General features: G+C 38.4%; 58 protein-coding genes (2 of these 58 cut by a window edge). 35 read left to right on the top strand and 23 right to left on the bottom strand.

Annotated features, from left to right (window positions below; all coding sequences use genetic code 11):
• The 4 genes in view from EHQ70_RS09670 to EHQ70_RS09655 are tightly spaced (at most 58 nt apart) and all read left to right on the top strand, a layout consistent with a single transcriptional unit that may run on beyond the window.
• Positions 1-327: the 3' portion of a lysoplasmalogenase gene (locus EHQ70_RS09670; RefSeq protein WP_135585854.1), read on the top strand. It extends 342 nt beyond the left edge of the window; the window shows 327 of its 669 coding nt (coding positions 343-669); the start codon falls outside the window, past its left edge; the stop codon is at positions 325-327.
• Between the two features lie 58 nt (positions 328-385).
• Positions 386-1147 (top strand): ferritin-like domain-containing protein, encoded by a 762-nt coding sequence (locus EHQ70_RS09665; protein ID WP_135585852.1) that lies wholly within the window; start codon positions 386-388, stop codon positions 1145-1147.
• Positions 1147-1629 carry a DUF2505 family protein gene (locus EHQ70_RS09660; RefSeq protein WP_135585850.1) on the top strand — a complete coding sequence of 161 codons (483 nt, stop codon included), beginning with the start codon at positions 1147-1149 and terminating at the stop codon, positions 1627-1629. Before EHQ70_RS09665 ends, EHQ70_RS09660 begins: the two co-directional genes overlap by 1 nt.
• 55 nt (positions 1630-1684) lie before the next feature.
• Positions 1685-2533 (top strand): DMT family transporter, encoded by an 849-nt coding sequence (locus EHQ70_RS09655; protein WP_244288286.1) that lies wholly within the window; start codon positions 1685-1687, stop codon positions 2531-2533.
• 79 nt (positions 2534-2612) lie between these two features.
• On the opposite strand, the gene EHQ70_RS09650 is transcribed toward EHQ70_RS09655, so the two are convergent.
• From EHQ70_RS09650 to EHQ70_RS09635, 4 genes are all read right to left on the bottom strand, one after another.
• Positions 2613-3029 (bottom strand): type II toxin-antitoxin system VapC family toxin, encoded by a 417-nt coding sequence (locus tag EHQ70_RS09650; protein WP_135585848.1) that lies wholly within the window; start codon positions 3027-3029, stop codon positions 2613-2615.
• A complete protein-coding gene (locus tag EHQ70_RS09645) occupies positions 3007-3267 on the bottom strand; it encodes a ribbon-helix-helix protein, CopG family (protein ID WP_135585846.1) in 261 nt (86 codons plus the stop codon). The genes EHQ70_RS09650 and EHQ70_RS09645 overlap by 23 nt, the downstream gene beginning before the upstream one ends.
• Positions 3268-3317: 50 nt before the next feature.
• Positions 3318-3872, bottom strand: a complete 555-nt coding sequence (locus tag EHQ70_RS09640; RefSeq protein ID WP_135585844.1) for a dihydrofolate reductase family protein — start codon at positions 3870-3872, stop codon at positions 3318-3320.
• Between the two features lie 89 nt (positions 3873-3961).
• Entirely contained in the window at positions 3962-4696 is a 735-nt protein-coding gene (locus tag EHQ70_RS09635) for a hypothetical protein (protein ID WP_135585841.1), read from the bottom strand.
• A 309-nt stretch (positions 4697-5005) separates the two neighbouring features.
• On the opposite strand from EHQ70_RS09635, the gene EHQ70_RS09630 reads away from it, so the two are divergent.
• Both EHQ70_RS09630 and EHQ70_RS09625 read left to right on the top strand, forming a co-directional pair.
• Positions 5006-5413 (top strand): hypothetical protein, encoded by a 408-nt coding sequence (locus EHQ70_RS09630; protein ID WP_135585839.1) that lies wholly within the window; start codon positions 5006-5008, stop codon positions 5411-5413.
• Between the two features lie 165 nt (positions 5414-5578).
• Positions 5579-6781, top strand: coding sequence for a hypothetical protein (locus EHQ70_RS09625; RefSeq protein ID WP_135585837.1), 1203 nt, complete (start codon positions 5579-5581; stop codon positions 6779-6781).
• Between the two features lie 209 nt (positions 6782-6990).
• Here the strand turns inward: EHQ70_RS09625 and EHQ70_RS09620 are convergent, their stop codons facing one another.
• Both EHQ70_RS09620 and EHQ70_RS09615 read right to left on the bottom strand, forming a co-directional pair.
• The gene (locus tag EHQ70_RS09620; RefSeq protein ID WP_135586150.1) at positions 6991-7380 is read right to left on the bottom strand and encodes a DUF302 domain-containing protein; all 390 of its coding nucleotides are present in this window, start codon (positions 7378-7380) and stop codon (positions 6991-6993) included.
• Positions 7381-7464: 84 nt separating this feature from the next.
• On the bottom strand, positions 7465-7905 hold the full coding sequence (locus EHQ70_RS09615; RefSeq protein WP_135585835.1) for a hypothetical protein: 441 nt from the start codon (positions 7903-7905) through the stop codon (positions 7465-7467).
• Between the two features lie 141 nt (positions 7906-8046).
• On the opposite strand from EHQ70_RS09615, the gene speE reads away from it, so the two are divergent.
• The 11 genes from speE to EHQ70_RS09560 all read left to right on the top strand — a co-directional run bounded on the left by speE (position 8047) and on the right by EHQ70_RS09560 (position 18066).
• A complete protein-coding gene (gene speE, locus EHQ70_RS09610; RefSeq protein ID WP_002975754.1) occupies positions 8047-8892 on the top strand; it encodes a polyamine aminopropyltransferase in 846 nt (281 codons plus the stop codon).
• A 6-nt stretch (positions 8893-8898) separates the two neighbouring features.
• Positions 8899-10152, top strand: a complete 1254-nt coding sequence (locus EHQ70_RS09605; protein ID WP_135585833.1) for a hypothetical protein — start codon at positions 8899-8901, stop codon at positions 10150-10152.
• On the top strand, positions 10142-10879 hold the full coding sequence (locus EHQ70_RS09600) for a hypothetical protein (protein WP_135585831.1): 738 nt from the start codon (positions 10142-10144) through the stop codon (positions 10877-10879). The genes EHQ70_RS09605 and EHQ70_RS09600 overlap by 11 nt, the downstream gene beginning before the upstream one ends.
• Positions 10876-11745 carry a hypothetical protein gene (locus EHQ70_RS09595; protein WP_135585829.1) on the top strand — a complete coding sequence of 290 codons (870 nt, stop codon included), beginning with the start codon at positions 10876-10878 and terminating at the stop codon, positions 11743-11745. Before EHQ70_RS09600 ends, EHQ70_RS09595 begins: the two co-directional genes overlap by 4 nt.
• Complete coding sequence (pyrF, locus tag EHQ70_RS09590) at positions 11742-12569, top strand: orotidine-5'-phosphate decarboxylase (RefSeq protein ID WP_135585827.1); 828 nt, start codon at positions 11742-11744, stop codon at positions 12567-12569. Before EHQ70_RS09595 ends, pyrF begins: the two co-directional genes overlap by 4 nt.
• Positions 12570-12595: 26 nt before the next feature.
• Positions 12596-13867, top strand: a complete 1272-nt coding sequence (locus tag EHQ70_RS09585; RefSeq protein ID WP_135585825.1) for an NAD(P)/FAD-dependent oxidoreductase — start codon at positions 12596-12598, stop codon at positions 13865-13867.
• Between the two features lie 8 nt (positions 13868-13875).
• A complete protein-coding gene (locus tag EHQ70_RS09580; RefSeq protein ID WP_135586148.1) occupies positions 13876-14676 on the top strand; it encodes a DUF1365 domain-containing protein in 801 nt (266 codons plus the stop codon).
• The gene (locus EHQ70_RS09575) at positions 14633-15946 is read left to right on the top strand and encodes an SAM-dependent methyltransferase (RefSeq protein ID WP_135585823.1); all 1314 of its coding nucleotides are present in this window, start codon (positions 14633-14635) and stop codon (positions 15944-15946) included. The genes EHQ70_RS09580 and EHQ70_RS09575 overlap by 44 nt, the downstream gene beginning before the upstream one ends.
• Positions 15947-16044: 98 nt before the next feature.
• Positions 16045-16500 carry an SRPBCC family protein gene (locus EHQ70_RS09570; RefSeq protein WP_135585821.1) on the top strand — a complete coding sequence of 152 codons (456 nt, stop codon included), beginning with the start codon at positions 16045-16047 and terminating at the stop codon, positions 16498-16500.
• A 57-nt stretch (positions 16501-16557) separates the two neighbouring features.
• Positions 16558-16920: a PLU-1-like domain protein gene (locus tag EHQ70_RS09565; RefSeq protein ID WP_135585819.1), complete on the top strand. Its 363-nt coding sequence runs from the start codon at positions 16558-16560 to the stop codon at positions 16918-16920.
• Positions 16921-17052: 132 nt separating this feature from the next.
• Positions 17053-18066, top strand: coding sequence for a DUF1574 domain-containing protein (locus tag EHQ70_RS09560; RefSeq protein WP_244288285.1), 1014 nt, complete (start codon positions 17053-17055; stop codon positions 18064-18066).
• On the opposite strand, the gene EHQ70_RS09555 is transcribed toward EHQ70_RS09560, so the two are convergent.
• Positions 18020-19537 (bottom strand): peptidase MA family protein, encoded by a 1518-nt coding sequence (locus EHQ70_RS09555; protein WP_244288284.1) that lies wholly within the window; start codon positions 19535-19537, stop codon positions 18020-18022. The genes EHQ70_RS09560 and EHQ70_RS09555 overlap by 47 nt on opposite strands.
• Here EHQ70_RS09555 and EHQ70_RS09550 point away from each other — a divergent pair.
• From EHQ70_RS09550 to EHQ70_RS09525, 6 genes are read left to right on the top strand one after another with little or no spacing between them, the layout of a single operon-like run.
• Positions 19532-20179, top strand: coding sequence for a hypothetical protein (locus EHQ70_RS09550; protein ID WP_135585815.1), 648 nt, complete (start codon positions 19532-19534; stop codon positions 20177-20179). The genes EHQ70_RS09555 and EHQ70_RS09550 overlap by 6 nt on opposite strands.
• 34 nt (positions 20180-20213) lie before the next feature.
• Complete coding sequence (locus EHQ70_RS09545; RefSeq protein WP_135585813.1) at positions 20214-21689, top strand: nucleotidyltransferase family protein; 1476 nt, start codon at positions 20214-20216, stop codon at positions 21687-21689.
• Positions 21679-22719: an NAD-dependent epimerase/dehydratase family protein gene (locus tag EHQ70_RS09540; RefSeq protein ID WP_135585811.1), complete on the top strand. Its 1041-nt coding sequence runs from the start codon at positions 21679-21681 to the stop codon at positions 22717-22719. The genes EHQ70_RS09545 and EHQ70_RS09540 overlap by 11 nt, the downstream gene beginning before the upstream one ends.
• 1 nt (position 22720) lies before the next feature.
• Positions 22721-23443 carry a glycosyltransferase gene (locus EHQ70_RS09535; RefSeq protein ID WP_135585809.1) on the top strand — a complete coding sequence of 241 codons (723 nt, stop codon included), beginning with the start codon at positions 22721-22723 and terminating at the stop codon, positions 23441-23443.
• Positions 23416-24984 carry a hypothetical protein gene (locus EHQ70_RS09530; protein WP_244288283.1) on the top strand — a complete coding sequence of 523 codons (1569 nt, stop codon included), beginning with the start codon at positions 23416-23418 and terminating at the stop codon, positions 24982-24984. The genes EHQ70_RS09535 and EHQ70_RS09530 overlap by 28 nt, the downstream gene beginning before the upstream one ends.
• A 14-nt stretch (positions 24985-24998) precedes the next feature.
• Positions 24999-26222 (top strand): AZOBR_p60025 family cell surface glycopolymer formation protein, encoded by a 1224-nt coding sequence (locus tag EHQ70_RS09525; RefSeq protein WP_135585807.1) that lies wholly within the window; start codon positions 24999-25001, stop codon positions 26220-26222.
• On the opposite strand, the gene EHQ70_RS09520 is transcribed toward EHQ70_RS09525, so the two are convergent.
• Positions 26219-27694 (bottom strand): PDZ domain-containing protein, encoded by a 1476-nt coding sequence (locus tag EHQ70_RS09520; protein ID WP_135585805.1) that lies wholly within the window; start codon positions 27692-27694, stop codon positions 26219-26221. The two genes, EHQ70_RS09525 and EHQ70_RS09520, sit on opposite strands and share 4 nt — an antisense overlap.
• Positions 27695-27698: 4 nt before the next feature.
• A complete protein-coding gene (locus EHQ70_RS09515; protein ID WP_135585803.1) occupies positions 27699-29246 on the bottom strand; it encodes a S1C family serine protease in 1548 nt (515 codons plus the stop codon).
• Between the two features lie 31 nt (positions 29247-29277).
• Here EHQ70_RS09515 and EHQ70_RS09510 point away from each other — a divergent pair, with 31 nt between their 5' ends.
• Positions 29278-30315 (top strand): ATP-binding protein, encoded by a 1038-nt coding sequence (locus tag EHQ70_RS09510; protein WP_135585801.1) that lies wholly within the window; start codon positions 29278-29280, stop codon positions 30313-30315.
• A 37-nt stretch (positions 30316-30352) separates the two neighbouring features.
• Here EHQ70_RS09510 and EHQ70_RS09505 read toward each other — a convergent pair whose 3' ends face one another.
• The 5 genes from EHQ70_RS09505 to EHQ70_RS09485 form a co-directional block, all read right to left on the bottom strand.
• Complete coding sequence (locus tag EHQ70_RS09505) at positions 30353-30886, bottom strand: adenine phosphoribosyltransferase (protein ID WP_135585799.1); 534 nt, start codon at positions 30884-30886, stop codon at positions 30353-30355.
• Positions 30887-30981: 95 nt separating this feature from the next.
• Complete coding sequence (gene htpX / locus EHQ70_RS09500; RefSeq protein ID WP_135585797.1) at positions 30982-31872, bottom strand: protease HtpX; 891 nt, start codon at positions 31870-31872, stop codon at positions 30982-30984.
• An 84-nt stretch (positions 31873-31956) separates the two neighbouring features.
• Positions 31957-33576: an NCS2 family permease gene (locus EHQ70_RS09495; protein ID WP_135585795.1), complete on the bottom strand. Its 1620-nt coding sequence runs from the start codon at positions 33574-33576 to the stop codon at positions 31957-31959.
• Positions 33573-34031, bottom strand: a complete 459-nt coding sequence (locus EHQ70_RS09490; protein ID WP_135585793.1) for a ClpXP protease specificity-enhancing factor SspB — start codon at positions 34029-34031, stop codon at positions 33573-33575. The genes EHQ70_RS09495 and EHQ70_RS09490 overlap by 4 nt, the downstream gene beginning before the upstream one ends.
• On the bottom strand, positions 34028-35911 hold the full coding sequence (locus EHQ70_RS09485; RefSeq protein ID WP_208729531.1) for a polysaccharide biosynthesis protein: 1884 nt from the start codon (positions 35909-35911) through the stop codon (positions 34028-34030). The genes EHQ70_RS09490 and EHQ70_RS09485 overlap by 4 nt, the downstream gene beginning before the upstream one ends.
• An 83-nt stretch (positions 35912-35994) precedes the next feature.
• Between EHQ70_RS09485 and EHQ70_RS09480 the strand changes: the two genes are divergently transcribed.
• Positions 35995-36474: a hypothetical protein gene (locus tag EHQ70_RS09480; protein WP_135585791.1), complete on the top strand. Its 480-nt coding sequence runs from the start codon at positions 35995-35997 to the stop codon at positions 36472-36474.
• Here the strand turns inward: EHQ70_RS09480 and hrpB are convergent.
• On the bottom strand, positions 36456-38909 hold the full coding sequence (gene hrpB, locus EHQ70_RS09475) for an ATP-dependent helicase HrpB (protein WP_208729530.1): 2454 nt from the start codon (positions 38907-38909) through the stop codon (positions 36456-36458). The two genes, EHQ70_RS09480 and hrpB, sit on opposite strands and share 19 nt — an antisense overlap.
• Positions 38910-39041: 132 nt before the next feature.
• On the opposite strand from hrpB, the gene EHQ70_RS09470 reads away from it, so the two are divergent.
• On the top strand, positions 39042-39905 hold the full coding sequence (locus EHQ70_RS09470; RefSeq protein WP_208729529.1) for a methylated-DNA--[protein]-cysteine S-methyltransferase: 864 nt from the start codon (positions 39042-39044) through the stop codon (positions 39903-39905).
• A 12-nt stretch (positions 39906-39917) separates the two neighbouring features.
• On the opposite strand, the gene EHQ70_RS09465 is transcribed toward EHQ70_RS09470, so the two are convergent.
• Positions 39918-40670 (bottom strand): lysoplasmalogenase family protein, encoded by a 753-nt coding sequence (locus tag EHQ70_RS09465; RefSeq protein WP_135585785.1) that lies wholly within the window; start codon positions 40668-40670, stop codon positions 39918-39920.
• A 118-nt stretch (positions 40671-40788) separates the two neighbouring features.
• On the opposite strand from EHQ70_RS09465, the gene EHQ70_RS09460 reads away from it, so the two are divergent.
• From EHQ70_RS09460 to EHQ70_RS09435, 5 genes are all read left to right on the top strand, one after another.
• A complete protein-coding gene (locus EHQ70_RS09460) occupies positions 40789-41319 on the top strand; it encodes a hypothetical protein (protein WP_244288282.1) in 531 nt (176 codons plus the stop codon).
• Between the two features lie 188 nt (positions 41320-41507).
• Positions 41508-43034, top strand: coding sequence for a choice-of-anchor D domain-containing protein (locus tag EHQ70_RS09455; protein WP_244288281.1), 1527 nt, complete (start codon positions 41508-41510; stop codon positions 43032-43034).
• 8 nt (positions 43035-43042) lie between these two features.
• Positions 43043-45055, top strand: a complete 2013-nt coding sequence (locus EHQ70_RS09450; RefSeq protein ID WP_244288280.1) for a S8 family serine peptidase — start codon at positions 43043-43045, stop codon at positions 45053-45055.
• Positions 45056-45134: 79 nt separating this feature from the next.
• Positions 45135-45407 (top strand): hypothetical protein, encoded by a 273-nt coding sequence (locus EHQ70_RS09445; protein ID WP_244288279.1) that lies wholly within the window; start codon positions 45135-45137, stop codon positions 45405-45407.
• 981 nt (positions 45408-46388) lie between these two features.
• Entirely contained in the window at positions 46389-46577 is a 189-nt protein-coding gene (locus EHQ70_RS09435) for a hypothetical protein (RefSeq protein ID WP_135585777.1), read from the top strand.
• A 187-nt stretch (positions 46578-46764) separates the two neighbouring features.
• Here EHQ70_RS09435 and EHQ70_RS09430 read toward each other — a convergent pair whose 3' ends face one another.
• The 4 genes from EHQ70_RS09430 to sthA all read right to left on the bottom strand — a co-directional run bounded on the left by EHQ70_RS09430 (position 46765) and on the right by sthA (position 50463).
• Positions 46765-47310 (bottom strand): hypothetical protein, encoded by a 546-nt coding sequence (locus EHQ70_RS09430; protein ID WP_135585775.1) that lies wholly within the window; start codon positions 47308-47310, stop codon positions 46765-46767.
• A 79-nt stretch (positions 47311-47389) separates the two neighbouring features.
• Entirely contained in the window at positions 47390-48433 is a 1044-nt protein-coding gene (locus EHQ70_RS09425; RefSeq protein ID WP_135585772.1) for a FecR domain-containing protein, read from the bottom strand.
• 5 nt (positions 48434-48438) lie between these two features.
• Entirely contained in the window at positions 48439-48936 is a 498-nt protein-coding gene (locus EHQ70_RS09420) for an RNA polymerase sigma factor (protein WP_135585770.1), read from the bottom strand.
• A 123-nt stretch (positions 48937-49059) separates the two neighbouring features.
• Positions 49060-50463: a Si-specific NAD(P)(+) transhydrogenase gene (sthA, locus tag EHQ70_RS09415; RefSeq protein WP_135585768.1), complete on the bottom strand. Its 1404-nt coding sequence runs from the start codon at positions 50461-50463 to the stop codon at positions 49060-49062.
• A gap of 173 nt (positions 50464-50636) precedes the next feature.
• Between sthA and EHQ70_RS09410 the strand changes: the two genes are divergently transcribed.
• The 3 genes from EHQ70_RS09410 (at position 50637) to EHQ70_RS09400 (ending at position 54618) form a co-directional block, all read left to right on the top strand.
• On the top strand, positions 50637-53408 hold the full coding sequence (locus EHQ70_RS09410; RefSeq protein ID WP_135585767.1) for an adenylate/guanylate cyclase domain-containing protein: 2772 nt from the start codon (positions 50637-50639) through the stop codon (positions 53406-53408).
• A 117-nt stretch (positions 53409-53525) separates the two neighbouring features.
• Positions 53526-54161 (top strand): peroxiredoxin, encoded by a 636-nt coding sequence (locus EHQ70_RS09405; RefSeq protein WP_135585765.1) that lies wholly within the window; start codon positions 53526-53528, stop codon positions 54159-54161.
• A gap of 43 nt (positions 54162-54204) precedes the next feature.
• The gene (locus EHQ70_RS09400) at positions 54205-54618 is read left to right on the top strand and encodes an OsmC family protein (RefSeq protein WP_135585763.1); all 414 of its coding nucleotides are present in this window, start codon (positions 54205-54207) and stop codon (positions 54616-54618) included.
• 92 nt (positions 54619-54710) lie between these two features.
• On the opposite strand, the gene EHQ70_RS09395 is transcribed toward EHQ70_RS09400, so the two are convergent.
• From EHQ70_RS09395 to dinB, 3 genes are read right to left on the bottom strand one after another with little or no spacing between them, the layout of a single operon-like run.
• Positions 54711-55469 carry a DUF547 domain-containing protein gene (locus EHQ70_RS09395; protein ID WP_135585761.1) on the bottom strand — a complete coding sequence of 253 codons (759 nt, stop codon included), beginning with the start codon at positions 55467-55469 and terminating at the stop codon, positions 54711-54713.
• Positions 55470-55524: 55 nt separating this feature from the next.
• The gene (locus EHQ70_RS09390) at positions 55525-56226 is read right to left on the bottom strand and encodes an alpha/beta hydrolase (RefSeq protein ID WP_135585759.1); all 702 of its coding nucleotides are present in this window, start codon (positions 56224-56226) and stop codon (positions 55525-55527) included.
• A gap of 3 nt (positions 56227-56229) precedes the next feature.
• Positions 56230-57312: a DNA polymerase IV gene (gene dinB / locus EHQ70_RS09385; protein WP_135585757.1), complete on the bottom strand. Its 1083-nt coding sequence runs from the start codon at positions 57310-57312 to the stop codon at positions 56230-56232.
• Positions 57313-57388: 76 nt separating this feature from the next.
• Between dinB and EHQ70_RS09380 the strand changes: the two genes are divergently transcribed.
• Positions 57389-57671 carry the 5' portion of a PP2C family protein-serine/threonine phosphatase gene (locus EHQ70_RS09380; RefSeq protein WP_208729528.1) on the top strand. The gene runs 851 nt beyond the window's last position, so only the first 283 of its 1134 coding nucleotides appear in the window; the start codon lies at positions 57389-57391; its stop codon lies off the right edge, out of view.

Here is a 57671-nt window from a genome sequence, read left to right as displayed (position 1 = left end):
TTTGGTAGCTCTTTCTTCATTGTAATTGTGCCAAAATTAGGTGCCCTTCTCATTCCGGTAGGAATTTATATTTCTGCGATATGCCTTATGGGTTGGCGCGCCGCTGCAAGAAACTCTGTGACCAAACCATTTTATCTGGGTCTTCTTGGGGCATTGATATTTATCGTTTCAGATTCCATTATCGCATATTCTATGTTTCTAAAACCGGAAATGGACAGATTCACCGCGTCCATGGGAATTATGATAACCTATTATATTGCCCAAGTGCTCATTTACTCTGCCACAAAGTTGGAAGAGTTGGATGTTCGCTCAGTGAAAAATACTTGATTCACATAAAACTCGCGAGTATCGTATTTATGGTTTTGAATAACCAGGGAATGGGATTATGAAATCACTAAAAAAAACATCCTTTATCGAAGCAGTTGCTGCTGCCATTGAACATGAGGTTCAATGTTTTAACTTTTATCTTAAACTCTCAGAAAGTCTGCCAGAAGGTCAAATCAGAGAATTGTTCAGCCAACTAGCGTTAGATGGTGATGAGCATATTAAATTCATTAAAGAAATTTATAAAAGTGCTGAGGGGAAAGAACTTCCTAACCTAAAACAACTTTCCGAAATTGAAAAGTTTCATTCTTCCACAATCCAAAAGGTTATGGATAGGCTCGATCGAAACAAAAACGAAGAAGTCAAAGCAGATGAAAGAAAAGCGATCGAACTTGCCATCAGAGAAGGAGAGGACGCTCGTAATTTTTATGCAACCATTCGTAACAAGTTCCAAGATCCAAAAATCAATTTGTTATTCCAAAAGTTAGCAAACTTCAACGAGTCCAACAATTCACTTTTAGAAGCACAAGCAATGGCCATGGAACAGTCCACTCCTGCCGACCAAGTATTTTATTGGGAAGATGAGGATTTGATGGAACAAGTGAATCGTTCCCCTAAATCATCTGCAAAACCAAAAGTTACCAAACCAGCAGCGAAGCCAAAAACAGCGCAGGTAAAACCTTCGGCTAAAAAAACTTCTAAACCTGCCAAACCAGCAAACAAAAAGTCGGCGAAGAAAGCTGCTAAGAAGGCAGTGAAAAAAGCTGTAAAAAAAGCGGCAAAGAAATCCAAACCTGCTAAAAAGAAAGGTAAGAAAAAATAGTGAAATACCAAGTAACACATACATTTCCCGTTTCGGTAGATAAACTCCTTCATGCTAGAGAGGAAAGATACAAACATTTGGATCAGTTCCCTGATTTAAAAAATGTCACTCTATTGGAAGAAACAAAAGAGGGAAATATCATTCGTCAGAAACGTAAAGTGAGTTTGGAAGGATCTATGCCTGCCGTACTTTCGGCAGCCCTTAACGATCTTTCCCTTCTTGAAGAATCCACTTTTGACATTACTACCAACACTCACGAATTCAAAATCTCACCTCCAGGGAAAGACAATGTATTTGTGATCAAAGGGAAAAGTAAATACGAAGCAGATGGATCGGAATCCAAACGTACATATGATGTGGATGTGATTTCTAGTCTTCTTTTTGTTTCTCCTATTGTGGAGAAAGCAATCGAAGAAATTCACAAACATAGTTTGGAAAAAGACAGAAAATCCATCGCCAAATTTCTGGGGGTTGAATCCTAAGTAAGAAGTGAAGTCTTCTTCTCCTTCGTTTCTACGATCTGTATTGGAACTCAATTTGACGATCCTCATTATGGGGAACGTCACTTTGTTTGCCAAACTCCTTCCCTTTCCGGCAGTCACGATCATTTCTGGTCGGGCACTATTTTCCGTCATTTTACTTGGACTTTTCTTTTGGCTTCGTGGCAAGTCTGTTTCTTATCGCAGTTTTAAGGACTCTGCTTTTGTTTTTGGGATTGGAATTTTATTTGCTCTGCATTGGGTTACCTATTTTCACTCCATCCAGGTTTCGACTGTGGCTGTGGGAATGTTGTCCCTTTTCACCTATCCTGTGTTTTCTGCTATCTTAGAACCATTGTTTGGTGGGAAAAGGCCGGAACCTTTTGCTTTCTTTTTGGCCCTTTTTTCTTTTTTTGGACTTTTTCTCATAGTGCCGGATCTTTCTTGGGATAATCAAATGTTCCAAGGAGTGGTTTGGGGGGTTGTCTCTGCTGTTCTTTATGCCATTCGTAATTTACTCACCAAAGAAATGCATGTTCATTATCCGAGCGCCCAAATTCTTTTCACACAACTGATTGCAACTAGCATTGTTCTCCTTCCTTTTGCGGATGGTCTTTTTGTGATGCTCGCAGAACCCAAATACCTGGTATTCCAAGTGGTTCTTGCGGGAGTGTTTACTTCACTTGCTCATACCATTTGGATTCGGAGTTTATCGAACTTGTCTGTGACCACTGCCGGAACTTTGTCAACACTTAGTCCGATTTACGGAAGTTTGGCGGCCTGGTATTTTCTAGGAGAAGTGCCACCCGATAGACTTTGGTTAGGTGGTGGAGTGATTTTGTTTTGTGCGATTTTGGAAGTGTTTCGAAAACAGGCGGAGAGTGGAAAGAGGGAAGAGGTGGGCTAGGTGAGAGGAATCGTTTTTCGTTTGGGAAAGTGATGATGGGCTTCGGAAGGTGCTAAGTTTTAATTTTGTAATCTTATATTTAAACTTTAAACAGGTTTTGTAGAAACTTTCCTTTTAAAGTTTTGTAAATGGAAAAGTCTGAATCAATACTGACAATTCGTTCGATTCCTTGTTTTTCTGAAATACACATTAGGGAAGCATCTGCTAAATCCATTGGTAAATCAGAGTATTTTCTCATCCGATTTTTAATGTATTTGAGATCTTCAATACTTAAATCGATAACCTGAATACTTCCTCTTTCAATCCATTCAAGGAAGTCAGATTGAGCTTCAACAGAAAAAGAGAGTAGGTAAATTACTTCGGTGATTACAGGCCAAGACGATATTAATTCACCTCTGTAAGATTTAAGAAATTTTAAAGTGGCTTTATGAAATTTATCTTTTGAATTAAATAGAGCAATGATTGGGCCAGAATCAATGAGAGCTACGTTTTTCATTTTTTTTCCCAATCGCTTGGCGGATGTATTCTTTTCGTTTCTCTGCTAAATCAGTAATACCAGAATTATGTTTTCCGAATAAATCTAAACCTAGTTCAAATGGAGTTTTGTTATCGCTTCGATTTTTAAAATATTCCAGAATAGAATCTCTTACGACTTCTGTACGGCTTTTCCCCTCGGATTTTGCAAAGGCATCTAATTTTCTTTCTAAATCAGGCGGAAGACGCAAACTAATCATATATAAAATGTATCACAATTGTGTATTACAGTCAAGTTTTGTTTTCCCCATTACTGGAATCCATACCGAAGGATGACTCCGCCTGTGGTAAGGGCTCGAGTTTCGATGAGATTTAAATTCTTCTCTGGGATTCCTTCTTGGAATAGAAGTTTTCCTTTCCCTAAAAATACGGGAGCTACACACAATCGGATTTCATCAAATAGGTTTGCTTTGAGTAAAGATTCAGAAAGGTTTCCACTGCCGAATACAAACATATCTCCATTCCCTTCCTGTTTCCATTTTGGGATTTCAAGAACTGCATCTTTTACAATGATTGAATTGTTCCAGTTTGCCGTTTGGAGAGTTCGGGAACAGACAAGTTTTTGGATTCTGTTCATATACTTGGCAACGTCTCCTTCGTCTTCGTTCGCATTTGTCCAATAATCGGCCATACCTTTATATGTAGTGGCACCAAACACGAGGCAGTCGGCTGAGTTCAATTGGATGAGGCTGAATTCTTCAAGTTCTTTTCCGTAAACTTGTCCGTGAAAACTAAGATCCCAACTTTTTTCACCTTCGAAATATCCATCTAGGGTGACTACGTTCCACATGATTAATTTTCTCATCTGATTTTCCTGGTTCTATGTTTTTGTGAATTTGAATTTTACTAGTATCATGATGATTCTATATGATTAACAATCATTTAATGCTACAATTAGAATGTGAGTCCAGCGGAAATTAAAACTTGAGAAAAAGTTGCATTTTTAGGGTACGATTGGTTCAGACTTTGGCTTAGGAGTAAATCCTGGTATTGTTTGGGTAACGATCCTTCGTAATAATTTGGATTAAATGTTACGTTATGATTTGTTCTGCCTGCTTCGATGTACCCACATTGTAGTTCCAATGCAAACAAAAAGTAATCCCAAATTTCCGTTTTATAACCGAGTCCGATCGAACTAAAAACGCGGTCAGAGAAAGATGTGTTATGTAAGTAAGGTTCCAGGTTGGTATTGTTTTGAGAATAATTTGTATAATTTTCTCTTTTTACAGTGAATCCTTTTTCTAAACCTAAATTCAGGCTGGCAAAGATGGAAGTTGCTATATAGTATTGAATGTTGAAAGCAAAAGTCTCGCCCTGTTTGGTCCGTGAAAATTCATAGATGGCATTGGTTCTATTAGGATTCGAATAGTACTGCCCATAGGACTCATCTTTGCCTTTCCCAATCCCATAGATAAATCCTAAATAAATGTTTTTAAACGGTGAATAAAGGATCTGTAGATTGAAGGAACTTGGTATTTCTCTGTTTTGATTCCCTTTATCTGATTGTATGATCCAAGGAGTAAAGAGAATTTGTGTTTTTTTCCGTTCGATTTCTTCTGCGAATGTATCTTTTGCAATGAAACAGAAAAATATTAAAATGATCCATTGTTTCTGTTTACTGAAATTCATTTTTTAGATGGTTCCAACGTAATGCCAACTTTCATAATACCGTTACAAAAACAATATAGAAGGTATTTTTTATATATTTCAATGAAAAACATTCTCCACTGAAAAATATTATTAGGCATTTCAATTTCGTTAGGTGGCGGCTGGTTCCTGTTTTGTGTGGAGATCCTTTGTATCAGGAACATCATTCTAAAGATTCCTGAGAAATATAAAAATAAATCCAAACAACATAGAAAGATTTGACAATCTTTTCCAATTTTGGTATCTAATCTCTCCTTGTAGAAATAATATATTTCTGCAAAGGAGCATGTTTTGAAGAAAATTACGTTTCTGTTTGCGTTTGCACTTTCTGCCTTTGTATTCCATTGCCAGTCGGGAGATAAAACTTCTGCGGAAGAGGCGAAAACGATCTTAGAAGGAAATTGGGTTCTAACAAACAATTGTGTCACTGACCCAAGTCCAAATCCCAATGCTTGGCTCATCATTAGCAACGGTCGGGATATCAAATCTTGCTATAAAAAAACAAACTCTGTGGTCAAAGGGCAGATCACAGGTTCCGAAGGAAACTATCGTATCAATTGGCAAGAAGGTCCTGCTTCGACGGCTCAGTATCCAGTGGGAGGTCCTTTGAATCTTTTTGGAATGACCACCGAAGGAGCGACTGTTTGTTATACTCGGATTAAAAATCCTAAAAATAACCCACCTGCTTTTTGTAAGTGATGGAATGTCTGAATTAGAGTTATTTTAGTAAAATAAAACTGAAAACCTTCCATTCCGCCGACGGTAATGGCAGCGGAAATTCTTTCTGGTTGGAAAGTATAAAATGGTATAAAATTCCTCCAGAAAGATGGACGTAGTCATGATTCGCATAATAGAAGCTAAAGTATGAATTTTGTGATTTTAAACAATGGGATCCAAATCGAAGACGGGGGAGTTTCGATTGCATTTATTGCAATCAAAGTCTTTCTCCTCTTGGTTGGATCTATATTTATTTTATTTGCTCTTCCGAGCCTGATAAAGAAAAAACCGGTGGAAGATCCCAATTTCAACCACCCCTTTATCATGTTTGTGAGTGGGATTTTTTGGTTTACCGTTGGCCTTCTCATACCGCTCGGAACCGAAAAAACTTCTATTTTTTTAGATAGAGTCTCTCGGAAAATAACGATTACCAAAGAATCTACAAACCTCCAAATTCCTTTTTCCGAATTTCAATTTTTCATTGTTCTCCCCGATTCTGCTTTTGTGGAAGAGGAAGAAGATACGAAACCGAAACCTGATTCCGAAACAAAACATATCAGTTTACTCACTTCTTATGGTTTTGAATTAGAACTTGGATCGTTTGAATCAAACAAACAAAATCAAAATGTAAAAGCACTGGTGACTTTACTTGGACTTCCTGTATTGAATTCAATTTCCGAAATTCCCAAGGGGATTGCAGAAAGATCGAAACAAAGGAAATTAGATTTTAATACTCGGGAAAGGAAAATCCAAACAGAATGGGACTGGGTGCCTGTTCCTAGTATTCTTTATCTTTTAGGTTCTGCGATTGTATTTCTGTATGGGGTTTGTTTGGTGTATTATTTTTTAAGGTTAGCACCGGCAAAAAAATTCCCTTCGTTCACACAAATTCTTTGGGGTGTGGTGTTTATATTTTTCTCAGGTTTTATCCTTTATATCACTATTATCTATGGATGGGGGAGGAACAGAGTTTCTATTGGCAAGGAAAGATTGGATCGGGAGTTTTCTGTTTTTGGTTATCCGCTCAGTGTTCAATCAGTTCCAAAAAAATCTTTTGGAAGTTTGTATCTAAGCTATCCTTTGGGAAAAGATGACCAATGTATTTTGTATCTTGTCCTTCAATCCGAAAAATTTGAAAACCAGTGGGTTAGAATTTATGAAACCAAATGGGAAAATATGTATCGGTTTGACGAACCCAATTTGTTTTTTAAGATGAAAGTTTGTGACCTAACACTAACAAAACGATTGCAACTGATGAAAGACATCCATGAGTTTTCGTTAACAGAAGGTAATGACAGAAATTTTTTCCCTTCAGAAAGCAAGAAGGAGAAAACACCAAACTCATACTAGGGTTTTGTGGATAGAATCCAATTTTTCTAAAAGCGCCACCGATTACACCGGAAATCCTTTCTGGTGGAAGTGTCCTTTTTGATATAACAAATCTTTCCAGAAAGATTGGAGTGGAAAGCGGGATCGCCTAATGGATACATGCGAGTAGGGAGTTCCATTGGCGAGGCGCCCGAATTGACTTTCCAAAAATCTAAATTATTAAATCAAATTCATTCGTGTAGGTGGTGGATGACCTGAATTAATTTTTCTTGTACTTCTTTTGCTATTTTTTCCAACTCTGGATTTTGGACTAATTTTGTCATAGTCATAGGATCAAAAATAGAAACTTTGGTTTCGCCATTTTTTTCTTCGGTTACCACAACATTGCAGGGGAGTAACAATCCTATATCATCGGTTGTTTGGAGGGCTTTGTGCGCAAAACCTGGGTTACATGCTCCGAGGATGGTGTAACGTTTGAAATCGACTCCGATTTTTTCTTTGAGGGTGTTTTTGACGTCGATAGTGGTCAGAACCCCGAACCCTTCCTTTTTTAAGGCTTCGGTAGTGTCGGTAATGGTGGCTTCAAAACTTTTTTTTCTGTGAACAGTGAGTCCTAACATAAATCCTCCGCAAGGTGCATACCCCATAGGGTATGGCTCGCAAAAGGAACTGGCAAGAGAATTTTGGTTAGTTCAGAAAAAAGATCATTCTTTTTTGGGGAGTTTTTGCATCTCTTCCACGCTGGGAAGCTGCGTTGACATATGACGGATTTCCCCAGAAGAATTGAGTAGAAAGTATTGGGGAATGGGATCTGTTTTTAAGGAACCAAATCGGTCATCCAAAATCAGTGTTTGGAATTCTTGGTCCCGAGGAGTGTAGTTGAGTAAAACATAAGCGCCAAGGTCTGGTTTTCCTTCTCCGCATTCCAATCCTTGTAACATCTCACAACGTGATTTGGTGACGGCAAGGAGGATGAGTTTTCCCTCACGAGAAGCTTGTCCAAAAGCAAACGATTTGTTATGACCCCAATGGATTTCTTCACTTGCCATCTCGTTGATTTTGATATAACCAAAAACGAGTAATAAAATGAAAAGTGGCATGGATAAAAAACCAAGCAGGTAAAAAACGCGGGAATATTTCTGCATACAAGGCAATGGAACCGAAACACCCAGTTCCCGCCAAGTTGAATTTTTAATTGCTTACAAACAAAGAAACATTAAAAAAAACTACACCTTCTTATTCCTATATCAAATCTGGTTTAAAGAGAGAAACCTTAGGAGAAATCAATGGAGATTTGGTATACCGAAAAATTGGAATTAGAAAAAGGCCGCGCTGTGAGTTACCGGGTAACAAAAACAATCGAAAGCCTACAATCTCCGTTCCAAAAAATCGATATTTTTGAAACACAATCCTTTGGACGAATGTTTACACTTGACGGTGTAACAATGGTTACCAATAAAGATGAACATTCTTATCATGAAATGATTGCACATATTCCAATGATGAGCCATCCTAACCCAGAATCAGTTTTGGTGATCGGTGGGGGAGACGGGGGAACTGTTCGTGAAGTTTTAAAACACCCCTCTGTCAAAGAAGTTGTGTTATGCGAGATTGACAAAGCAGTTGTAGATATTAGTTATAAATATTTTCCTGAATGTGCGGATGCTATGAAAGATCCAAAAGTGATCCATTATTATGATGACGGTGCTAAATTTGCGCGAGACAACAAAGGTCGTTTTGATGTGATCCTCGTGGATTCAAGTGATCCTGTTGGTCCTGCGGAAGTTTTATTTAAGGAACCATTTTTCAGAGATATGGCAAGTGCATTAAAACCTACAGGAATCATTGCGACACAAGCAGAATCTTTTTGGTATCATGGCGATGTGATTTCCTCACTTTTTGATTTTATCCCGAAAATTTTTCCTGAGTATGGTTACTATTACACGACGATTCCTACTTATCCTTCTGGAATCATTGGATTTACTTTTTTATCGAATGCGATTGATCCATATTCGGTAACACCAGATCCGAAACGTGTTCCTAAAGGACTCAAATACTATAGTCCAGAAATTCACAAGGCTGCTTTTGTACTTCCCGAATTTGCAAAAGCTTATATCAAAAGAAAAGGTTAAAACTTTGTGAAACGGATTTCTGTTCTCTACTTCTTTGTTTTAGTTTCTTTGGCCTTAAGACCTGATCTTCTTTTGGCTAGGGAAACGAAAGCCACAAAATTGGAATTAGAGGCGGAATCCTATGAGGAACGTGGGTTCCCTAAAAAAGCAGCTGAACTTCGCACTAAAATCAAAGGACTTCGCGAAAACCAGTTTCGCAAAAAAAACCACGAACCCGATTATCCCATCACTTCGAATCTCCCTGCTACCAATAATGGATCCTTAGAATTCAATCAAGGAACTTGGGAAATTGGATTCAGGCTTATGGGGCAGGGTGGTTTTTTCACTTCTGGAAACGATTGGGCAAACGATGATGGACGAGTAACATTTCAAGCAGGAACTCCGTATTTTCCTCGTTCGGCGATGGGTTATCAGAATATCCGATCCCTTCCTTTTACTTATGATATAGAAAAACAAAAGGGATCCAGTTCCTTTTCCCCGAAAGTGGCATACAAACACAAATCTGCAAAATGGGGATTGGAATATGTTTATTTCCAATTTCAGACTTCAAATGATTATCTTTCTTATGGATTTATTGGTGGAGCACAGTCTGCCTACCATTCCGATCGGCTAAATAGCGCTGAACATAAATTAGTTGTTAAGATTTACGAAGAGTATTCAAAGGATTTTGGATATAGTTGGGATTTTGGAATTCGAACAGGAGCTTTTCAAACCAATTCTGTTTTTTCCTCACAATCATTGGGACAAACTGGTATTATGCGAGATACCATGCAATACATAGCACCGAGTGCTGGATTTCGGTTTTATCATAGGGTTCAGGATGATTTTTCTTATGATATAGGAGGGGATATGTTTGTGACTCCTCTAGGTAGACTGAATTATCGAAGGGATATCATGACTGGAAACGGAGGTCTTTCTCGATTTGCAGAATCCCAAGTGTCGAGAGGAGAAGCGTATTCTTTATTTTCAGAAAAACCACTCCAGACATCAGTTGTAGGAATCGATATTTTGGCCCAGGCCAATTGGCAACCTCTCACACATCATAAATTTCAAATAGGAATTCAAGCAATCCAATACATTTGGAGAGCGAATGAATCTTCTGCACCAGGGATTCGGTCGTTGAATGAGGAGTCCTTTCTTTCAGGGGTTCGGGATTATTATTTAAGTTCTGCATTCTATGAAGCAGATGGAACAGACAAACGTTCTTCTCGGATTTACGCCATTTCGAATATTTTCATTGGGTATACTTATGTTTTTTAAACTAAGGTTTCATTTTATCATTATTGTTTTCGTTTCGTTTTTTGTATCTAGTTGTGGGATTTCCCTTCGAGTGTATAGGCCCTTTCCCAAAGAATCTCCCTTTGAATTTGTCAAAAAAATGGATCATATTGAAATCAAAGTCAAAGAGGAAAACCGAATGAAAATGGGGGTTTATGATGGGTATTTTGCCAATCCAGAAGGACTCCCCAATGAATACGGTCCTTTGTCCTATTTGATTCGTAAGGAACTTTCCATTCGAGGGAATCGGTTTCCTTTGTTACTTGGTCGTGGTGGTAAAATTTTTGTCGATGAATACCAGTTAGTTTCTCTCGACAGATGTTCTAAAAATTTAACTTTTGTGCGGATGAAAGCGCGAATCCAAATCCAAGGCCAATCCGAAGAAGAGTTTTCTTATTATGATGAAATTGATTCTCGAGTGACCAATTGTTATTTAACAGGGAGTATTCTTTTCGTTGTTCCTTTGATTTGGTACGTTCCTTATAATGGATTTCGTGGGAATCGGGAAGATCAATTGAACCAATTGGGAAGAAATTCTTTAACAGAATTTTTTACTCGTTTGGAAACTCTTTCCGGGTATAACGAAAGTTCTCCTGCAGATCCAACTCTGGAACCTGAACCACCGGCACCAACCATCAAACAAAAACAAACGCCCACAAAACAAGAACCAGTTGACCCTAAACTCAAGGAAATCATGGAAAGTTTATGAAGTTTTTTTCCTTTGTTTTATTTCTTGGACTTGGGTTTGGTATCACCAACTGTTATTCATTGGAAAAACCATATAACTATGGAAATCCATATCTCCCTAGTCCTGAATTTACAGAAGATGATCCACAATTTGAAGAAGGGGAACCAGTTTGGATTTTAGACCAAACTGGAAATTGGATTTTTTCGCTTCCTTCCAAACTCGTACTTTGGAATCTAAAAGCAGACAACCATCATATTTCTAAAGAAACAAAAGAGTATTTGATTCGTTATATCAAAGAAAACAATTTACGAGATGTTAAAGTCCGTTTCAATCAATATGCCCCGCTTTCGGAATGGAAACGCCTGCCCAAAAATAAAAATATCAATCCTGTGGTTCGTTATTTTTTTGGATCCATATCTTTAATCGCATATACTTTCCTTCCAGGGCGGTTACTCGCAGGAACTGTTGGTGGAGACCATTACAATTCATTTACCAACACCATTAATGTTTATTCTGATTTACCTCCTGTAGTCATCCATGAAGGAGGCCATGCAAAAGATTTTGCACAAAGAGAAAAAAGAACTCTTTATGCAGCAGTTTATGCACTACCTGTGATTGGAGCTTTGTATCATGAAGCAAGAGCTTCGGATGACGCTCTCAATTATTTTGCAGAAAAATATGACAGAGAACAATTGGAATCCTCTTATGAGTTACTCACACCAGCTTACTCTACTTATGTGGGAGGAGCGATTGGAGATGTAGTGGCCAATCCTATCACTGCCGTCACAGTGATTCCCGGTCATATTTATGGTCGTTATAAAAAACGAGATATTGACTTGGAATTAGAAAAACGAAAACAAAAGATCCAATTTAAGGAACCCAAGTGAATTCCAAATCCAACTTCATTCAAAAATTCGATTCGCGTAGAGATACCTTAAAATCTTTACTTTGTATTGGTCTAGATCCCGAATTAGAAAAATTACCAAAGGTAAGTTTGGATTCAAAAGCTCCGCTAGTTCATTTTACTGAAACCATCATTCGATACACACACACCTACGCAGCGGCTTGGAAACCCAATGTTGCTTTTTTTGAAAGGTTGGGGGCAGAGGGTTATTTTGCTTTAGAACATATGGTTCGGTTGATGAGGGAAGTTTCTCCGGAAGTTCCGGTTGTGATGGATGCCAAACGCGGTGACCTTGCCAATACTTCCAAAGAATATGCTAAGTATTTTTTTCAAACCTTGGGAGTGGATGCCCTCACAGTCAATCCCTATATGGGTCGAGATAGTCTAGTTCCGTATTTGGATCTTGGTGGTTATATTTTTGTACTGGGGCTTACATCAAATCCTAGTTCAAAGGATTTTCAAAAACAAAAACTTACGGGAAAAGATCTTTATTTGTATGAAGAGGTGAGTGACCAAATGGCAAGGCTTGGGGAAGAGTATCCAAACCAAGTGGGACTTGTCGTTGGGGGAACCCATCCATCAGAGATCCAGTCCTTACGTGCCCGTCATCCCGAATTGTGTTTTCTCATCCCAGGATTCGGAGCCCAAGGGGGAGACCTAGAATCCATCATCCAAGCCTCTGGAAATCGTTCTCTCATCAATTCTTCGCGGGGAATCACTCTTAGTTCTTTGGAAGAAAATTTCGGACAAACTGCACAAAAGAAAGCAGAAGAAGTCCACCAACAAATGAACCAACTCTTTCTCTAACGGTCTAATGACCGAAAGGGAAACAAGTGAAAGAAAAATTAGCCATCGTTGGTACAGGAATTGCCGGCCTCGGTTCCGCATACTTTTTAAAAAATGATTTTGATTTAACCATCTTTGACAGTGCTGATTATATCGGTGGTCATACCAATACAGTGATGGTAGAGGAAGATGGGATACATATTCCTATCGATACTGGTTTTATTGTATTCAATCATGTAACCTATCCAAACTTACTTAGACTTTTCCAAACATTAAATGTTCCGACTAAAAAATCGGATATGTCCTTTAGTGTACAACATGATCCCACCAAATTAGAGTTTTGCGGATCTGGACTCTCAGGGTTGTTTGCTCAGAAAAAAAATCTTTTCCGACCTCGGTATTTGAAGATGTTACTCGAGATTGACCGGTTTAACAAAACAGCTCCTAAAATTTTGGACGATCCCAAATATGATACTTGGAATTTGGGTCAGTACATGGAGGTGTTTCGGTATGGAAAAGACATCTTAAATTATTATTTAATCCCCATGAGTTCGGCGGTTTGGTCCACACCTCCTGATTTGATGTTGGAATTTCCAGCTAAGTCACTCATTCGTTTCTTTTACAATCATGGATTTTTGGGGCTGAATACCCAACACCAATGGTATACGGTTGATGGCGGGTCTCATGAATATGCCAAAAGAATTATCCCACCGATCAAAGATAAATTTCGACTCAACACTCCAGTCAAACAAGTAAACCGTACGAATAATGGTAAGGTAGAACTTGTGTTTGGTGAAGGGAAAAAGGAAATCTTTGATAAGGTAGTACTTGCCACACATGGCCATATTTCTGCGAAATTACTAGGAAATCCTACAAAATTAGAGAATGAACTCCTCCCTCTTTACAAATACCAACACAACACAGCCACCTTACATACGGATGCGAGTGATATGCCAAAAGTATCCTCTTGTTGGTCGAGTTGGAATTATAAGATTGTAGAAGGAGAAAACGGAAAACAAAATCCTTATACGATTTATTGGATGAATCGTTTGCAAAATGTTTCTAAAAAACAAAATTATTTTGTGACCATCAACGATCCTGACCGAGTGGCCAAGGACAAAATCATTCAGAAAATTGATTATGAACACCCACTTTTTTCTGTGGAGGCCGCTCTTGGGCAAAACCGTTTGTTTGAACTCAATCAAAATGGGCCTATCTATTATGCAGGTGCTTACTTTCGGTATGGATTTCATGAAGATGGATTTTTATCAGCGGTGAATGTTTCCCGTGACATTCTGAAAAGGGATCCATGGACTTAAAATCTTGTATGTACGAGGCGGACGTGTTTCATACACGGACGGCTCCGAAACCAAACAAATTCCAATACCGGATTTTTAATTTTTATTTGGATCTTTTGGAAATAGACCAGTTGTCCCACAAGAGTTTTTGGTTTTCACGCAATCGTTTCAATCTGTTTTCTTTTTATGATAAGGATCATATCCAATTTGAAAAAGGAACAGTTTATGAAAACGTTAAGTCTTTTCTCGAAGCCTCTGGGGTGAAGGATATTGGAAAGATATTTCTACTCACGAACCTTCGTGTTCTTGGTTATGTGTTCAACCCTGTGAGTTTTTATTTTTGTTATGACAAATTAGGACAACCACTTGTATCGATTGCAGAAGTGGGGAATACTTTCGGTGAAATCAAACCCTATGTGGGTTATTTCAAAAAAGCCAAGGGAACCATTGCGGATCCAGAAGTTTATATCAGAGAACCAAAGAACTTTTATGTCTCACCTTTTATCAGTTTGGATTCTGAATTTGAATTCCGATTGAACATTCCCGGTGATCAATTGCAGATTGGTGTCGACTCTTTCGAAAATGGAAAACGAATTTTAACCACTTCCTTTCTTGGAAAAAAAATTCCATTCCAATCAAAATACTTATTAAAACTTTTTACCCAATTTCCATTCATCACCGTCAAAATAATAACATTGATTCATTGGCAAGCCTTCAAACTTTGGATCAAAAAAATTCCATACATTTCGAAACACCAAAACTTAGAGAAACAAACAGGAGTTCCCCTTGGAAAAATCACAGAACCAGTCCCTCTTACAAGACACGATTGATTCAAAACTTTTTACCGAATTAAAGAACAAGTCTACCATAGAACAATTTCCGATTTTCAGGAAGATATTTTTTAAAGCCATGAGTTCCATGAAACGAGGATCACTTCGAATGATCCTCCCAGATGGAGAACAAATTACTTTAGGGGATCCTAATGCCAATGTAGATTCAAAGTTTCATTCGGCTCTTATCCATGTAAAAAATCCTGTTTTCTTCAAGAAATCAGTGTTACACGGTGATATTGGATTTTCCGAATCTTATTTAACGGGAGATTGGGAAACAGATTCCATTGAAAATGTAATTTCTTGGTTTATATTGAATGTGGAGGAAAGTCCCAGTCTATCTGGTGCTAAGAAAAAACTTTTCCACTTAGATTTATTCAACTTAGGTAATAAATTTTTACATTTTTTAAGGAAAAACACTCTTACAGGAAGTAAAAAGAATATTGTAGAACATTATGATTTAGGAAACAAATTTTATAAACTGTTTCTCGATCCATCTATGACTTATAGTTCTGCTTATTTTGAATCTTTGGAAGATAGTTTGGAAAAAGCCCAAACAAAAAAAGTGGATAAACTTTGCCAAAAATTAAAATTAAATTCAAACGATCATCTTTTAGAGATTGGAAGTGGTTGGGGATTTTTATCCATCCATGCAGCTAAAAATTATGGATGCCGTGTGACTACTGTTACACTTTCCGAAGAACAGTATAATTTTGCCAAAGAAAGAATTCAAAAAGAAGGTCTCTCTGACAAAATCGAAATTCGCATTCAAGATTATCGAAAGATAGAAGGACAATTTACTAAAATTGTTTCTGTGGAAATGTTGGAAGCGGTAGGGGATGCATTTTACGAAACCTTCTTTCAAAAATGCCAGGATTTACTCACAAGAGATGGGATTATGGCCTTACAAGTCATCACCTGTCCTGATTCTAGGTTTACCTCTTTTAAAAATGGAATCGATTTCATTCAGAAACATATTTTCCCCGGTTCTCTTTTGCCTTCGATTGGTCGAATGAACCAAGCCATAGGTCGTACAGGGGATATGTATTTATTCCATTTGGAAGATTTAGGTCTTAGTTATGCGAAGACTCTTCGTCTTTGGTTAAAGGCTTTTGAAGAAAATTTGACAGAGGTAAGAAACCAAGGATATAGCGAAACTTTTATCAGGAAGTGGAGATATTATTTAGCATATTGTGCGGCTGCCTTCCAGATGCGAAACATCAGCGTGGTTCAGTCTGTGTATGTTAGGCCAAACAATCTAAATCTTTAAATTCGTACTAAACCTGACTACTGGTAGGGAATCCCTCCAGTAGTTCCCCTCCAAAAAACATCTTGCCAAAGGAAACCCTAGTTCTTACTACTCTGTCTATGAGAGAAACCCAGTCCGTATTTACCTTTGACGAACCAATAGAACGATTGTGGTCGGGTGTTACCGTCTACGAAGTGTTAGTACATTGGTTGGCAGATGAGGTAAGAGGTCGGCCAAAGGTTGGTGGCGATTTTTCGTGGACTTGGAAATTGGGATTGGAAGGTGATTTCACCACTCATGGAATTTATAAAAAGATCGAACCATTAAAAGAATTAATTATGGAATGGAAAGATCATCCTGCAGATCCCTCAGGAGCAATTTATTTACAATTATTATTTGAATCAAAAGGTCCCAATTCGTCTCAGCTAACAATAATTAATGGGGGATTCCCGGATGGAGATGCTTCGGATGTATGGCTTGACGGTGCCAAAGAGGCATGGGATGGACAAGCATTACATCTAAAAGACTTTCTAAAACAAAATCCTGACATCACCAAATTTTTTAAAAAGGCTTGATCTCTAGACCCTTTCCAAAATCCTGGTAAAAGTAGGGTTGTTAAGGAGGGTTGGAAGATGGAATATCCCGAATTGGAAATCTATTTCCAAAAATTAACTGATGTAACAGACCGTATTGCTATGATGAATAATCATTTTGATGCGACACCTGAGATCGACATACCACAGTTAGCTGATTTTTCCGCTGACATTCAGTCAAAGGACTGGGAGAATACGGATAGAGAGTATTACGAACTTTTTACTAGTTATTTTACCTTCCATGTGAAAACTGTGGAAGAAATTATCCAAGAAGCTCGTGAGATTCTGAACCCAGAAAATCGAGAATATGTAAAAAAATTAGTAAGCCATGTCAGAAACGCTGATGACTGGTTCGTAAATCTAAAAAAGAAACGTAAACTCGCTCGCATCCAAGTCGCTTAAAGTATTTTCTCCCTCGATCGAAACCTCGGGGGAGTCACCTCAATTCGCTTTACAATTTAATCCATTTCCTTTCTCCTTTCAGATATGTCCAAGGCACGGTTCTTATTTTACCCGGTTATCCTGTTACTATTTTTGTTTGTTGTTGATTCGATATTTCGAATCCCATATATCCAAACAATCACAAAGATTGATTTAACGGCAGTTAACTATAAGGCCAAATCGGACTTTTTAGAAAAACTGATCTCTGAAAAACCAGGAGTCAATTCTCCCAAAACCAAAAAAATCATGTTAATTTTGGGTTCTTCGCGCCTCCTTTATTTTGATCATGATGAGTTGGTTTCTTTTTATCCAGATTGGGATATATACAATCTCTCTTCAGCAGTGACAACACCTGCGTATTACGACTTCCAACTCACAAAAATTTTGAACGCAGGTATCAAACCAGATTTGGTCATTATGGAAACAGATCCAAATCAGTTTAACCAAAACTCTGTATTCAAAAGTTCTAATCTCACTTATAGTTTTGATTTGTCTTATGTTTTGTCTAACTTGAGTTTATTTGGAAAAGACCATGTGTCTTTTTATTTAGGCCGCAAACTCTTCGCAGTGGGAACTTACAAACCTTATATTGATCAAATGTGGAAAAATTACAAAAATCCATATTTGGATAATGCGATCGGTATGCACAAGGCAACTTATGATTATATATTAACTCATAATGGGAATGGACTTTCTCCCATAGACAACTATATGGAAAAGGATTCTAATTCCTTACAAATGACAAGTCATAGAACATTGGATTGGTTATTCGCCTCTTATGTACGTAGTCCTATGCAGTTTGGTTTTTATGAAAAAATTTTAGACCGGTTGCAGACAGAAAAGATAAAAACTGTTATTATTTGGCCACTTTCTTCACCAGATTTTGAATCACTTATGGAAAAAGAGGACCTAGTAAAAACCTGGGAAAAAGAAATTGATACTCTAACTGCCAGTAAAAACTTTTCAATTTTAAAATTGAAAAACGATCCATCATATACCTGTAATGCGTTCGCTGACGGAGGCCACGTAGCAAAGGACTGTTATCGTAGTTTGATGCGTTCTATTCTATTGGAATACTTTCGAAAGTACGAACGTCATCATCTGTAAACTCTATCCCGCAAATGGGTATAGGCCCAGTAGATGATTCTATTATGGATTTGAGGGAACGAGGTTTTTTCGGAATGGTAATGCCACCTTCGTTTGTTTGTACGTATTTGACATTTGTGCTGAGCCCTGTAGGAGAATCCGCCCAAAAAAAGATTCCTTTGCTTGGTGCTGTAGTGACTCTTCCGTAATTCTTTCTGGAAGTTCCAGCTGTAATTGTTGGTGTTCCTGAATTATAAAAGTTAGATGATCCTTGTTTGATCGTACCTCGCGCTGTGATTGGTGTGACGGGATAGATTGTACCAATACGTGCAAGAGTCGTTGGTAAAGGATATCTAACAAGTGCACCAGATAAATTGATTGTTGTGGGGGAAGCCCCGTCACTTGTTACCTGTTCTACGTTTGTTAGATTAGCGATCTGAAAACTTTGGGCACTGAGTAAAGTAAAGGTTCTAAAGAATACATCAGAATTTGTGGAACCAAGTAGGCTTGCGTCAAAATTGGGAGCATAAGTGGTATTTCTAAATATATTGATTAAATTCCCTGTGGTGTTTGCCCTTGTCCCCGATTCTCCAACCACTGTTTCTTTGATGAAGTTTTGTCTTTGGGTCTCGTTTGTTCCTGAGATATCATAGAGATATCGCATAAATACATAAGCAAAAGAATATTGTTTTAAAACATCATTATTACTATTGTCCCAATCCAGAAGTGAAATCCCGTTAATCCCATCGGAACAGCGCGAATCGTTCACACCTGAATAACAATCCATTCGGCTTGTTTGTGGACCGTAACCCGCAATATCACTTGCAACTTCACTTGTTCCTTCGTTAATCCAAAGTTCGTCGGTTTGGTTGGCGGCTCGCATTCTTGGGTATCTGAGTAAATGTTGGAACTCATGTGCTGCCGTGGAGGCAAAAGCATTGGCATCATATGTAAGTGAATTTATTAGTTCTTTTCCATCTAAATACAAAACTTCCGCATAGTTGGAACGAATTCTGGAAAAGAAAAGGTCGGGGAAAAAATTAGTTGGGTCAAAATAACCTGCCACATAGGCACTGTTAGTTGTTGCGCCGTCCCGAATGTCCATAACTAAAATTTTGACTTTACCATCACCATCTACGTCGCTTGGAGTGCCAAAAGTGGAAACTAACTTCGGATATGTGATGGTGTCAAAGTCACGACCAAATTTTTTTAAATCAAAATTGAGTGATAAAGATCTTTCTTTGTAAACATTCACATAAGTGCCTGAACTAACCAATTCGACGGCAACACAAACACTGGAATTGGTAATTAGGTCCCTGGCCCAAATGCCTGAGCCGGATCCATCCGTACAACTAGATCCAAAAATGGAGTAGGCTCCGAGTAACAACAAAAGATCGTCATTTTTTTCTTTTTCTGGATTTAGGAGATTGCAATCAGATGTGAATGATGTTACGAAAAGAAGAGAAAAAAGGATCAGTCGTTTTAAATGCATAAATTTCTAATAGTGGGTCTTTTTTCCCTGACATTCTTTTGGACGAGTCCAAACTTCGCAAAAGAGGTGGATGGCCTATATTTTTCCGACCAATTGGCTACGGAGAATGGCTATCTATTATTAGGAATAGAGATTTTCACGGAAAAGGGAAAGTCTTTTTATAATGCCCAAGAACTCAGATACCAAAAATCACGTGGGTGGGAAGAGGTTCTATTTGTCGGAAAAGTAGCAACCGATGGGAAAGAACGGATCCTTGTCCCAGAGGCCTGTCAAATTCGCGCCACGGAAACCTGGGGCAAAAAAATGGCTCTCCTACGAAGGTTTGATTGTGATCATCTCGAATTTCGATTGGTCCAGGACTCGTCGGGTCAGTTTCTCCTTTCGGAGTCCTTACTGGGAACTTTAAAATCAATATCTCTACCCAATGTTCTCACACATAGCGTCGGAACTCCGGTGGCGGTCCAATTTGAGGCAATGCAGATGACTCCAGAGGGTATTTGGGGTTTCCATTTGAATGGGCTTGGGGGAAAAGATCCAGAAAAGACCTGGAATCCTTCTAAGCGCGTTTGGGAGCCCTTCCAAGGCTACAAAACCGGCTCCGGTTTCCAATTCTACCGATGGAAACGATCCTTTTCTAATTGACCCAGGGGTTCGTTTCAGAGACTTTCCTTTTACATTGAAAAAGATCAGAATTGGGGTCATTGCGGCTGCCGGAAAAGGAACCCGAGCATATCCCCGAACCAGCTTCATTCCAAAACCTCTCTTCGTCATCGAAGGAAAGTCCATCCTCCACCGCAATGTGGAACTTATGGTCAAAACCTTTGGAATTGAGAAAGTTTATGTACTGGTTGGTCACCTCAAAGAACAAATCATTGGCGAGATTGATCATATCCGTTTGGCGATTCCTAAGGTAGTGATCGAACCTGTGGATTGGACAAAAAAAGGTTTGGCCTCTGATGTGGCGAGCCTTGAAAAAACTATTCATGAACCTTTTCTTACCATTCTTGGTGATGAATTTTATTACCGCACAGATCACGATCAGTTTTTAAAAGTTTTAAAAAAACATCCGAATATGGCCGCCTCCATTGGGATTGTAAAAACTTCCTTACTTTCAAGGATTCGAAAAAACTATTCCGTTGTATTAGAAAATGATAAAATAGTCAACTTGGTTGAAAAACCAGAAAATCCTCCCAATGAACTTTTGGGACTAGGAAGTTACTTTTTCACACCAGAATATTTTGAATTTTTTAAAAACACACCTCCTTCGGCAAAGTCAGGTGTTATCGAAATCACAGATGTGATTGATAAAATGGCAAAAGAGTCCAAAGGCGGAGTGTATGCTACCACTCTCAGTTGTGAATACTTCAATATCAATTCTATGCAGGATTATTATCATGCAGTGTATGAAGTAAGAAATGACCTGTTTCATAAATTCAAAACAAGCCTTGTTATCCCAACTAACAATAATGAACGATCTATCACTGATGTGATTGTTGACTTCAAAGACAAATTTAACGAAATCATTGTCATCGATAACGAATCCACTGACGAAACTTTAGCTCTCAGTAAAAAAGAAAAAGTTAAAACTTACACTTTCCCAGGGGATGGTGACCCTACAAGACTTGGGGAACAAGTGAGAAGGGGAATCGAATACGCAACGGGAGATATCATTGTTGTTGTTTCTCCAGATGGATCTTTCCGTTCGAAAGATTTTCCAAAACTTCTCGAGTATATGAAAGATTCGGATATGGTGATTGGTACTCGCACCACAAGACAGATGATCGAACAAGGATCGAATCTCAAACCACTCTATCGTTTGGTAAATTTACTGATGGGAAAATTGGTTGAGGTGTTTTGGTGGGGCCAAGAGCCACGATTTACCGATGTGGATTGTCAATTTTTTTCTGTTTGGCGAGAGTCATACGAACGAGTAAAACCACAACTAGTGATCCAAGATCGAAAGTTCATTGTGGAGCTTATGATTGATATTGTTAGATCTCATATGCGTTGTATTGAAATTCCTATCTCTTACTTTAAACCAGTAGGACAAGTGGAATACCGATTACGTGATATGATTTCAGATTCAATTTATATACTGAAATTAATTTTATCTAAAAAGTTTTACCTAGGAGAAAATCGCGATGGCGAATAAAGTATTGGTAACAGGCGGATGTGGATTTTTAGGATCCCATGTTTGTGAATTATTTCGTAAAGAAGGTTGGGATGTTGTTAGTTTTGACAACATGACAAAATATGAATTAAAACGAACTGGTTATGGATCTGATGCCACTCGTGATTATAACTGGAATTATTTAAAATCAATTGGTGTCACTATGGTGAAAGGTGACATTCGAAATTTGGAACATTTGATGGATCGTTCGGCAGATTGTGATTATATCATCCACACAGCAGCACAACCTGCGATGACTATCTCTTGGGAAGACCCAGAGTTAGATTTTTCAACAAATGTGATTGGGACTTTCAACGTAATGGAAGCGGCTCGCAAACATAAAATCCCTGTTGTGAATACTTCTTCCATCCATGTTTATGGAAACTCAATTAACGATAGTTTGACGGAAGGAAAAACTTCTTACGAAAGAAACCCTGTTGAAATTTCTGTAGAACAACCAACAATGGTGGGGCAAATTTCTCCTCTACACGCTTCCAAGATGAGTGCGGAACACTATGTAAGATCTTATACGGATATGTATGGCGTAAAAGCCGCAAGTTTTCGTTTTACAGGTATTTATGGTGAACGTCAGTTTGGTGGTGAAGATCATGGTTGGGTAGCAAACTTTGCAATCCGTTCTGTGTTTGGACTTCCACTTCGAATATTTGGAACCGGAAAACAAACTAGAGATATTTTGCATGCTGAAGATGGTGCAAAATCATATTTAGAATTTTTTAAAAATCCTATTCCTGGTGTATACAATATCGGTGGTGCAAGCCCACATAAAATTTCTCTTTTAGAATGTATCCACCTCATTGGTGAAATTCTTGGTAAAAAACAAGAAATCCTTTTTGAAGTAGAAAGACCAGGTGACATGCGTTATTTTATTTGCGATATTAAAGAAGCAAAAAAATTCGGCTTTAATCCTAAAATCCTACCAAAAGAAGGTGTGACAAGACTTCTTAAGTGGATTGAAACAAACAAAGACGTATTCAATATCTCTGGAAAGTAATATGTCTGGAAAAACTTTAGTCATCATCCCTGCATACAATGAAGCCGAAACCATTGAAGAAGTGGTTCGGGGTGCAATTGTATATGCAGATGTTTCCGTAACGGATGATGCTAGTAAAGATTCTACACCGACCATTTTGGCCAAATTACAAAAAGAATTTGGCCAAAGGCTCCATGTCATCCGCCACGAAAAAAATACACATATTCCTAAGGGAATCCAAGATGGAATGAAGTATGCTGTGGAAAAAGGATATGAATGGGTTATTACAATGGATGCTGGCTTATCGCATGACGCCGGTTACCTGAAGGAATTCCAATCTTTTCCGAATTGTGACTTGGTGATCGGCTCTAGAACTTCTACGGTAAATGTACCACTTTACCGCAAATTCATCTCCTGGCTTGCTGCCAAGGTTATGAATTATTGTTTATCCAAAGGGATTTTGAATCTTTTTGGAGCTGGTCTGCGCGACTGCACAAGTGGTTATAGACGGTATTCCAAACCAATGTTTCAGAAAATAGCATCGTATCCATTAGAATCGGTAGCCTTTGATTTTCATATGGAAGCATTGTCTATTGTTGCAAGAAATGATGGTTCTATCAAAGAATTGCCAATTCGTTATATCTTTTCAAATAGTAGTTTCAATAAGAAAGTATTGAAACTTGCCATTAGTTTTGCAAAAAAACTTTTGTTACGAAAATGGAAACTGATCCCTCAACATCCTTAAATCAATCTCGTTTCGGACTGAAATGGAAGGTGTTTGTGATCACCTGCATTTTGTTCGGCGGGATTTTGTTTTTGGATCGACTCATCTTCTCAGAACTCTATTTTTTATTCCCCAATGAAACAGAATGGGATTCCTCTCCTTGGTATAACTTTATTGATAAAACCAAAGAATTACAATCATCCGAAGACAAACACCGGACGATCATCACGGGAAGTTCCGTTGCTTTGTATTCTGTTTTACCAGATGAACTGAATAAAAAGGAAAATCCAAAAACCAAATATTCTTTTTTTTCCCATGTGGCGATGGCGCCAACGGATCTTGATTATTATAAAGAAGATCTTTTGTTTTCTAACCCGAACTTAGTAGTTTATTTGCTTAACTTTGCAGATATGCAGTGGGAATACTTAGAACCAAAAAATAATGAGTTTTACTTCAATGAAGATAAATGGGTAACGGAATTTGGTGAAAGATACCCTGCTAAAACGATTTACCCAATGGCTTTTTTAAAGGATCATTGGTCCGAGTTACCTAGAAAAACAATATCCAAACTTGCCGGCAAATCATTGTTTTATGTGAGTCGATTCCGAGTATTTTTTTGGGATCCTATCGAAGTCTACGTTGACAATCACTTCAGAAGTGGCAGAAAGTATCACCTCTACCAAGGTGAGAAACCAATAGAAGGTATTTGGTCCAAAGGTTGGACAAAAGAAACTGCGACTTTGGTTTGTTCTGATAAAAAACAAAAAGAGTCCATATTCTTTCAAAAACCAAACACAAAAATTAGATTCCGTTTTTATGCGGATCAGAATTCATTTATAAATCAAAAAACAATTTTGGACATTGAAAAAACTTTCGAACGTTCTGGCTGGAATGATTTAGAATGGGATACTTTGATTCAACCTTCAGCAGAATGGTCTTTGGTCCAAATTCAAATTCTTTCTGAGTTATCTTCTGCAAAAGAAGTTAACCTTATCCGTTATGGTCGAGACGAGGCAGTAGGGGTTCGATTGTCTCATTTTTTCTGTAAAACACCAAAATTAGATAATCGTTCTTATTCTCGTGGTAGTTATTGGGATGACACTCGTTTGGTCACGATGAGTGTTTCTGATTTTAAAGAAGATTATTTTGAACGTATGATTAGGGATGCAGGAACAAGGAATGAACTTTGGAGATTACATTCTGTTCGAGAAGCTAAAAAAAATGTAAATTCCAAAACCTTTGCACCATGGTGGGAATTCAATCGTATCCTTAGTATTTCTGATTATTTTTACAAACACAAGATCCCTTTTGTATTGGTTCTAAGCCCTGAAAATCCAATTGAATTTGAACTCTATAAAAATTCACAATGGAGAAAGGATTGGATATCCAACTTAAGATCCCATTTAGAATCAAGAGGCCAAACACTAATTGACCATACGGAAGTGGTTACAGAGGTTCGTTATTTTTTTGATCCACACCATCTAACCTATGAAGGCGCTAATTTTTATAATTCTATTTTTTCTAAATCACTAGAATCTCAAATTTCAAAATTTAATCCTTAATGGGAGTGAACCCAATGTTCCTAAATCGTATCTACCCCATCTTTTTATATTTTAATTCGAAACAATGGGCCAGTATTTTATTATTTTTTTTGGTCTGGGGAGTTTCCACTTTAGGATATTGGAAAAAATATGAATGGAATCCGAGTTCCATGGTAAACTTTGGGTATGAGTTCGCATTACAAAACCAGGCGGAAACACCGGAAAAAGCTGTTTTGTTTAAAGGTGAAAAAGGTGATTTGGGAGCTGGTTACGATGGCCAGATTTTTTATTATTTTTCAAGGCCACTTTCTGAATTTAATTTGAATTGGCCAAAGGGATTTGATGAATCTTACCGCGCACCGCGAATCGGCTATCCTTTGTTAATTGCTCTTTTTGGTTTTTTTGGGAAATCAACTGCAATTTTTGGAATGTATTTTTGGAACATCGTCCTTACTTTAGTTTCTTATTTTTATTTGCGTAAATTATTAAATGAAGAAACTAAACCTTATGCCATTCTTTATCTATTAAGTCCATTTGCATTGGGAAGTTACTATGTTCTTGTGAGTGATACCGTAATGGTGTCCATTCTGATCATTGCCTATTACTATTATGTGAACAAAAAATATATCCCTTTTATTTTGTTTTCCAGTTTGGCTATACTCACTAAAGAGCCAGCTTTGTTTTTATTATTTCCTTTGGGACTTGCTGCCGTTTTCAAAAGGGATCTGAAACGAATTTTAGTAGTGGGATCTGTCCTCATCATTCCTATCTGTTGGCATTTGTATTTGGCATATCGTTTCCCCAACTGGAGACCAGGTCGACTTACTGATTTTATTTTACCATTGGAAGGCCTGATTTCTTATATGGAATCTATTTGGAGATCTCTTGCTTCTGGAACCAACTGGAAAGACTTAGCTAGGTTGTTTTCTCGCTTTCCACTTGTTGTTTTATTCTTTTTGGGATTGTTTTTGCCTTTTACTGGTCAGATAAAAAAGGGTTGGGAGTTTCGGATTTCTTTTTTATTAATTATGTTTATGGTGGGAACTGCAGGGTATTACCATTTCTGGTCGGTTTATGAAAACGTATCCAGAATGTTTACTCTTTCTATTCCTGTTTTATTGTTATTACTCAACGAAGACAAAACCATCCGCAAACAAGAGTATATACTATTAACTTTGTTCATTCTGGTTTTGTTTCTTGTGAAGGTATTACTCATTTCAAAACAATTAGGATACCAAATAGGATTTGTTGGATTCTAAAAATTAGAATCCTTTTGAATTTGGAAACTTTGTTTTGCTTCGGCATTGAGGGTTTGGATTTCTTCTTTTCTGAAGATGAGTTCAAATCCATCTGACATCACAAAATGAATGTAAGGTGAGTCAGAATTTTTCACCAATTCCTGCAAATGGTTTAAAGACTGAACTTGGATTCCATTCACAGTTTTTAGAATCATTTGGTGAGCGGAGTGATAAGCTTTATTCCCTGAAAGTGGTAAAACTTGTGATAAAAACACCACTTTCCCTTCATTAACATTTCTTTTGATTCGATAAAAATCGTTCAGATAAAGAAGTTCTTTGTTAACACGGTTTCTCCACTGGTTTCCATGTTCTGTTAGATACATTTCCGAAAGTTCCTGAAAAACAATACCAGCTAACATTAAATATCGGGGTGTTTCGGATCTAGAATTTCCATAAGGAATGCGAATGGCGGATTCGGGTAGAGGTTTTGAATCCATTTCTAAAGAAACTGGTTTTTTATTTCGAAAAACCTTTATTTTGATTTTTTTCCCCACTTGTGAATCTAAATCATTGGTATTATGAAAGAGATAAGATAAATTCAGCTTTCCAAACTTGGGATGGTCAAAATATCCTTTGGGATCAATTTTGTAATTGGAAACTTCTAGCAACACATCTTCCAATTGTAAAATTCCCTCAGCAGAAGATCCGGGATAAATTTCTGCCACTAACACTCCTAAGTCGTCTTTTTTCAGCCCATAGTAGTTTCTTGTCGCCGTGTCGGTTAAGGGTTTGAATCGAAACCCTTTGAATGGAAACGTTTTTCCTTCGATAAAATGTTTGATAGAAAAGGAAGGAATGACTCGACCTGTATTGTTTTCTTTGAATTGATACAAAATTCCTTGCGGGATTCTGGCAGTGGAGTCTACAATCAGTTCACCAACGCCATCTAGTTTTTCTTCGGATTGGATTTCAATAAAGGGAAGTTCCACATAACCACTAGAATACGAATCCATATCCAAACGAATCATCCTAATTTTTTTTTCTTCCAAATTCCTTTGGTCTTTGCTTTCCATCACAAGACCTGTTCCTGGCAAAAATAATTCGTTTGGAAAAATAACGGCCTTTAAATCTTTCGAAGCATTTGGATCATTCAACTTTAGGATGGCAAGACCTAAATCAGGATCCAAACGTTCCAACTCAGCAGTATATAACTTTAATGCATCTGGTTTTTTGATTTCAATACTTGTGTAAAAATAGATTGCTTGGGCAGGAACAAGAATTCGATTTTCTCCAATATAAATCCCAGTGGAATGACGGACTTCGGGATTTTTAAAACGCCATGGTTGTAGAAAATTTGGATATTGGACTGTGGCTTTGATTTGAAGGATAGAAGAATCCGTCATCCCTACAGGAACCGATTTTCCAAATAAGGAACCGGTTAAAAATAGGAAAAGTATACAGATATAACGATTGTTTTGATTCAAATGAAACATAATTTTAATTTTCCGTTAGGTGGTAGGTTTTTTTGATTTCAAGGTCAGCACGTTCTGACTCTTCTCTGTCTAAGATCATTGGTAATTGAATTCCATAAAATTGAATTCTTATGGTTTTTTCTTTGGTAGACCCAAGAAGTTCTTTTAGATGAGATAAATTTTTTACCTTTGTACCATTCAAAGATTCCACTACCATATTCAAATAAAAATCAGAATTAGAATTGTTTGGGTGAGGTAGCTTACGATACAAGACTACATCCTCTGATTGTCCATCCGATAGTGTGGTGGCATCATAAAATCGATACACAAGAAGGCTTCCTCCTTGTGTATGTCCGTTTTTGCTCCAAGATTCGAGGAGGTCTCTATTGACTGTTTGGAATACAAGACCACCAAACACAAGATAATCGTAATTGATTCCGTACCTTGACCGTTGATTTTCCATCTGAGGCATTTTTTTAGCCGGAAATTTTACACTTATTCTCTTTTTGTTTCGAATGAGATCGAATTGTATTTCTTCACCAGCGAATTTATTGTCTACTAGTTCTAAAAAATCAACGGAATTAGATTCTAATAAGTTTCCATTCCTACCAATTTTTCGACCGTCTATGGCTGTTAGGTAGTCGCCTGGTTTTAAATATCCATCTGCAGAACCTGCTTTGATTACTTTCGTGACAAAAACTCCTTCGACAGAGGATGGAATTTCATAGAACTTTCTATGGGATTCAGAATAGGATGGTTGCGTTTGGATTCCTAATTCAACATAACCATGGTAAGTTCCGTCTTCGATATCCTTTAAAAAATGTTGGATCACCCCTGTGGGAATAATGTAACCAATATTTTCTCCTTTAGTAGAGGCTTGAAAAGCAACACCAACTACCTTCCCATTTTGGAGTGCAGGTCCACCAGAGTTGCCTGGATTGATGGCGGCATCTACTTGGACAACTAAATGACTATCAATTTGGGAATGTGCATACGTTGATTGTTCAATTCGAGATACAATTCCTCGGCTAACAGAAATTTTGCTTCCACCGATGGGGTAACCGATGATATCGACAGGGCTTGCTAGTTCTGGTAAATTTCCAAGTTCTAAAAAATTGCTGTCTTTATAAAACTCCGGATCGGATACCTCAAGAAGCGCCAAATCACAATCATGTGCAACGAATAAAACTTTTAACTCATACCATTCGGTTTGGTTGTTCCGTTGGGCTTCCATAAATTTTGCATTGGAAACAACATGGGCATTGGTGAGGATACGGTTTTGAGAGATCAAAAAACCAGAACCAGTTGAGGCAGAAATCCCGGAGGAGATCCAGGGAGAGAAGGGGTCTTTGGCTTGTGAAAACACTCGGATTTGGACTACAGATTTCTTGATTTCGTCGATGGATTGTCTGTTTTCTTGCGTGTAAACTGGGCTTAAGAATAAACTCGTAAAAAATAAAATAGTACTGGCAAAGTGAAATGGGGAGAGGAAAATTTTTTTTTGTTTTTGCATGAGTTTGTTTGAATCCATCATATTCGGAGTTACGGCCTTTTTTTCATTAATTGCGGGAATTGTTTCATTTAGAAAGAATCCTCGGACAAGAATGAAAACCAGTTTTTCTATCCTAGCGGCTTTTTTCTGTATCGGAGATTTGACAATACTTTCTGATAGTTTGTTCTTAGAAAATCAAATCTTAAACCAAGCTCACTCCATCTCCACATATTTAGTTTTTTTATCCTTTGTTTTGTTGTTTTTTGGATTGCAGTTCCCGACTTTCTTTCGTAATTTCCCACGACTCGTTGTCATTTGTTCCTTTGTTTTGGGTATGGGAATTATGTTGTTATTTGTGGATTTGGGATTACTCAATGAGGTGTACCCGCAAGCAAGTCTTATATTACTGAAGTATTATTATAACACTTACTTTGTGTTAGCCGTTATAACTTTTTCATATTTAGTCATAGCCAAACTCAGGTATAATTTTCCTGCCATCCAAAGATTTATGGAATTTATTTATTTGGCCACTTTTCTCACTTGTGGATTTTTTATTTTCCTTTGTTTTTTCCCAGGCACCATTCCATTAACAACAAAGTATTTTTTGCATTTTTTTCTATTTGTGAATCTACTGTTTCTCTCTTGTTTTGTGGTATTTTTATTCCATTACTCTTTTACAGAAGATTACCTAACTCATCCGTTTTCGTTTTTATTTGAAAGATCGGCAAAAATTTTTGAAGATCAAATTCCAGCAACAAGATCCAATTCGCGTCTGATCAAAGAAAATCTTTGGGGATTGTATGAGAAAAGAAATTGGCGAACGGTTATGGATAGTTTTTGGTTTCAGATTCTTGTGGATGAAACTCTGGATAATGCCTTAGAACATGGTGGTAAAAGAGAAGAAGATATCATTACCGTTCATGTCTTCGAATCGCGTAAGTACATTGATGTGTATGTGATTGATAGTGGAAAAGGTTTTAATCCGAGGCTCATCCCAAGTCCTATCGAATCGGATAGAAAGTTAGTCACAAGCGGACGTGGAATTCATATTTTAAAAAAATTGTTTGTGGTTCGGTGGAATTTTCTCGGAAACGAAGTAAGTATCCGAGTGGATAAAACAAAGAGTTCTGATTGGAAATCCGTAACCTAACAGAACTCTCTTTTGAAACTAAAAAACGATTTTTAGTTTAGTGTCCTTCAAATTCACAAATAGAAAATACGTCGATTCCATAAGTATCTTTGATTCGTTTCGCTCCACCTAAATCTGGTAAGTTGATGATTGTAGAACATTCATGAACCACACCTTTTAAGTTTTGTACAAGTTTGATCGAAGCTTCTAAAGTTCCACCAGTGGCGATCAAATCGTCCATAATCAAAACTCGTTCGCCAGGACTAATTGCATCTGTATGGATTTCCACATGGTCCACCCCGTATTCCAAAGCATAAGATTCAGAAATAGTGGTCCCTGGTAGTTTGCCTTTTTTACGGATCGGAACAAATCCAATACCGAGTTGGAAGGCGAGAGCAGCTCCAGGGATAAACCCTCTGGCATCAATGGCAGCAATTTTATTCAATTTAGCATTTTGGTATCGTTCTACAAACATTCCAATGGTGAGTTGGAATCCTTCTGGATCGATGAGAAGGGAAGTAATATCGCGAAATAGAATCCCCGGTTTCGGGTAATCGGGAATGGTACGAATCTTAGATTTAACAATGGACATAATAGGATAAAACCAAGGAAGACTAAGTCATTGCAATAAAAAAAGGCCGACTATCAGTCGACCTTTCTACTTTGTTAGTCTTTTGTGAGAAGATTTTATCTCATTTGTTTGAGTGCTAAAATTCTTTCCTCTAAAGCCGGGTGAGTTGCAAATAAGGACATGAATCCACCTTTATTCGAAGAGATCTTAAAAGAAGCCAAAGCTTCTCCTCTCGGATCTTCTGGCATCTCCACCATTTGACGGAGAGATTCCAAAGCGGAAATCATAGACTCTTTACCCGCAAGTTTGGCACCACCAGCATCAGCTCGGAACTCACGTTTGCGTGAGAAGTAAGCCACTGCTATAGAACCAAGAATTGAGAACGCAATGTCTAGAGCAATTGTAACAACAATTCTTACGATATGCGCCATTTCTTCTTTTACTGCGTTGGAAGCAACATAGGCAATGATACGAGAGATGAACATAGCGAATGAGTTCACAACACCTTGAATCAGAGTGAGTGTTACCATGTCTCCATTGGCAACGTGTGACAACTCATGTGCAAGGACTCCTTCCAACTCTTGTGCGTTCATACGATTCAGTAGTCCGGTAGATACAGCAACAAGGGAATTGGATTTACTTGGGCCCGTAGCAAACGCATTCACTTCAGGAGATTCGTAAATACCAACTTCTGGCATAGGAAGATGTGCTCGTTGCGCCAAAGATTGTACTCGGCGATATACATCCATTTCTGGTGCAGAAGCTTTTTTCGGATCGATGACTTTTACACCCATCGTCCACTTCGCCATCATTTTAGAAAGTAAAAGCGAAATGAAAGACCCCGCCATACCCCACATTAAACAGAATACAATGAGTCTAGTTAGATCCAAACCATAGGCACGGATGCTAAATCCCATCGAACCAAGCAATGTGGTTACGATAGAGATGGTAGTCATAATCAAAATATTGGTTAACAGGAAAAAACCGATTCGTTTGATCCAAGTCATAGGAAATTGTTCTCCTTAAGGTTCACATGGAACCTGTTTGTTAGACTGAAACTGTACTTGTTTGAGTCTTAGATTACAAGCAAATTAATGCCCGAATTTGTCAGGATTTTCTTTTGAATTATTGAGAAGCTGTATCAATAGAAAGAGAACCGCTAGTGAAATATAAGCAATAGGGAAATCGAAACTAGCAAGTTCAGTGAATCTGTTGAGAATGGCGTTCCCTTGTAATTCATAAGCGTGAATCCAACCCACCATAGAAAGAACAGCAGCAATCACTGCCCAAATGGTAGCTTTCATCCATTCTCTTTCTAAAATAAATACAACCATTGCTGACCATACCATCGAAGTGATGAGAAATCCTTGCGACAATGCAAGAACTCCAGAGAGTGCATACGGCAAAAATGGTAAATGAGGGGGAAGGTCTGATAAAGAAAAATGGATGGTTTGCTTTACGCCTAATTCCTGCAAGGTGGTTTGCAATTTCCCATCTAAAAAGATAAATACATTTTGAATGATGAGTACCGCCCAACCGGCAAAGGCTGGCAAAAGTCCAACCACAACAGCGGGAGAGTGGTGTTTCGGTATTGCTTGGAAGGCTTGGCTTGTGATTACAATTCCGATCCAAAGAACAATGGCCATTCCTGCTTCTACTGGAATCAATGCTTGGATGAGACCCATTAACCCAAACAAACTGACTAAAGTCATAAAAATTCCAGAAAGCACCGAATAACTATGTTTTGCACCGAGAGCTTTCCATCCTGGATGCCCAATATAAATTGTAGTAGGGAAAGGAGAACCAAAAGCGGTTCCTGCGAGTGTTCCGAGTCCATTCACAAGGAGCGAAGTTTTGGTATCAAAACTATCACCCGATGCTTCCGCTGATTCAATGTTTTGCAAAGAACCTATAACATTAAAAACACCCATCGGAAGGATGATTGAAAAGTAGGCTTTGATATTTGCGTAGTTTAGTGTATCGATCAGAGGACTGATGGAAATTTGAGGAAAATAAATCCCAAGAGTTTGTAATCCATTATCAATGGCTCCTGGTTTGTAAATAGGATCTCCCCAAAACGAAGAAAGATAAGACAACAAAATTCCGAGGATTACCGAAAGAAGTCCACCGGGAATTCCAAAAGGGAAACGAACCTTTCCAAAGTATTGTAAGAGAATAACACCTAGCGGAATAAAGGCGATGATAGGTCTTTCAAAAGTACGGAGTAAAAAATCCATCGAAATGAAGGTAATGGCAATTCCCGCCAAAGCAGAAAGTAAAGCGGCTCTGGGTGTGTATTTGCGAATTTTTGCAGCAACAAAAGAACCGATCACTTCGATACAACCGGAAACAAAAGACACAAGAAGTCCTGCTTTCCAAGCAGCTATATAGTCACCTGTAGCCTGATAGGTGGGAAACATAACAAAAAAAACAAAAGCAAAAAGAGAAACAGTATTAATCCCATAAGGAATTGCAGTGACATCTGTTCTGTGGGTTCTTTGTCCTAGTTTCCAAGCTTGCCATGCATAAAAAACATTTCCTACCAGAAGAGAAACGGCAGCACCAGGAAGAACTACAGAAGTTACAAAGATGAGTGGGAATCCACAAACGCCAATACAGAGAGCGGAGAGAACCAAAAGTTGGATGAGGTTGTCCACCATGAGACCAAAAAAACCGTCGAGATCACCCCGAGTGATGGTAAAAAAATTCATTCGTTTCGTTTCCCTCCAAAATCAACGCGAATCACATTCCCATCTCCGCTGACTTCCGGTTTTGTCACCTTTGGTTTGGAAATATTTTCTTCTACACTAGGAACAGTCTCCACTTGTAAAAACCTAAGTTGTGTTGCTGAGTTTTGAAACTTATCGTATATACGAAATACAGCATCCCAAGGGATCATAGTTGGTTCCCAAGCCGAACCAAATTGAAGTTCCGCAAATAAATAATCTGGTTTACTATCTAAAACTTTTACTGCTTTGTCACCAAACACAAGTACAATGCCAGATTCTTTTTCAGCGTTGAGTAAACCACGTTTCCCAATTTCTAGTTTTGGATGTGGCATTACATGGATATAAAACACTCCAAACCGCTCCCAATAGAGATTGAACATATCTCTTTTGAACTCACGTAATGTTGTGATTTCTTCCTGCGTGAGATTTTGACTCATAAATTCCTTTTACCATGTGCTGTTTCCCACTCGATATATTCGTCGTGGATTTTATATTCTGGGATGATATCTTTGAAGGCAGTGAACAGTTCTCTATTTTTATTCGCCTTTGCAAGAGAAAACAATCGATTCAGTTTATTTTGAAAGAGGAGGAGGTTATAATTTTCCAAAGGTGCGGCAATTCGAATTTTTGGGTGGTGTGTTTTTTTGATCCCTTCTTGGTTAAGAAGAAGTTCTTCATATAACTTTTCACCTGGACGAAGGCCAGAAAATTCAATGGCTATGTCTTTGTGCGGAGTGTATCCAGAAAGACGAATCATCTCTTCTGCTAAAGATAATATTCTTACAGGTTCTCCCATATCCAAAAGGAAAATTTCTCCATGTTCGCCCATACTCCCTGCTTGTAACACTAGTTGTGTGGCTTCTGGAATGGTCATAAAGTAACGAATGACTTCAGGATGGGTGACGGTAACTGGGCCACCTCGTTTGATTTGTTCACGGAAACGCGGAATCACACTACCATTGGATCCGAGTACGTTTCCAAACCTTACAGTAATGAATTTGGTTCTCGAATTTTGAGAGATATGTTGCAAATAAATTTCTGCGGCTCTTTTGGAAGCACCCATCACATTCACCGGATTAACAGCTTTGTCAGTAGAGATCAAAACAAAACGCTCCACTCCAATGAGTCGACAAACATCCGCTACATTCTTTGTACCCATCACATTGTTGAGTACAGCTTCGGAAGGATTGATTTCCATCATCGGAACGTGTTTGTAAGCAGCAGAATGGAAAACAACCGAAGGGCGGTGTTCTTCAAAAATTGCAGAAATACGGGACAAGTTTTTAACATCCGCAATGACGGGTCGGATATCTATATTTAAATCGGAAAAACTTTTTCTAAGTTCGTAATCAATTTCGTATAACGGAGTTTCGGCGGCATCTAAAATCACAAGAACACTTGGTTTAAAAAGTGCCACTTGTCTACAAATTTCGGAACCGATAGAACCACCAGCTCCCGTTACAAGAATTACTTTTTTTTCTAAATAAGAACGAATGGATTCAATTTCTAAATCCACAGTGGGTCTACCCAAAAGGTCTTCCACCTGTACTTCCCGAAGTTGTGTGATGTTTGGTTTGCCAGATAAATATTCACCGAATGTTGGAAGGATTTTAAAATCCACTCCTGCACCTTCGCACTCTTTCATGAGTTTGCTGACCACTCGTCCATCCGGTTGGGGAACCGTCATAATCACTTTTTTCACGCCGAAACGAGTTAGAATTTTGCCAATCTCATCTGTGGACCCGAGGATGGGAATTCCTTGGATGTATCCACCTTTTTTGGAAAGGTTATCATCCAAAAATCCAATAGGTAAATAATCTAAATCCACATTTCGTCTAATCTCTGTTAAGAAGGAACTCCCGAGTTTCCCAGCTCCGACAAGTAGGATGGGGATTCCCCCTTTGGATTTATCCGAACTAAAAATTTGTTCTCGTAACATCCTCCAACTCAAACTTCGCAAACATAAAAAACCGAGAAGGATGAGAGTGTCAAGAATCGGAACCATTCGAGAGAGTTGGTAGAATCGGTTATAAAAAAGAAGTGCCAGAGTGGAAACGAGAGAGGAAAGGACCGTGGCTTTGATGATGGAAAGTAGGTCATGTAAGGATGCATAAGACCAAAGTGATCTGTAGATCCCTGAGAATAAAAATACCACACTTCGCGAAACTACGACGATAGTGGCACAGACCCAAAAGTCAGGATAACTATCTAAAAATCGTATATTCTCGAAACGCACTAGATGTGCGAGAAAATAGGACAAAAACATAAAGAGTATGTCAACTGGCAAAACCCAGTATCGTCTTGGTATCGATTTCATATCAGATAAATAAAGGTATTAGGAACAAAATTCCTTGTAAATACAGAATCTTTTCCGAAGAATAGAAAAGAGGAAAAACCTGTTTGAAATCACTTCTTTTCCGCCTAGCGGGAACATTTTCTGCGGAAATCGGCTCAGAACTCTATCTAAAATTGAAGGAGGAAACTCTTTCCCCCTCTCTTTTTTGCCTTGATTTTTCAGAAGTGGAAGAAGTCACAGAAGTTGGTTGGGAGTTCCTAAGAAAGATTACCGAACGTTGCAAAGAAACAGGCTCAAAGGTAGCAGGATTTGGCTGGAAGGGCTCGGAGACCCAAGAGGAAACACTGGGTTTCAGTTTTTATTCTACGGAATCCGATTGCATTCATTATTTAGAATCACAAATCCTCAGTGACACACCCGCAAACGAACTCACGCCCAAATCAGAAGAAAAAACAGTTCACTGTCCCGAATGCCAAACCCTTCTCAGATGGAAATTGGCCGGGGATTATCTTTGTCCCCAATGTAAAACCAAATTCTTTGTGAACAAAAAAGGCTGGGTGTCCACTTACGAACGTTTGTTGTGATTCAAATGTTTGGTAGCAGTGGCTTCCCAAGGTTTATCGGGCCAAGGGTGTCTGGGATATCTTCCTTTTAATTCTTTTTTTACCTCATGATATCCAAGATTCCAAAAACTTTCCAAATCTTTTGTGATCTGTACAGGCCTACGTGCTGGTGAAAGTAGGTGGATGAGGATACTCACCTTGCCGTTAGCGAGTTTAGGAAGTGCCTTTAGACCAAATAACTCTTGTAATTTGACATGTAACTCAGGTTCATTCCCATCATAATTTAAGGAAATTTTAGAACCGGAAGGAACTTGGATGGATCTCGGTGCAAAGGAATCGATTAAATTCATTTTTTCATATCCCACATAGGCTTTGAATGCTTCTAAATAAGGGAGTTTTTCTAGCGAAATTTTTCCAGAATCAAAGTTGATAAGAGGAAAAAGCCAATCTTTAGAAATTTGTTTTAAATGATTTGGATCGGTATTCGTATCTAACACTCCATTTCTCTCTAAAAATCGAACTCGGTGGTAAAAATTAATTAACTCAGGATCCTTTTTCCATTCTTCTTCTAAGGAAATTTTTGTTATGTATTCCGCAAGCGCCAAACCGAGTACAGTCGGATTCGGAGATCTTGTTTCTTTAGAATCTAATACTAATTCACATAGCGACCTTTCTTCTTTGACAACGAGAAAGGATTCACCTCTTTGGTTGGTTCGTGTTTCGGAAACTACTTTTGTTTGGATTTGATTTTGGAAAAACTTCTCAATCTGTTTTTCTTCGATAGGTAGAAAATTGGTAATCAAAAGATCAGAACCAAAAGAAAATGTATCTAAAACTAAAATACATTCTGGAATTTGAAGGGATGTGGTATTTAGGATTCCTTGTTTCCCATTGGAAAGTTTAAAGTCTTTTCCATTTGGAATTTTAGCTTTGGCAATCCGGTCTGGGAACCCAGAACTGAGATAAAACAACCGATCAAATCCCGGAAGAGTTGTCGAAAAATCCGTTTTTTCCCTGTAAATTCGCAAAATTTGGTCATACATGGATTTTAAGTCGTATGGAAAATTTTTTGATTGGGTTTCTTCTGGGAAAAGTTTACTTTCTGTTCCTGAACTTTCTCTTCCAACTAACGAAACTATGTCGGCAATTATGCTTTCTTTGTCTTTTGGTAAAATTGTCAAAATTTTCCCAAGCCGAATGGGAAGAGGGTAACGCAAACATTCCCTACCTATGTTTGTGAGGTTGGAATTTTGATCCAAACATCCTAAAAGTTGTAATCGGTTGGTACTTTTTACCACCGAACCTTTATTTGGTGAGTCCAAAAAAGGTAACTGATCGATTTCTTCTCCCCAGGATTTCACTTCTAAAACCAAACGATCAATATCACCTTCCAAAATTTCGGGTTTGGTTCTATCCAAAAAAGAACTTTCTTCCTCTTTTGACCAAAGTCTGTAGACCGATCCTTTGCCTTCTCTTGCTGCTCGCCCTGCACGTTGTTTGGCGCTACTGAGACTGATTCGATCTTTAATTAAATGAGATACTCCTGATTCTGAATCAAAGACGGCATGTTTGTGATATCCTGAATCAAAAACAACTCTGACTCCAGGAATGGTGACCGATGATTCTGCGATATTTGTGGAGAGAATGATCTTTTTTTTGTTTTGTGGATGTGGTAAAAAGATTTGTTCTTGTTGGGTAAGATCCATATCGCCATACAAACCGAGTACGACGGCAGTAGATTGGATCCCATGAATGGATTCTAATCCATATTTTAAATCTTGGATTTCTTTTTTCCCGGATAAAAATACTAAAATATCACCTTCTGTTTGTTCTACGGCTTTGGGAATAAGATCTAGAAGTCTTTCTTTTTGTTTTTTGGAAGAATCTCCCATATGAAAAATTTCTAAGGGATGAGTGCTCGCACTGACTTGGACGGGTTTTGATAGGATCCCGATGGATTCAAAATTTTGTCCTTCTAAGGTTGCTGACATGACGAGAAGTTTTAAATCGTTTCGAAAAACTTCTTGGGTGCGTCGGCTCAGCGCAAAACAAAGATCAGAATCCAGTCTCCTTTCATGGAATTCATCAAAGACAATCAGTCCATACTCTTTGAGTTCTGGATCTGCTAATAAAATCCTTGTTAAAATTCCGTCGGTCACAAATTCAATTTTAGTATCTTTGCCGATTTTTGAATCAAACCGAACGCGGTAACCAACTGTATTTCCTACTTCTTCATTTAAAGATTGGCTGATTCGTTTCGCTGCATTCTTTGCCGCAATCCGCCTTGGTTCTAAAATACAGATTTTTTTCCCAGAAGCCAGTCCAACTCTCAGAAGTTCTGTGGGGAGGGCTGTTGTTTTTCCGGTTCCTGGTGGGGCATCCAAAATGGTAACAGGATTTTTTTGAATGGAATCAACAATGGATTGTAAGGCGGTGAGTACGGGGAATGGATCCAAAGGTTTTGACTCTTTTCTTCTTAAAGAATAGGGTCTGATCTCTTAAAAAAAAATCAAACAAATTGTAGTTTATTTTCAGAAATCGCAAGAATCGGGTTTTCAGAGACAAAAGAATCGAATAGGATCTACTTTGTGGATGAAAATCATAAACATTACGAAATCATAAAAAATTCCATCGAATACGTTTTGGAACATTTTGAAGACCAACCTAGTTTGGATTTTTTAGCAGAACGCGTTTCTTTGAGTCCATTTCATTTCCAAAAGGTATTCCGAACTTGGGCAGGTGTTTCCCCAAAAGAATTTTTACAGTTTGTCACTGTTACGCACGCCAAACGATTGTTAAGAGAGTCATCTGTTTTAGACACAACCTATTCCCTCGGGCTTTCAGGAACAGGTAGATTACATGATTTATTTGTCAAATTAGAGGCCATGACTCCTGGTGAATACAAACGAGGAGGGGAAGGACTTGTATTACAATACGAGGTATTTCCTTCTCTTTTTGGTGATATCCTTCTTGTTTCCTCTGAAAGAGGAATCCAATCCCTCCAGTTTATTGATTCAAGTGATAAGGGAATTTCAGAATCCAAAGCTGAATTCCCAAGTGCTGTTTGGAAGGAAGGAGGAAATGGTGAACACCAAAAACTAAAAGATTATTTCCAAAGGTTGGTCATTCCCGAAACTCCAATTCCTTTATATGTATACGGAACTGAATTCCAACTCAAAGTATGGAGATCCTTATTAAAAATCCCATTAGGCGCAGTAAGTACCTATGGAGACATTGCCACATCCATCGGGCAAACATCTGCACAAAGAGCCGTAGGGACAGCCATAGGTAAAAATCCAATTGCTTACTTGATCCCATGCCATCGTGTCATTCAAACCTCAGGTTTATTTGGTGGATACAGGTGGGATCCAGATCGGAAACGAATGATCATTGCTTGGGAACAGGCTCGGTTGATCGCACCAAACAATGATTTATCGAATGTATCTGAATGAAGTTTTTTAAAATTAACCTAAGTGCCTTGTGTGAGAAACTAAAAAGAAACCAACAAGTAAAAAACTCTGTGCAATTAAATAAGTGACCCAAGGAACTTGGAATTCCCATTTTGGGTGTCTCGTTCCGTTGATAGTTGTTTCTCCCATCACGGCATCAGAAAGGAGAAAAAATCCTGCCCCAATGGCCAAATAAATCCATACTCCACCAAACGCAAAATAGGCGTTGATACAAAGAGAAACAAAAAAACAAAGAACAAGCCCATAAATAAAGGCCGAAACCATCACCCATTTTGACCGATTTGGGTTATAAACTCTAAAATAGAAGATAAGAGATGGTAGGACGAGTAATGCTCCAGTAATCGCGTAAGGCAAAATTCCTGAATAGATTTCATTCCATGTGGTCAAACGCCAAAACGATAACAAAAAGAAAACTTGGGCAATGGCAAAACTAAAGATTCCCCCGAGAACTGGGTCTTCCATTTGTTTTTTAGCAATAGGGAATTGGAGATTGAACCAATCTCCTAAAAAAGAAAATCCGATGGCATAGAGCGGATACGAAAATCTGGCATGTCCCAATTGGAATAACAACCACGCAAAAAGTAAAATTTGAAAGGAAAAACCCAAATAAATCCCGCGGGAATTTTCGAGTCGTTTGAGAGGATTTGATTCTCCCTGTAATGTATACCAATGGATAAAAAAGGCTGAGATGATGGCCGAAGGAATGGTTGTGAGAATTAAGTAATATACCATAGTTGATTTTAACATGATTCGAATCAAAACGCAATCCAGAACTTTGCTGAAAGAATCGAAAACCATTTTCGTTTTGATCCTTCTTTTTTGCGTTCATTGTATCTATCTGAAGCAAAATCCTAAAGAAGAACCGTTGTTATCGCCCACTTCTTTATCTGATAAAGAAAGTTATTTAGTTTTGCGATTGGTTCGAGGTAAGGATAAAACCATTGGTCTTGTGGAAGAAATTCCAGTCACGCTCACCTTTGAAAGTCAATCAGAAAGCACCAAACAATCATTAAGAATATTCCCGTTGCCGCTTGCAGAATCCAAAGAACCATTCTTTTTGCCTCTTACGAATCAAACAAGATACCAAGAAGATGTATTACTTGTTGGATGTTTGTATTTTTTTCCCTTACCCCATTTTTTTAGAGGGAATCTAAAATTAGAAATCAATACAGTGCAATCGGTATCCAACCGTGAATTTATGTTTCAGAAAATAGTTCCTTACGATTGGCAAGGGAACCTCACTAAATACTGGGAATACGACCTAGACCATAGCGAAATCACGGACAAAATGATCCCATCCCTCTCGACTTACAAGCATTTGGAGTGCAAAAATGACATCCGTTATCGTAAGGGAATCCCTAAAAATGGTGTTGTGAGTCCTCCAGAAGAGGACTGATGAGTCCAGAAAAACTCTTGTTAGGTAAGTTTTTCTGATCTTGGTTCCCTATTTCAAAAAAAATTTCCGTAAAACCGTAATTAACGTTCTAAAAAGCCTCTGAAAACATTTCTAGCGGTTTCTTCCGAATAAAAGTTTGGAAGTACGATTGTAAGAAATTGATCCAGAATTAGCGTAGGTAGAAAATTATGCGTCGTTTACCCATGAATCAAAAACTGAATCTACTAATATTATTCACACTTACATCTATATTTACCATTGGTTGCCCTGGCGGAGGAGGAGGTGGTGCTGGACTCGGACTGATTGCACTCCTCGGTGGCGGAGGCGGTGGGGGTGGTGACGTCCCAGCGCCCAAATTAGAAATCGTTTACAATGGCATTAGCCGAGAAAGCGGTGCCACGCTTGATTTAGGTCCTGAACCCATTAACACACCAGATGGTAAAGCAGGAACGGTAACCATTAAAAATACTGGAACTGCTTCTATTACATTACCAGGATCTCCTAATATTGTAGCCCTTTCCGGAACGGATGCTTCACAATTTACAGTGACCCAACCAAGCACCTCGACATTAGCGGCGGGAGCGTCGGTTACATTTACATTAAATTTCAAACCGACAACTACCGGATTAAAAACTGCCACAATCAAAATTCAATCGAGTGACGCTGCGGTTGGTTCCTTCCAAATGAATTTAACAGGAACAGGTGGAGCAGGAGCCTTTCGTCTAGATGTCTCTGTATCTGCCACTCAAGTTTCATCTAATGGAAGTTTTGCTATGGGTTCGGTTGAAGAACAATCTGTGGGAACTCCTGTTACCTTCACAGTCCGAAATACTGGAAGTTTTGTAGTGAATCTCGATTCGCCAGCTGTTACATCGTCGAATGCAAGATTCGTTCTAAACCAAACTAGTTTTACTGGGTCACTTGCAATCGGTCAGAGTAAAACATTTACCATTGGATTCTCTCCGTTGGTTGCTGGAGCTGATGAGTCAAATATTGCGATTCTCTACGATGGTTCGGCAAGTTTCTTATATAAGGTCACTGCGACTGCAACAGTGAAACCTGTGCCTACAATTGCAATATCTCATAACTCAAGCAGTTTTACAACTGGCGGTTCTATTCCCAATTTTGGCGTAGTCTGGCCTCCTGAAGTTGCCGGAGCAAAAACGGTTACTATAACTAATGGGGGAACTGCTACAATGACAGGGATTTCCATCTCTAAATTAGGAACAGATCCTGGTCAATTTTCAGTCAGTGCATTTTCCGCAGGAACAAGTCTAGCACCAGGAGCCTCAGGAACTTTTACCATTCAATTTGTACCAACTTTACATGGTGAAAAAAACGCAATTGTAAGAGTACAAACTGCAAATGGAAGTAATGGAAGTGCTTCTTCTTCCGATTTGGCCGTTGTGGGAACAGGAAGAACCGGGGTAGATGTTTTAGTCACCTGGTCTGCAACGAATGAAAAAGCAGTCAATGATACTGATGGTGGCTATAGCGTATGTTATAGCAAAACCTCTAACTTCACTGCCGTAGCGAATGGAACTTCTATTTTTTGTGTCGCTGTGCCAAATGCAGGAGGAAATACTCTAACGACTAAAACGATTTCGGTTCCATCCTACGGAACATGGTATTTCAAAGTGTATTCATATGGTAAATACAACACAACTGGTGGACTACCTTCAACGCAAGTGTCCGTAGTGGTTCCACAATCTTAATAAGGTATATGATGATGAAAAATAACAAACATTTGATTCCAAAATTTGCATCTCTCATGGTCGCAGTTTTTGCGATCACAAATATTCTTGTTTCTGAACCTATATTAGAAACATACCGGAAAAGTTTAGAAGCGTCCGTGGATTCTTCAAATTTGACCAATCAAAAAAAACCTTTATTTGTTCCTAATGAAATCGTAATTAAATTCAAAAAGCAGATTCCAAATTCGGAACTATCCACACAAACCTCTCGTTTGGGATTCCGACCAGGAATTAAAAATGAAAGGGGACATTTTGTCACAGGTAAAATTATGGATGGCGAGTCCGTTGAAACGGCTGTGGCTCGTGCGAAAAATGATCCAAATGTAGAATATGCTGAGCCAAAATATCTTTATTATAAATATGCCAGCGCACCAAACGATCCAGGATTTGGGAATTTATGGGCCTTAAACAATTCTGGCCAAGTGATTTCTTCTCCAAGTTACTCTCCTAATCAAGGGACTTCTGGTAAAAAAGATATGGATGTGTTAGGTGCTTGGGATGTAACTACCTCTTGCTCCAATACCATCATTGCTGTTCTTGATACAGGTGTGACTTACACCCACGAAGACCTTGTAGGGAATATGTGGAATGGGGCAAGCTGTGTTGACCATGATAACAATGCAATAGGTGGTGGTTGCCCTAATCATGGGTGGGACTATGCAAGTTCCGATAATGATCCAAAAGATGAAGATGGTCATGGCACCCACGTTTCTGCAACTATTGGAGCAGTTGGAAATAACAACAAAGGAATTTCAGGAGTCTGCCAAAGTGCTAAAATAATGGCGGTTCGAGTGTTAGGTCTCCAAGGTGGAACTAACGATGCTATTGCACAAGGCATTCGATTTGCTGTTAATAATGGAGCTAAAGTCATCAATATGAGTTTAGGTGGCCCTGCCTTTTCACAAACCATGTTAGATGCTATTGAATACGCTCGTATCAATGATGTATTGATTGTTGCTGCCGCAGGAAATTCCAATTTAAATCTAAATACACTGAATAACGATTCATACCCTTGCGAATACGATAAGGATAATATACTTTGTATTGCAGCGGTAGATCAAAACTTTAATAGAGCCACTTTTTCTAATTATAATGCCCATAACACGGCAGCTAGTCGTACCGTAGATTTTGGTGCTCCAGGAACAAACATTTACAGCGGGTATGGTAATGAAGTTTCGTATAATGAAAATTCAACTAGTTATGCTGGCTGGCAGATTTCAACAACCACGGGAAGCACATGGCTTAATACAAGTTGCTTAACCAATAATTACAAAATGCTGACAAACCCAAACTGTACTTTACCGAATTATATATTTAATAGTTCGCCTGTAACTGTTTCGAATCTTAACGCTAACACAAATAGTATAGTATATAGGAATTTTACAATCCCGAGTGGGTCTACAAGAGTTACTCTTTCGCATTATGTTGTGAATTATGGAAATCGTTGGACAAGTAGCATTTGCTACGACTATATGCAGGTTCGATATTCTTCAAATACTGGTGTTCCCACAACTACATTGCAGTTATATGATAGCAATTATGGTGCAATGAAAACTGATTTATGTAACGATGGGCAATATATTTTTGAGAGCCACCCTGATGATACATTAATTCTAACGAACTGTATTGGCGGCGGTACAAACTGCACTGTAGGATACCGAATGTCAACGGATGGTTCTGGTAATTACCCTGGTGGATTTGTTACTGACGTTTATCTTTCTGCTTGGGCACCTTCAGACACTGCTTATTCAAATCTTAACGGAACATCTATGGCAGCGCCAAATGTCTCTGGAGTAGCAGCACTGATCAGATCTTATAATGGTACAACTTTTACTTACCAAGACGTGATCACAAAGCTTATTGAAGGTGGAGTGGCGGCAACAGATATTAGTACAATCACAAGGTACGGAAAAACCATCAATGCTAATGCTTCCATAAAACACCTCAAACAAGTCACTGGAGTTACCGCTGTTTTACAATAAGATTGTTATTTGCGGAATCCTGATTGCAGCCTTAACCACAGGCTGCACCTTGTTTGGTGAACCAAAACAAAATCATCAAATGAAACCTATACGAGAAAAGGGCTCTATGTTCAAAGAAGGTGAATACTTATTTGCAACAGAAGAGGGAGTGACATTGGATGAATTGAGAACTCTTTTTGGTGAGTTTGGAATTATCAAACTAGAATCGCTCATTATTCATGATCGAAGTTATCTTTTGGTTTTGAAAAATGATCCTGGTCTTACAGCGATGGAAAAAAAAGCCTCTGGGTTTGGAAAGATTCGGTATATTGAAAGAAACCAAATCATGCAAAAATACAATACTAAACTCTAACACGCAAGGCTAGAGAAAAAAAACCAAAACTAAAACCATCTCGCATCTGTCTAACGGACAGTGCGTCCCCTTGTAGTTTCTATAATTTTTCCTATTCTTTTTTTATCTCAATGTTCCAAAACCAGCTCTTCTTACGAAGCTTGCGAACGAGCTGATTTAGATTATCTGGCTTGTTCTCTTGTAGTGTACCAATCGTATTCTTATTGTTCCGAAAGGTCTTCTGCAGTCACTGGAAGCACAGAAACAAAAGCCTCAGCGAAATTTCAATGTGACGCCGAACGGTTGATAGGTTCTTATCTTTGTGAAGACATTAAGAAAAAAACCTGTGGGACTAAATAGGATCATTTGGCATTCTAATCAATTTTAAGTTACGGAAGTTCCCAATTCTATCGATTGGTCAGAAGCGTTTCGAAAGATCATACTTACGTGGAGGTTTGCTATCCCATTTCGAATAAACCTGTAACCCATGTGAGTGATCTAAAGTGTTACCGATGTGCCTTTCTATACAAAATTCAATCTCCAGTCATGTGACATAAGATCAATTATGGGAAGTAGCTATTGCTTCATAATACATAGTATCTGAAATCGAAATAATCTACTAAGAAACAACCGCCGGATGGATTCGGATGTGCCTCGCAAATTGAATCTATGAGCAAAAATTTTTGGTGAAAAGCGATCCCGCTCTACGCTCCAATCTTTCGCGATGCGAAAGGATTTTCGCTACGATCGGTGGCAAAACGGTATGGATGGATGAAAATCTTCTAAAGAACTAAACCATCCGATACTTACTTAAAAGGGAACGTATTTCTTTCATATGAATTCATCAATAGAAAATGGATGCAGTTCTCCTTATCAATTTTTTACGTCCTGCTGTCCGAATACTTAATTACAAGTGATGGCAGAGGAACCGATTTGGCAGTTATAGGTTTGCTTATCAATGTTGAAAGAAAAGGAAGAAGAACAAATAGCAAGGGTAAATCAATGATCAAGGTTAGTGGGAAAATCATTCTGCCCCCAAAAGGAGCTGATGTAACCACAATGGAAGGTTTAAAAGCATCCATCCATCTATTCGAACCCGAACATTTTCTATTTCCTTTTTTGGCCCATGCACTCGGAACCTTGGTTGGTTTTCCAAAAGAAAGATTAGAACTCGTAAAGTGGATTGTCTGAGAAGAATCCAAATGCAAAACACGAACAAATGAGAAGAAAAAATGGAGGATCTAGAGACAGGGTTGAAAGATTGGGAGAATTCTGCTAGGTGTTTTTTTGCGAAAGAAAGCCCACTAGCCCGCCTCCACCACCCAATTCAGGGCGGGGGCTTTTCGGGGGCAATGCGACATAGTTAAATTATGTGTACTTACTTCTTGCCGCTATCGGCAACGCGTTTTTGGATCACTTCGTTCAGCACTTCGACAAGTTCCTGAAACTCATCTCCCTTACGAATGCGAATGGTTTCAATGGGTTCACCCGAAGCCATTCGCTGTAAGGAACGTTTGATACTAAAAACGGGCCCTGCCATTTTATGGGATTTAAAAACGGAGAATACAGTAATCAAAAGCAAATACAATACAGATAGTGTTACCACCGCATCAAATTGAATGGTATACATATTCAATTGGTGGTCGTAGTTAGGAAGATAAATCTCTCTAGGGACAAATTTCTCTTTCGCTTCGCCTGGACCCGCATCTTCATTTTCTACTTTCCAAAACACAGTTTGTGCATCTTGACGAAGGCGAAATACAGCACCACCGTCGTATTTAGATTGATTCAACCAGTAAAGAAAACCTAAAGTCACGAGAACCCCAGATATAAACAAAAGAGAATAATGAGCTAAAAACTTTAACTGGAATTCCTTATCGATGAGATAGTGAAAACGAAAGGTTTTTTTATGATTTTGAGACATGGCTTCCTTTAAGGTATTCCCTAGGGTATTAGGGTAAACCTTCTCAGAAAAAGACAAAATTGTCAAAAACTTATAAAAATTAACGGATTTTTTCTGTTTCTAAAATCTTCTGGATCGGAATTTCAATCAAACCTTCCAATCCTTGGAAGTGAAGATGTGTTTCTGACTGTCCAAGGATCACACCTCGGTATTCTGTTCCATCTTCCAATCGTACAAGTTCTAATCTTGCATGTTCTTCGTACAGTTTTGACTCACGAGCAAGTATCGTTTGCGTTTGAAAGGCCTTGAGTTCCTTCTCTTCTTTCGCATTCACAGCTGAGGCAACGACAGCAACTGGTTCCCCCAGTTTTACAGCCGTTTGTTGTTTTGCATTTAAAATAAGATCTCCTACGGCAACAGAACCCTCTCGAACGGCAACCACCTCGGTCTGCCCATCAAATTGGACACTAAAAACAGTTCCTCTAACTTGCGTAAGGTGCTCGCCGGCTTGGACGACAAACTGGCTGTCTTTAGATAGTTTGGAAACAGAAGCAAATAACTTACCTTTTTTGACAGAAAACTTTTGTGATTGGGCCTCACTAGTTTTTTCAATTAAGTCCATAACCACTTCTGAATTTGGAGTGATTCGCATCCAAGATCCCGTTTCAAAATCTAAATCAATTTGTGAGGATCCATCTGTAATGACTACATCCCCGGAGGCCAATTGGTAATCTTTAACAAGAGGAACCGGTTTTGAACTCCCTTCTGGGAGGACAGAAACCTTTCCTTTGACCGAGGAAACGATGACTTTTAAAGGAGAACTGATCTCTTGTGATGTTTTAGCAGCAGCGGGAGCCACTGCCAGGTCTGCTTGGTTCGATTGAGAAGGATTCAGTAAAAAAACAAAAAATAGAGTAGCAGCAAGAGAAAGAACGGATCCACCTACAACGGCAAGTCCCAAAGGTTTGCGGAAAAAAGAGACTACCTTAGAATCTGAATCAGACTTTGGATTGTATTCGAATTGAATGCTTCGCTTGGAAACGGTTTCCCAAGATGGGAATTCTCTGGATTCCGTAACCTTTGAAGGTTTACGTAATAGCTCTTCCCATTTAGCGATTGTATGTTGCTTATCAAATTCGTTCATTTATACTAATCCGGTACCAAGTTTTCTCTCTTAGCGATGGCTAACACCTTCTCCGTGGCCTTAATGACCAAACGAGAAGCAGTAGAAACCGAAACTCCTAAAACCTCAGCGATTTGCACCAGCTGAAATCCTTCCACATTTTTAAGCAACAAAGCAGAACGTTCCTCTTCCGACAGCTCAACTAAAAAAGAATAAAGTCTGTCTTCTAAGTCCTGATATTCTGCTTTCGTTTCTAATTTGGGATTGTGGCTATGAAATTCGATTTCATCAGAAACAATCTCTCTTGTTGTAGAAAACTTTTTAGCATAATTAATCGACAAATTGCGGGCAATTGTATATAAAACCATGACGGACTTCTCTTCCGAGAGACCGGCATCGCCGTAGTGCTTATGGAAACTGAGAAAGCTGTCTTGCATCAAATCCATTGCCGTGTCCGCATTTTGAGTGTACTTGTAGAGGAAGTCATAAATACGTTTATGGCTTCTTTCATAAATTTGACTCATAGAGACAGCTTTGTCTGACACAATCTTGTATGTGTTGGTAAAACCGAGTCTCTGACAAGTAAAATCCCGTTCTTCTCTATAAAAGTAAACAACCGGACTTGGTCAGATTCTCAAGGAACCAGATTATTTTTCTCTTAAAAGGGCATCATTCGCAGCATTTTTATAAGCTCCAATCATGGTTGGATAGTTAAAAATGTGTTCGGTGAAGTACTCAATGGGTGCCTTGAGATTCACCACACATTGTCCAAGGGCAATGAGCTCAGTCGCTTTGTCGGAAATGATATGCACTCCCAACACTCTTCTTGTTTGTTTATCGAAAAGGATTTTTAAAAGTCCTACTTGGTCTCCGCTGATTTGGGCACGAGTGATGGTATCGAACTTTGCCATTCCCACTCCATAAGAAACCCCTCGGGCTTTGAGTGCTTCTTCGGTAGGTCCAATGGTTGCGATTTCTGGTAATGTATAAATTCCAATTGGGAACTCTTCTGCATCTACAGGAACTGAAGGATGACCAAACATATGTTTTGCGACATAAGCTCCTTGGTACATAGACACGGAAGCCAAACTAGGAAATCCAATCACATCACCACAGGCATAAATATTGGAAATATTGGTTTGGTAATTTTCGTTCACTAAAATTTGTTTTCTGTCATTGGGGATGATACCAACAGATTCCAGTCCCAAATTGTCGACATTCCCTAATCGACCACGAGAGATCAAGACTTGGTTGACACGAACCACTTCACCTTTGTTAGTTGTGAGTTCGTATCCTTCCTCATTGGGGAGTTTTTTATAGTTTGTGATAGAAGAATCAACATGGATAGAAATCCCTGATTGTTGCATGATACGAGTCATTTCATTGGATATATCTTCATCCAAAAACCCAAGAATCCTATTTTGTGAATCAAAGAGATGAACTTGAACTCCAATATGAGAAAAGATGGTAGCGTATTCGGAACCAATGATCCCTGCTCCCACAACAGCCAGAGAAGTAGGCATCTTTTTCATAGCAAAGAGCCCATCGCTATCGTAAACCAACCCATCTTCAAAAGGGATGTTTTCATTTGTGGGTCTACGTGGGCTACTCCCTGTAGCAATTAGGATGTTCTCTGTTTCGTAGACTTTTTTTCTTCCTGCAGAATCGGTTACTTCTACGTGATGAGGATCAATGATTTGTCCCCAACCCGTGAGTGTAGTGACACGGTTTTCAATCATTTGTTCCCGAGTGACATCTTCTTCTTTTTCAATCACTGTGTCTGCACGAAACATAAGCTCTTGCAAAGTGAGTGTTGCCGTTTGCGGAGATTGGAGTCCATGTAGTTTGGACAACTTTAGGTTCCGGTAGAACCGACTTGTTTCTTGTAAGGATTTGGAAGGGATGGTTCCGTAATGGACACAACCACCACCCAAGTAAGGGTCTTTTTCAATGATGGCTGCTTTTTTTCCCATTTTGCTTGCTTGGATAGCAGCTTTTTGTGCGGCAGGACCGCCCCCGATGGCGAGTAAATCAAAACGATTGATGGACATTTGCTATAAAAACCATACCGATTCAGAGGAAAATAGCAAGCAAAATTGGAAGAACCATTTACGTGTTAATTCTGATTCATTTTCGCCTAACAAAGTACAAAATGAAATACAAAAAACCTTGCTTTGAAAACTCATAGTTCCATGTTTCATCCATCCCCATGGAATTCATCAAAATGATCCGATCTGGACTCACTGTTGTCTGGAAAATTCTTTCCGAAGGAATTAGAGCCAAACTTGCTTGGTTCACAGGAACGCTAATCGCCTTAACCATCCTATTACTTTCCATCATCACCGTTCGCCAACAAACGGCAATCCTTTCCGAAAGTTATGAAAAACAAGCCGCTGTATCCAAAAACTTTATCGCAAGTTTGGTAATGGAGATTGAGAATATATCGCAAAACTTAATCCGAATTGAAGAATTTAAATCAAGGATCGAAAGGCAACGTGTTGAACTTAAAAAATACCGAACTGCCAAAGTAGTCACACAGAAAAAAACTGTTTCTGTTTTTGGATTCCAAACCAATTTATTCGGATCTCTAGGAACATCCAAAGTAGTAAAAAAAGTAGATTCGTTTTTTTCCGTTTATCTCACAAAAGATGATGTAGATGTTTTAGAAAAAGAAATTCGCCAACAACTAAGGGAGGCATCCAACAGAAACATTAGCGAAAGAGAATGGAACACACTAGTCCACCTTGCCTCTTCTTATGTGCGCAATGAAGAAAAATATTTAGAGACCCAAAAACAAACTCCTCCGGAAGACCCAGAAGAAAAAAACAATTGGGAAACAAATGTTAAAAACCTAAAAAAGGAAATTCGAAATCATAAATCGCAATTGGATCTATTCATTGCGAAATTTTATGCTGATTCTAAAAAAAGAAAACTAGAAGAGCTGGGTCTTGATACTCAACTTTTCCGAATCCAAACTTTTCCTCTTTCCGCAATGATCCAAGGAGAAACTTCTGTTGCTTCCTTTGATACACAAATCATAGACAACACTTCTCCATTGGCAAAAATCGATCAATTTGACCAAATGGAAGAAAGCCTCGTGGAGTCTTTCCAACGTCTTTCGAATGATATTTCTTCTTTAGATGAAAACGAAAAACAATATGTTTACGAATGGCAAGACAGGGAAATCCAAGCCCTCCACTCTCCTCTATTCCGTCATCAGAATTCGACAAAAAGAGCATTTAACCTAAGTAGCGTTAAATCTAGCTTAGGGGATTATAGAGAAGTCATTAAGGAAGATTATCGTATCACCAATGAACTAACAGAACTGATACCAAAGTTAAGAGAACGCATTGAGTTTTTAAAAAACGCAAAACCTCCAATCCCACCTGCAAAAGATAAACTATTCACAAGTTTTTATAAATCTTATAACGAACTCATTGGTGCGAGAGATCAAATCTTTGATGAAGTAACAAACAATTATCCAATTCCGGCAGAAGATTGGGAAAAAATTGAGGCTTTACGGAGTTTACGAGATGTAACTTTGGAAGATTGGATTTTGATGAAATTCAAAACGGATCCTACCGAATACGAACGTTATTACCAAGATCCGGATGCCAGAGAAATCCAAAGAAATCGTTGGCGGGCAATTCGTAAGTGGATTAGTTCTGCCGAACAAGAAACACCCACAAAAGAATTAAAAAAACTTTTCCCTGATGGAAGTTTTGGTCATTCCCGAAGTGAATCGGAAGAGCTCATGTGGAAATTAGATCGAACCCATCTTGTAAAAGCTGAAAATGTTCCAAACCTTGTCCTGCGAGATAACTTTTCGGGTCTCATCCGTACCCTTGTGGACAGAACGGACGGAATTCGAGCCATCAAAGACAATCGAAATCAAATTGTATTCACAGCCATTACGATCTGTCTTGTGGCAATTGTATTTGCTATTTTTATCTCTGGTGTGGTGGTTCAAAAAATTCGTAAGATCATTCGTAGTGCTGAAGATGTAGGCCAAGGGAATCTTCATGTTCATTTTGATGATGGTGGGAATGATGAATTTGGAAACCTTACCGTAGCACTCAACCAGATGGTGTCGGGTTTAAAAGATCGTGAAAAAATGCGCGGTGTTCTTGGTAGTATGGTGGATCCTGTGGTAGTGGGAGAAGCTCTCAAAGATTTAGAAAAACTAAAACAAGGAAGTGAAAAAATAATCACTGCTTTCTTTTCTGATATCGCTGGTTTTAGTGCTATTTCTGAAAAACTAAATTCAAAAGAACTGGCAAATCTTCTCAACGAATACTTATCTGCCATGACCATCATCCTCAAACATCATGATGGGGTTTTGGATAAATACATTGGTGATGCCATTGTTGGTGTTTTTAATGCACCACTGGATGTAGAAAATCATTGTTTAAAAGCAGTTTCTGCCAGTGTAGAAATGCGAGACAAACTTGAAGTTTTGAAAAAAGGATGGAAGGAAGAAAATAAATACATCCCAGAAGCCCATACTATGAAGTTCCGCGTTGGACTAAACATGGGTTATGCGAAAGTGGGATTTATGGGAACCGATGCTTTGGCCTCTTATACCATGATGGGTGATACCGTCAACTTGGCGGCGAGACTGGAAGCGGCAGGAAAAGATTATGGAGTTTGTATTTTGGTTTCGGAGTTTGTCCAAGATGAAATCAAAGAACATTTTTTCACAAGGAAATTGGACATTGTGCGGGTGAAGGGAAAAACAAAACCGGTCACTCTCTATGAAGTTCGTGCCAAAAAAGGAGATGAAACTGGCGAAGACCATCAATTTGTGGAAGCCTATGAATCTGCCCTTTTCTCGTATTTGAACCGTAAATTTGAGGAAGCCGGGAAAAAATTCTATACCCTTCTCACCACAAACGGCGACGAAGCCTGCAAACTCCTTTGGGAAAGATGCCAGTATTACCTCGAAACTCCTCCAGAACCGGACTGGGACGGTGCCTTCACTCGGACGAAAAAGTAGGGAATCTGCGAAATATTTCAATAAAATGGAAATTTCATCCAATAAAGTATAACAAATTCTTGCCTTTTTGGACAATATTTTTAGAATTGGAATAACTGATCTTACAGGAGACTCACCATGGCACTACGTTTAGGCGACGAAGCACCCAATTTCCAAGCAGAAACTTCGGAAGGCAAAATTGACTTTCATGAATATTTAGGACAAGGATGGGGGATTTTATTTTCTCACCCGAAAGACTACACTCCAGTTTGTACAACAGAACTCGGATACGTAGCAAAAATCAAACCAGAGTTCGAAAAACGAAATGTAAAAGTGATCGCACTTTCTGTTGACCCTGTTGACAGCCATAAAGGTTGGATCTCTGATATCAACGAAACACAAGCCACTACTGTCAATTATCCTATCATTGCAGATGCAGATCGTAAGGTATCCAATCTTTATGATATGATCCACCCCAATGCAAGCGAGACTACTACAGTTCGTTCTGTATTTGTTGTTGGACCTGACAAAAAAGTGAAACTAACTCTTACTTACCCTGCTTCTACTGGAAGAAATTTTGATGAACTTTTACGAGTGATTGATTCTCTACAACTCACTTCTCAGTTCAGCGTGGCAACTCCTGCGAACTGGAAAGACGGAGAAGACACAATCATCGTTCCATCAGTTTCTGATGAAGATGCAAAGAAAAAATTCCCTAAGGGATTTAAAACCATCAAACCTTATTTACGTTACACTCCACAACCAAATAAGTAATTTTTAAACTTGGCGGGTTCTACCACCCGCCTATTTTATACTTATGAACATCAAACTGAGTCGAATTGAATCCCCTTATGTTTTAGAAGCAACGAATGAATCCGGTAATTCCATTCGGATTGACGCATCGCCTGAAATAGGTGGCAAAAATTCTGGGCCAAGGCCTATGGAACTTTTGATTATGGGACTTGCTGGATGCAGTAGCATTGATGTTCTGATGATTTTAGCTAAACATAGAATCGAAGTCAAAGACTACTCAGTAGAAGTAGATGCCGATAGAGAAAAAGTAGAAGAAGCAAATTTATTTAAAAACATCCATTTGAAATTTAAAATCGCGGGTGAATTCAAAGAAGAACAAGTAAAACGTGCGATTGATCTCAGTTTAGAAAAATACTGTTCTGTTGCCAAAACACTCGAAAAAACTGCAAAAATCACTTACGAATTTGAGTTAGTTTAATCATTCGCAAATCACAGAAAACATATTTGCCCGTTCAATATCAAAATCACCAAAGTAGGAAAAACCAAACTTCCCTACTTTGTATCAATTTTTTATTTTAATTCGTTTAAATCCCAATTGTATTCATTATAAGCAATTTTAGCATCCGGTTTGATGGTTTCGTCAAACCCTTCTTGCAAATATTGAATGAGAGTTGTTTTTTTAGTAAAATCCGTTTGGAACCAGTTAAAAATTTTACTTAAGTACAAAGTGTTCGTTGTTTTGTCATAATAATTTTTCTTTGGATTTTTTAAGAACCCAAGTTTGGCTGATTGGAGTTGTTTTTCTAAATTAACTGCGGTGTAAGCTTCTGAAACTAAGTTTGGACAACCAATGGAAGCACAAACAATTGCAAAATGGATTCTCGGTTCATTAAAATCCTTTCTTAATTTTTCATGTTCAATCCAATCCAAATGTCTGGACTTTCCAAGAAGCGAAAAGAATTCTTTTTTCCAAGGAATTCCTCGTGCGAGATTGATTTTAGAAAAAGGAGATCCAATTTCTGTAATACTTTCTATTGGGTAGTGGTCCAAAATCAGTTTCACAGTGAAGGCATTGTAAGCGTTGATTAAAAAACTAAGTTTTTCTTTTTCATTGAAACCTTGGTATTGCGCCTCAGTGACTTTAGAAAGATTTTCTAAATACTGACGAAAAGAAACATCATCAGACTGAATTCCTTTATAAGAAACAAGTCCGTTTTTTACATACTTTTTAACAATTGAGTCCCAAACACTATGTTTATGATCGAATCCTTGGGCAGAAGCCCCTTGCCATAAACCAACACAAAGGAAAACAAGAAAAAATTGTTTCATCACGACCACCTACTCATTTAGACAGACTTACAACCATTTCTATCTAAGAAAAAAATTACGACAAACTATTCAAATAACGACTGATCCCTTGGATTACTGGTGCTGGGATTTCATGACCACCATTAAAGGCTATGAATTCACCGAGAAGCCCTGAATTACGAAGTAATTTTTCCAGTTTTTTTGCATTCGCATAACCAAGGATAGGATCAAATTCACCATGTGATTGGAAAAAACGTAAAGCCGATTTTTGGGGAGCTAAATCTTTCCATAAAGATTCATTCACAAGGGCTCCAGACAAAATCATGAGTCCTTTGGATATTTTTTCCTTTCGTAGCGTTAGATCTGTGGCAAGCATAGCACCTTGTGAAAATCCACCCAAAATCAGCTGATCCCATGGTACGCCAAGAGCATCTAACATTAAATAAGCGGCTCCTCGAGCAATATCCATTCCTTCTGGGTCTTTGTCGGCAAAATTTCTAAAATCATTTTTCCGAATTGCCTCTTCCAAAGCAGCCATATCAATCGGGAACCAAGCACGGCCAGAATAACCAGGCATAAGTGGTACACTCAAATGACCATGTGGGAAAACCCAATTGAATTTTTGATCTGTGACTAAAACTTCATGAATGGGGTATAAATCGAAAGCACTGGCACCATAACCGTGAAACATCACAACCGTTGGTGCGTCGGGATCGCCCTTGACTCGAAGAACTTGTAAAGGCCCGAGAGTTTCTAAATCGTTTTCATTATCTAACATAGTTTAACCGAAGAGTGAAAGTTGGTCCTTGTCCTTATTGATTGTATCTGATGAAAAGTTGGTAACAGAAATTCCAAGAAGTCTAATTTTCCTGGACGGTTCAATATTTTCCTTCCAAACTGTTGCCAATAGATTCGAGGATTGTTGGAAAAGGTTGTCTGCCAAGTAGAAAACAGAATCGGAAGAAATAGATTTTTGTTTCACTGTAAAATCTTCAAATTTGATTTTTAAGGTAAGTGTTTTTCCTTGTTTATTTTTTCGGCCCATCCTTAGTTCCAATTCCTTAGATAAATTCTCCAAAGTGAGTAAGAGAAAAGCAAAATCTTCTGAATCATGGGAAAACGTAGTCTCCACTCCAATCGACTTGGGATCGCGGAAGGGAATCACTTCTCTGTCATCCACTCCCCTCGCCATTCGGTAGAATACATAACCCATTTTTCCAAATTCCTGTACAAGAAATGATTCCTCGGCTTTTCTGAGTTCCGATCCCTTTGTAAATCCTAACTTAGAGAGTCGTTCATAGGTTTTTTTCCCAATTCCATGGAAACTATATAAGGGAATGTCATTTAAAAAATTTTCTTCCTCACCTGGAAGAACCACATAAAGTCCGTTAGGTTTATTTTTTTCGGAAGCCATTTTGGCTAAAAATTTATTTTGAGCCACTCCTGCAGAACAAGTGAGTCCAGTGTTCTCAAAGATTTTTTTCCTAATTTCTTTGGCAATCGTACTTGCTAATGGAATTTCTAATTTATTAGAAGAAACATCTAAGTATGCTTCATCTAACGATAAAGGTTCTACCAAGTCTGTATATTCTAAAAATATAGAACGAATTTCTCTTGAGATCGATTTATAAACTTCAAATCTAGGTGGAGTGAAAATAGCATCGGGACAGAGTTTAAATGCTTGGAAACAAGGAATGGCTGAACGAACTCCGAATTTTCTTGCTTCATAGCTTGCGGCACAAACCACTCCCCTTGAATGCGGAGATCCACCAACAACCACTGGTTTCCCTCTCATTTCCGGAAAGTCTCTTTGTTCTACAGAAGCATAAAATGCGTCCATATCAATATGGATGATCTTTTTCATTTCTCTTGTCTCTTGGAATCAAACCAAATCAAAAATCTCTTGCCAAATGTTTTTTACACCCAATCCTTCATGAATCGTGCATACAAAACAAGCAGCAAAAATTTTGGTTGTTGATGATAACGAAACCAATATTGAAATTATCACTCATATTTTACTTGGTCAAGGTTATGAAGTGGCAGTTGCCTATGATGGCGAATATGCTTTGGAACTTGCAGAAGCATTAGATTTTGATTTAATTTTACTCGATATTTTATTACCAGGCCTAAGTGGCCTTGAGGTTGCAAAACGACTGCTTGTAAGGGATAGATCCAAAAACACACCTATCCTATTTTTATCTGCTTTAAACGAAACAAGCGATA

It is taken from the genome of Leptospira congkakensis, assembly GCF_004770265.1.
Lineage (GTDB): Bacteria > Spirochaetota > Leptospiria > Leptospirales > Leptospiraceae > Leptospira_A > Leptospira_A congkakensis.
This window is presented reverse-complemented; position numbering and strand designations above follow the sequence as displayed.

Excerpts from the sequence above, each read along its gene's own strand:
- EHQ70_RS09550 (WP_135585815.1), top strand. The coding sequence starts at position 19,532 with ATGCATAAATTTCTAATAGTGGGTCTTTTTTCCCTGACATTCTTTTGG.
- EHQ70_RS09625 (WP_135585837.1), top strand. The coding sequence starts at position 5,579 with ATGAATTTTGTGATTTTAAACAATGGGATCCAAATCGAAGACGGGGGA.
- EHQ70_RS09520 (WP_135585805.1), bottom strand. The coding sequence starts at position 27,694 with ATGTTTCATTTGAATCAAAACAATCGTTATATCTGTATACTTTTCCTA.
- EHQ70_RS09395 (WP_135585761.1), bottom strand. The coding sequence starts at position 55,469 with ATGAAACAATTTTTTCTTGTTTTCCTTTGTGTTGGTTTATGGCAAGGG.
- htpX (WP_135585797.1), bottom strand. The coding sequence starts at position 31,872 with ATGACTTGGATCAAACGAATCGGTTTTTTCCTGTTAACCAATATTTTG.
- EHQ70_RS09565 (WP_135585819.1), top strand. The coding sequence starts at position 16,558 with ATGGAATATCCCGAATTGGAAATCTATTTCCAAAAATTAACTGATGTA.
- EHQ70_RS09640 (WP_135585844.1), bottom strand. The coding sequence starts at position 3,872 with ATGAGAAAATTAATCATGTGGAACGTAGTCACCCTAGATGGATATTTC.
- EHQ70_RS09465 (WP_135585785.1), bottom strand. The coding sequence starts at position 40,670 with ATGTTAAAATCAACTATGGTATATTACTTAATTCTCACAACCATTCCT.
- EHQ70_RS09390 (WP_135585759.1), bottom strand. The coding sequence starts at position 56,226 with ATGTTAGATAATGAAAACGATTTAGAAACTCTCGGGCCTTTACAAGTT.
- EHQ70_RS09510 (WP_135585801.1), top strand. The coding sequence starts at position 29,278 with ATGAAAACCAGTTTTTCTATCCTAGCGGCTTTTTTCTGTATCGGAGAT.
- EHQ70_RS09650 (WP_135585848.1), bottom strand. The coding sequence starts at position 3,029 with ATGAAAAACGTAGCTCTCATTGATTCTGGCCCAATCATTGCTCTATTT.
- EHQ70_RS09420 (WP_135585770.1), bottom strand. The coding sequence starts at position 48,936 with ATGAGTCAAATTTATGAAAGAAGCCATAAACGTATTTATGACTTCCTC.
- EHQ70_RS09435 (WP_135585777.1), top strand. The coding sequence starts at position 46,389 with ATGATCAAGGTTAGTGGGAAAATCATTCTGCCCCCAAAAGGAGCTGAT.
- EHQ70_RS09570 (WP_135585821.1), top strand. The coding sequence starts at position 16,045 with ATGAGAGAAACCCAGTCCGTATTTACCTTTGACGAACCAATAGAACGA.
- EHQ70_RS09620 (WP_135586150.1), bottom strand. The coding sequence starts at position 7,380 with ATGTTAGGACTCACTGTTCACAGAAAAAAAAGTTTTGAAGCCACCATT.
- EHQ70_RS09505 (WP_135585799.1), bottom strand. The coding sequence starts at position 30,886 with ATGTCCATTGTTAAATCTAAGATTCGTACCATTCCCGATTACCCGAAA.
- EHQ70_RS09405 (WP_135585765.1), top strand. The coding sequence starts at position 53,526 with ATGGCACTACGTTTAGGCGACGAAGCACCCAATTTCCAAGCAGAAACT.
- EHQ70_RS09490 (WP_135585793.1), bottom strand. The coding sequence starts at position 34,031 with ATGAGTCAAAATCTCACGCAGGAAGAAATCACAACATTACGTGAGTTC.
- EHQ70_RS09600 (WP_135585831.1), top strand. The coding sequence starts at position 10,142 with ATGTTTTTTAAACTAAGGTTTCATTTTATCATTATTGTTTTCGTTTCG.
- EHQ70_RS09450 (WP_244288280.1), top strand. The coding sequence starts at position 43,043 with ATGATGATGAAAAATAACAAACATTTGATTCCAAAATTTGCATCTCTC.
- dinB (WP_135585757.1), bottom strand. The coding sequence starts at position 57,312 with ATGAAAAAGATCATCCATATTGATATGGACGCATTTTATGCTTCTGTA.
- EHQ70_RS09635 (WP_135585841.1), bottom strand. The coding sequence starts at position 4,696 with ATGAATTTCAGTAAACAGAAACAATGGATCATTTTAATATTTTTCTGT.
- EHQ70_RS09540 (WP_135585811.1), top strand. The coding sequence starts at position 21,679 with ATGGCGAATAAAGTATTGGTAACAGGCGGATGTGGATTTTTAGGATCC.
- EHQ70_RS09525 (WP_135585807.1), top strand. The coding sequence starts at position 24,999 with ATGTTCCTAAATCGTATCTACCCCATCTTTTTATATTTTAATTCGAAA.
- EHQ70_RS09595 (WP_135585829.1), top strand. The coding sequence starts at position 10,876 with ATGAAGTTTTTTTCCTTTGTTTTATTTCTTGGACTTGGGTTTGGTATC.
- EHQ70_RS09645 (WP_135585846.1), bottom strand. The coding sequence starts at position 3,267 with ATGATTAGTTTGCGTCTTCCGCCTGATTTAGAAAGAAAATTAGATGCC.
- EHQ70_RS09410 (WP_135585767.1), top strand. The coding sequence starts at position 50,637 with ATGATCCGATCTGGACTCACTGTTGTCTGGAAAATTCTTTCCGAAGGA.
- EHQ70_RS09455 (WP_244288281.1), top strand. The coding sequence starts at position 41,508 with ATGCGTCGTTTACCCATGAATCAAAAACTGAATCTACTAATATTATTC.
- EHQ70_RS09530 (WP_244288283.1), top strand. The coding sequence starts at position 23,416 with ATGGAAACTGATCCCTCAACATCCTTAAATCAATCTCGTTTCGGACTG.
- sthA (WP_135585768.1), bottom strand. The coding sequence starts at position 50,463 with ATGTCCATCAATCGTTTTGATTTACTCGCCATCGGGGGCGGTCCTGCC.
- EHQ70_RS09445 (WP_244288279.1), top strand. The coding sequence starts at position 45,135 with ATGAAACCTATACGAGAAAAGGGCTCTATGTTCAAAGAAGGTGAATAC.
- EHQ70_RS09400 (WP_135585763.1), top strand. The coding sequence starts at position 54,205 with ATGAACATCAAACTGAGTCGAATTGAATCCCCTTATGTTTTAGAAGCA.
- speE (WP_002975754.1), top strand. The coding sequence starts at position 8,047 with ATGGAGATTTGGTATACCGAAAAATTGGAATTAGAAAAAGGCCGCGCT.
- EHQ70_RS09430 (WP_135585775.1), bottom strand. The coding sequence starts at position 47,310 with ATGTCTCAAAATCATAAAAAAACCTTTCGTTTTCACTATCTCATCGAT.
- EHQ70_RS09535 (WP_135585809.1), top strand. The coding sequence starts at position 22,721 with ATGTCTGGAAAAACTTTAGTCATCATCCCTGCATACAATGAAGCCGAA.
- EHQ70_RS09425 (WP_135585772.1), bottom strand. The coding sequence starts at position 48,433 with ATGAACGAATTTGATAAGCAACATACAATCGCTAAATGGGAAGAGCTA.
- EHQ70_RS09485 (WP_208729531.1), bottom strand. The coding sequence starts at position 35,911 with ATGAAATCGATACCAAGACGATACTGGGTTTTGCCAGTTGACATACTC.
- EHQ70_RS09495 (WP_135585795.1), bottom strand. The coding sequence starts at position 33,576 with ATGAATTTTTTTACCATCACTCGGGGTGATCTCGACGGTTTTTTTGGT.
- EHQ70_RS09555 (WP_244288284.1), bottom strand. The coding sequence starts at position 19,537 with ATGCATTTAAAACGACTGATCCTTTTTTCTCTTCTTTTCGTAACATCA.
- EHQ70_RS09665 (WP_135585852.1), top strand. The coding sequence starts at position 386 with ATGAAATCACTAAAAAAAACATCCTTTATCGAAGCAGTTGCTGCTGCC.
- EHQ70_RS09580 (WP_135586148.1), top strand. The coding sequence starts at position 13,876 with ATGTACGAGGCGGACGTGTTTCATACACGGACGGCTCCGAAACCAAAC.
- EHQ70_RS09615 (WP_135585835.1), bottom strand. The coding sequence starts at position 7,905 with ATGCAGAAATATTCCCGCGTTTTTTACCTGCTTGGTTTTTTATCCATG.